Consider the following 57,671-nt stretch of genomic DNA (forward strand, 5'->3'; position numbering starts at 1 on the left):
AACGCTTCCACCAAACCCTCAAACGCTGGCTCGCCGCCCGCCCCCACCCGCACACACTCGCCGAACTCCAATGCCTACTCGACGACTTCCGCACGATCTACAACACCCAACGCGGCCACCGCGCCCACCCCGGCCACCTCACCCCGCATCAGGCCTACACCGCCCGACCCAAAGCCACCCCCACCAACCAGCCCCACGCCGCCATCCGGCTACGCACCGACACCGTCGACCAATTCGGCAAACTCACCTTGCGCCACGCCAGCCGCCTCCACCACCTCGGCATCGGCCGCGCCCACGCCGGCACCGGCGTACTGATCCTCATCAGCGCCACCACCGTCACCGTCATCAGCAAAACCGGCCACCACATCCTGGCCAGCCACCACATCGACCCCGACCACAACTACTGGCCCAACAAACAGAAAAACCCCGACACAAGCCGGGGTGATCTGTAACCAATGACGCGACTCAGCTGTCACCGATGACGCGACTCATCACAAGAGCACGCCCGGAGGGATTCGAACCCCCAACCTTCTGATCCGTAGTCAGATGCTCTATCCGTTGAGCTACGGGCGCCTGTATGCAGTTGTGTCGTCACTTCGGCGGAGGCGAGAGGATTTGAACCTCCGGTCCCCGTGAAGGGACAACTCATTAGCAGTGAGTCCCATTCGGCCGCTCTGGCACGCCTCCTTGAACTCCATGAGGGTACCGGACCCGCGTTGAGGCTCCGCAACCGCCGAGGGCACAGCGTACACGCAGTGCCGCCTATGCTGTCGTCGTGACCGCTCGCCTGCGCCCCGAGATGGCCGAGCTGCCCACCTACGTCGAAGGCAAAACAGTGCCCGGAGCGGTCAAGTTGGCCAGCAACGAAACGGTGGACGGGCCGCTGCCCGGTGTGCTCGCCGCCATCGCCGCCGCCGCCGAACGACTCAACCGCTACCCCGACAACGGCTACGCCGCACTGCGTAGCCGACTCGGCGAGCACGTCGGCTTCCCCGCGGAGCAGATCAGCGTCGGAGCGGGCTCGGTGAGCCTGTGTCAGCAGTTGGTTCAGATCACCGCCGGCCCAGGCGATGAGGTGCTGTTCGGCTGGCGCAGCTTCGAGGTCTATCCGCTACAGGTCCGGGTGGCCGGGGCGACGCCGGTACCGGTGCCGCTGAAAGACCACACCTTCGACCTGGACGCCATGCTCGCGGCGGTCACCGATCGCACCCGCCTGATCTTCGTGTGCAACCCCAACAACCCGACCTCCACCGTCGTCGACCCGGCCGCGCTGGCCCGGTTCGTCGCCGCGGTGCCCCCGCACATCCTCATCGCGATCGATGAGGCCTACGTCGAATACATCCGCGACGGTCTGACCCCCGACAGCCTCGCGCTGGTGCGCGCCCACCCCAACGTGGCGGTGCTGCGCACCTTCTCCAAGGCCTACGGGCTGGCCGGGCTGCGGATCGGCTACGCCGTCGCCGCACCGGAGGTGGTCACCGCGCTGGGCAAGGTCTACGTGCCGTTCACCGCCGGCAGCCTCGCCCAGGCCGGCGCGATCGCCTCCCTGGACGCCGCCGCCGAGCTGCTCGCCCGCACCGACGCCGTGGTCGCCGAACGCGGCCGGGTGTCGCACGCGCTGCGCGAGGCCGGCTTCACGCCGCCGGACTCGCAGGCCAACTTCGTGTGGCTGCCGCTGGCGGAACGCACCGCAGACTTCGTCGCCGCCGCCGCGGACGCCCACATCGTGGTCCGGCCGTACGGAACCGACGGGGTTCGGGTGACAATCGGAGCACCCGAAGAAAACGAGATGCTGTTGGCCTTCGCCCGCAGCTGGATCTGAGGAGAGCGATGCGAGCAACCGCGACCACCACGGTGCCGGCGACCCCGGCAACCGTCTGGACGGTGTTGTCCGACCACGAGGGCATGGCGCGCTGGGCACCCGGGCTGAGGGTCGACCTGATCCGAGAAGGCACCCCGGACCGAAACGGGGTCGGTGCACAGCGCCGGATCCAGCCCGCACCGCTGCTGCCCGCTTTCGTCGAGGAGGTGACCGCGTTCGATCCCGAGAAGCGGCTGGCCTACCGAGCCGTCTCGGGGATCCCGTTCCGCAACTACAGCGGCGAGGTGGAACTGGCACCGGTCGGAAACGGCACCGAGATCCGCTACACGGTCAGCGCCGACAACCAGCTGCCCGCGGTGGCGACCGTGATGGCCAACGGCCTGCTGTTCGCGCTCAAGCGCCAGGTGAAGAAGGCCCAGCGATGAGCGCGAACGCGCGGGACCGGTTCACCGAACTCACCGGGCGCGACAACCCGATTCCCGACGCCGAACTCGACGATTTCTGGGCGTCGCTGTCGCCCGCCACGCTCGAGGACATGCTCGGCGAGTGGTCCGGCGGCGAGTTCGTCACCGGCCACAAGATGAACGGCCAACTCGAGAAGGCCCGCTGGTTCGGCAAGCATTTCAAGTCCGTCACTGACGTGGCGCCGCTGGTCTGCCTCGACGAGAACGGGGAGAAGTTCTCCAACGTCGAGATGGGCAAGGGCGAGGCGAGCCTGTGGCTCGAGGAGTTCCGCGGCGAGGTGGTGGCCACCATGGTCTACGACGGTCAGCCGATCCACGACCACTTCAAACGCATCGACGACAAGGCCGTGATGGGCATCATGAACGGCAAGCGCGTGCTCGACGGCGGCCGGTACTTCTACTTCTATTTGGAGCGGGTGTGATCGGATGAGCGCAACCTACGAGTCGGTCACCGTGGAGACCTCCGGCCACGTCGCACAGGTGACCCTGATCGGTCCGGGCAAGGGCAACGCGATGGGCCCGGCCTTCTGGGCCGAACTACCCGAGGTGTTCGCCACCCTCGACGCCGACCCGGAGGTGCGGGCGATTGTGCTCGCCGGGTCGGGCAAGAACTTCAGCTACGGGCTGGACCTGCCGGCGATGGGCGGGTCGCTGTCCGGGGTGCTGGGCGAGGGCGCTTCGGCCAAGCCCCGCGCGGAATTCCACCGCATGCTGACGGACATGCAGGGCGCGGTCAGCGCGGTCGCCGACGCCCGCACCCCCACCGTCGCGGCCATTCAGGGCTGGTGCATCGGCGGCGGGGTCGACCTGATCTCCGCGGTCGACATCCGCTACGCCGCCGCCGACGCGAAGTTCTCGGTGCGCGAGGTCAAACTGGCGATGGTCGCCGACGTCGGTAGCCTCGCCCGGCTCCCGCTGATCCTCACCGAGGGTCACCTGCGCGAACTCGCCCTGACCGGCAAGGACATCGACGCCACCCGCGCCGAGAAGATCGGGTTGGTCAACGACGTCTTCGACGACGCCGAGGCGTGCCTGGCCGCCGCCCACGCCACGGCTGCCGAAATCGCCGCCAACCCGCCGCTGACGGTGCGCGGGGTCAAAGACGTCCTCGACCAGCAGCGCATCGATCGGGTCTCGGCCAGCCTGCGCTACGTCGCGGCGTGGAACTCTGCGTTCCTGCCGTCGAAGGACCTGATGGAGGGCATCAGCGCCGCCATGGGCAAACGGACCCCCGAGTTCACCGGCGAATGACCTCCTGGCTGCTGCTGGCCGCCGCGATCGTCTTCGAGGTGTGCGCGACACTGTCGCTGCGGGCCTCGGAGGGTTTCACCAGGTGGGTGTGGGCCGCGCCGGTGGTGGTCGGCTACGCGGTGTCGTTCACACTGCTGGCGTTGGTGCTCAAGCGCGGGATGCCGGTCGGGGTGGCCTACGGCGTCTGGTCGGGCGTGGGGGTGGCCGCCACCGCGGTGGCGGCCCGCTACCTGTTCGACGATCCGTTCACCTGGGTGATGGCCGCCGGGGTCGCGCTGATCGGAGCCGGGGTGTTCCTGCTGGAGTTCGGTGCGAGTTCGGCCGGCGCGTAACGTGACCGCCATGACCGACCCGACTTTGCAGGGCAGGATCCGTGTCCCGTCGGATTTGGACGCGGTCACCGCGATCGGCGAGGAAGACCACTCCGGGATCGACCCCGCGGCCGTCGAGCGCATCTGGGGCGCCGCCCGGCACTGGTACGCCGCCGGTATGCACCCGGCGATCCAGGTCTGCCTGCGCCACAACGGCGCGGTGGTGCTCAATCGGGCGATCGGGCACGGCTGGGGCAACGCCCCGACCGACTCGCCCGACGCCGAGAAGGTCCCGGTGGGTACCGACACCCCGTTCTGCGCCTATTCGGCGGCTAAGGCGATCACGGTCACCGTGCTGCATATGCTCATCGAGCGCGGCGTGCTCGGCCTCGACGACCGGGTCTGCGACTACCTGCCGGGCTACACCAGCCACGGCAAGGACCGCACCACGATCCGCCACGTGCTCACCCACAGCGCCGGGGTGCCGATCCCGACTGGGCCGCGACCCGACCTGAACCGCGCCGACGACAGCGAGTACGCCCGCGAACAGTTGAGTCAGCTCAGACCGCTGTACCCGCCGGGGTTGATCCACATCTACCACGCTTTGACCTGGGGGCCGCTGACCCGCGAGATCGTCTCGGCGGCAACGGGAAAGAACATCCGCGATGTCCTCGCCGAGGAGATCCTCGATCCACTCGGGTTCCGGTGGACCAACTACGGCGTCGCACCCGAGGACGTTCCGTTGGTGGCGCCCAGCCATGCCACCGGCAGGCAGTTGCCCGCTCCGGTGGCGGCGATCTTCCGCAAGGCCATCGGCGGCTCGGTGCACGAGATCATCCCGGTCACCAACACCCCGTTCTTCCTCACCACGGTGGTCCCGTCGTCGAACACCGTGTCCACCGCCGACGAACTGTCCCGCTTCGCCGAGATCTGGCGGCGCGGCGGGGAACTCGACGGGGTGCGGGTGCTGCGCCCGGAGACGTTGCGGGCGGCCACGACTCAGTGCCGGCGGCTGCGCCCGGACATCGCGACGGGGCTGGTGCCGCTGCGATGGGGCACCGGCTACATGCTGGGCTCGGAGCGGTTCGGGCCGTTCGGCCGGCACGCGCCGGCCGCGTTCGGCCACACCGGACTGGTCAACGTCGCAGTGTGGGCCGACCCGGAGCGGGACCTGGCCGCCGGCATCATCAGCAGCGGCAAGCCGGGCCGCGACCCGGAGGCCAAGCGCTACGCCGCGCTGCTGGACGCCATCGCAGCGGAAATTCCTCGTCGGTCACGTCGCTGAGGGGTCCTGGGTGCGGCCGGGTTCAGTGGGGTCGGTCCCGGCGCGGCCGTTCTCGGTGCGGTCGGCCTCGGTGGGGTCGGTCCCGGCGTTGCCGTTCTCGGTGCGCAAGAACTCGCGCATCTGCTCAAATCCGTTGTGCCGGTGGGCTTCGATCGCCCAGATCGCGGCGAGCAGTGGCCAGGCCGCGAACGCCGCCCACCAGTGCGCGCCAGCCGGCAACAGTTCGTCGATGACCTGGCGCTGCGGAACACCGTCGACAGTGCCCGGTAGCCAGTCGGCCAGCAAGCGTCCCAGCAGGCGGGTGCTCTGAAACGGACCCGTCGTGGTGGCGACCACCCATGCCGCGCAGGTGATCCCGAGCGACCACGGCCAGGCCAGCAGCAGCGACTTGTAGTCCACCAGTTCGGCTGCGCAGCGGGCGGCCTCAGCCAGATACGACAACGCCAGCGCGGCCAGCAGCACCCCGACCTGAGCGGCCAACAGATCGTCGATCAGCGAGTACCCGGCGTCGCTGTCGCGGCGCGACGGCAGTCCGATCGCCAGCGCCACCACCCCGGCGACCAGGGTGAGCGTCACCAGCAACGTGGTGACGTCGCTGATCCGACGGAAGGCGTCCACCACGGTCCGGATGACGAGCCGCGAAGCGGCGTGCGGGGGCGTGCGGTACACCACCACCAGCACCAGCCCGGAGAACACGATCGCGATCAGCCAGGCCACCACCGCGGTGCAGATCAACGTCAGCGCGATCGAGCCGAGCACCGGAACCAGGACGTCGTCGGTGGCGTCGCTGCTGCGGATCACCAGCAGGGGCACAACACCGACCGCCAACACGCCGAGCAGGCGGATCAGCAGCGGCAGGGTGAACCTGGTCAGATCGGCGGGGTCGAGATCCCATTGCCCGCGTCGCACGTCGTCGACCTCGGTTCGGATCACCGACCGCGCGCGGGACAGCCAGATGTGCATACCGGAGTCTAGGAAACTTTCCCCAGCTCAGCCGCGGTGACGCTGGCAGGCGTGGGCCGACGCGGAGCGGGGTGTGCCGCGCCGGTGAGCGTGGGGCCCGCTTCGGGCCGAAACTCACGGCATCCGCTGCTCTGCGGCGCCAGGGCGTTTGCTCGAACGGGAACCTCCGGCATATCAGCACCTCAGGGCGTCGGCGCGTGGTGCACCGACTCTACGGTGTAGAGGTGCGGGTCGAAGCCGACGGCCAGCGCCGCGGCCTTGGCCATGTGTTCGGCGGCGACGGGGTCGGCCAGCATGGCCTCGAAAGCCCGCGCGTTCTCCCACTGCGCGTAGTTGACGACGCGGGTTCGGTCGGTGCTGAGGTGGATGTTGGCCGAGACGAAGCCCGGCAGATGTTGCATGACCTCCTCGGTGGCGGCGGTCAACAGCTCGGCCAGGTCCCCCGCCGCGTCAGGCGCGACGGTGAATACGTTGATCAGGGTGGCATGGGGGCTGGGGTCTTCGATGGTGGTCATCACGGTTCTCCCGTTTATTGCCAGGTTCCTTACGGGACCGATAGTAATGTAAGGTTCCTGTCATGCCAAGGGTGGAGACCGAACACGCGGTGGGGTACCTGGTCAAGCGGGTCCAGTTGGTGTTGCGACGTCGCTGCGACGACGCCCTCCGGCCGACCGGCGTGTCCATGGCCCAGCACGCCGTCCTGCGCGCCCTGTCCGACCACCCCGACGCTTCGGCGGCGCAGTTGGCCCGCCTGTGCTTCGTCACCCGCCAATCGTTGCGCGACGTGCTGAACTCACTGCGATCGATGGGTCTGGTCGAACCGACGGAGGCACCGTCGCGCGGCCGAGCACAATCACTGCGTTTGACACCGACAGGCCGAGAGCGACTGCGGGACAGCACGTCAGCCGTTGCCGAAGTCGAAACAGCGATGACACAGGGTCTGCCGGCCACCGCTGTCGCCGAGCTCCGTGCACTCCTGACCTCGTGCGCCGAGAACCTCGAAAGCTAATCAGCGGTCGGATGACACCGGCGGTGGAGGCGTGTGCGGCCTACGGCGCCATCCACCGCCACGGCCTACACACTCCCCGCCTGCACGGGTCGTATCACCGCTTTGCCAGCCCGTTCTCCAACTGTGGCCATCGCGAACACGGTGGACCGGTACGCCGACGGCCGAGACCACGGCAACGCGGACGTGGCGGCGAAGCAGAGTCGTTGAGTCATCAGTTCCCGGACCAACGAACATATGCCCTGCTCAACAGCGGTGGCGGAGGGATTTGAACCCCCGGACGGTGTTACCCGCCTCTCGCTTTCAAGGCGAGTGCATTAGGCCGCTCTGCCACGCCACCGCCGACCAGCGTAACGGGGCCGTCGACCAGTAGCGTTGGGGCCATGCGTGCCATCGTCGTCGAATCCCCTGACCAACTGGCATGGCGTACGGCGAGCGACCCGCGTCCGGGCCCCGGCGAGGTGTTGCTGCGAGTGCGTGCCGCCGGAGTCAACCGCGCCGACCTGCTCCAGGCGGCCGGTCACTATCCGCCGCCGCCCGGGGCCAGCGAGATCCTCGGCCTCGAGGTGGCCGGGGATATCGCCGAACTGGGTGAAGGTGTCGACGGCTGGCGGATCGGGCAGCCGGTGTGCGCACTTCTGACCGGCGGCGGCTACGCCGAGTACGTGTCGGTCCCGGCTGAGCAGGTGCTGCCGGTGCCCGACGGCGTCGACGTCGTGGACGCCGCGGGCCTGCCGGAAGTGGCCTGCACCGTGTGGTCCAACTTGGTGATGACCGCAGGTCTCGACCGCGGCCAGGTGCTGCTGGTGCACGGCGGCGCGAGCGGGGTGGGCAGCCACGCCGTCCAGGTGGCGCACGCGCTCGGTGCTCGGGTTGCGGTCACGGCCGGCTCAGCGGAGAAGCTCGAGTTCTGCCGTGGCCTCGGCGCCGACATCACCGTCAACTACCGCGAGGAGGACTTCGTCGCCGTGCTGCGCGAGGCCACCGGCGGTGCGGACGTCATCCTGGACATCATCGGTGCGGCCTATCTGGACCGGAACCTCGATGCATTGGCCTCCGACGGCCGGCTGGTGGTGATCGGGATGCAGGGCGGGGTGAAGGGCGAACTCAACCTCGGCAAGCTGATCGGCAAGCGCGCCGGCATCATCGGCACCGCGCTGCGCGGCCGGCCGGTGACCGGACCGTCCGGCAAGGCCGGAATCGTCGAAGCGGTGCGCACGTCGGTGTGGCCGATGCTCGCCGACGGCCGGGTGCGCCCGATCATCGGCGCCCGGCTCCCCATCGAGCAGGCCGCAGAAGCCCACCGGTTGCTTTCCGACGGGGAGGTCACCGGCAAGGTCGTGTTGACCGTCGACTAGACCTGGCCTGCCGCTCGTCGAGCGTGCAGCAAATCTCGGCGAAGCCGCCGATCGGGCAGCGACTCGTGTCGCCACCGGGCCGCGAGATAGAAACCATGCAGGGCGCTTCTCGCACTTTTTCTGCATATTTTCACTCTCGCGGAGGTGGTGGCGGGCCACGGCATTCTCGCGGGCATGCGACGGGTATTACTCGCAGCGAGGCCGTCCCCAACGGTGACGGCCAACGGTGACGTACGCCGCCATGAACTGCAGCGGTGGTACCGCAGCATCTATCCCGACGTCTTTCTCGCCAGGAGCGAGCAGGCGTCGCTGCCGGAGACAAACCCGACCGATCGGCATGGACACGCCGCACACCCGGCGGATTGCAGGGCGCCGGCGGATTGCGCGGGCGCAAGCGGCGCGCAGCCGGCCAGCGGGGAGCGCGCCAGCCCCTGCTCAGCCCAGCGAGGCCAGCGCCCGCACCAGCTGATCGACCTCGGCGGTGGTGGAGTAGTGCCCCAACCCGACGGTCACCGCGCCGCCGATGTCGTTGACCCCGATCGCCTCCATCACCCGCGAGGCCGGGTCGCGGACCGCCAGCACGCCGTTGTCGGCCAGCCGCTGCACCACCCGCTCGGCAGGGATGTCGCGCACCGCGAAGCTGACCACCGGGATGCGCTGATCGGGCCGGCCGATCGTCATCACCAACGGCAACGATCGCAGCGAGGCGAGCAGGTAGTCGAAGAGCCGCTCCAGGTAGGCGCGGGCCGCGTGCATCGACACCGTCAGGCGCTCGCGGCGGGAACCGCGGGCCGACTCGTCGAGGGCAGCCAGGTACTCGATGCTGGTCACCACACCGGCGAGCAGCCCGTACTGGGGAACGCCGAGTTCGAGGCGCGCCGGGCCGGCCGCGTAGGGGTCCGGGGAGACCGCACCGAACGTGCTGATCAGCGCCGGGTCGCGGAAGACCAGCGCCCCGATCGGCGGCCCACCCCAGGCGACCGCGTTGAGCGCGACCACGTCGGCGTCGATGTCGTCGATGTCGATCAGCCGGTAGGGGGCGGCCGCGGAATGGTCGACGACCACCAGCGCACCGACGCTGTGCGCCAGCTTGGTGGCCGCGCGCAGGTCGGTGACCGTGCCCAGAGCCCCCGACGCCGACGTGATCGCCACCAGCCGCGTCGACTTGTTGATCAGGTTGTCCCACTGCCAGCCGGGCAGCTCCCCGGTCTCGATGTCGACCTCGGCCCACTGCACCTTGGCGCCGTAGCGGTGCGCGGAGCGCAGCCACGGCGCGATGTTGGCCTCGTCGTCGAGGCGGGTGACCACGACCTCATAGCCCAGCCCGGCCCGCGACGACGCCGCCTCGGCCAGCGAGGACAGCAGCACCGCCCGGTCGGCTCCCAACACCACCCCGCGCGGGTCGGCGTTGACCAGGTCGGCGACCGCGTGGCGGGCGGCGTCGAGCACCGCGGCGCTGCGCCGCGACGCCGGGTGCGGCCCGGTCGCGTCGGGTTTGGAGCCGCGGAACGCGGTGGAGACCGTCGTGGCAACCGAGTCCGGAATCGGCATCCCGGTGGGCGCATCGAAGTACACCCAGCCGTCGCCGAACGAGGGGTGCAGACCGCGCACCCGGGCGACGTCGTATGCCATGCCAGCCACCTTAAGCAACCGTCCGAATCCACAACACCCATAGACGGCAGCGACGACACATCACGCCCGCCCCGATCGCGAGCTGCCTGGCCGGTAATACTACGGCAGCACGTCCGACAATCCGAGGGCCAGCGCCCCGGCCCCGGCCGGCGCAACCGAGCCGGTCAACGGACTAGTCTCGGAGCACACGACACCGACGCCGTCGAGGACAGGAGGGCCAGACCCGGTGAGTAGCGGCGACGACGACATCGAGATCATCGGGGGCGCCGACCAGCAGGACGCGGACGGCCCCGACGACCGGTCGCTGACCGAGCTGGTGGAACAGCCCGCCAAGGTGATGCGGATCGGCACGATGATCAAACAGCTGCTCGACGAGGTGCGCGCCGCCCCGTTGGACGAGGCCAGCCGCTCCCGGCTGCGCGAGATCCACGCCACCAGCATCCGCGAGCTCGAGGAGGGCCTCGCCCCCGAGCTGCGCGAGGAGCTCGAGCGGCTCACCCTGCCGTTCGAGGAGGACTCGGTGCCCTCGGAGTCGGAGCTGCGTATCGCCCAGGCCCAGCTCGTCGGCTGGCTGGAGGGCCTGTTCCACGGCATCCAGACCGCCCTGTTCGCCCAGCAGATGGCCGCCCGCGCCCAACTGGAGAAGATGCGCCAGGGCGCGCTGCCGCCCGGCCTGCAGTCCGGCCAGAGCGGGCCGCCCGGACATCCCGGCACCGGGCAGTACCTGTAAGGACCGTGACGGTGACCCAGCCCCGGATCGAGACCCGCGACGCGTGGGTGGAGTTCCCCATCTTCGACGCCAAGTCCCGGTCGCTGAAGAAGGCCTTCCTCGGCAAGGCCGGCGGCGCGATCGGGCGCAACGCGTCCAACGTGGTGGTCGTCGAGGCGCTGCGCGACATCACCATGTCCCTGGAGATGGGCGACCGGGTGGGGCTGGTCGGCCACAACGGCGCGGGCAAATCCACGCTGCTGCGCCTGCTGTCGGGGATCTACGAACCGACCCGCGGCAGTGCCACAGTGACCGGCCGGGTGGCGCCGGTGTTCGACCTCGGCGTGGGGATGGACCCGGAGATCTCCGGTTACGAGAACATCATCATCCGCGGGCTGTTCCTCGGCCAGACCCGCAAGCAGATGGCCGCCAAGGTCGACGAGATCGCCGAGTTCACCGAGCTCGGCGACTACCTGTCGATGCCGTTGCGCACCTACTCCACCGGTATGCGGGTGCGGCTGGCCATGGGCGTGGTCACCAGCATCGACCCGGAGATCCTGCTGCTCGACGAGGGCATCGGCGCGGTCGACGCCGAGTTCCTGAAGAAAGCGCAGTCGCGGCTGCAGGCGCTGGTCGCCCGCTCCGGGATCCTGGTGTTCGCCAGCCACTCCAACGAGTTCCTGGCCCGGTTGTGCAAAACCGCGATGTGGATCGACCACGGCACCATCAAGATGACCGGGGGCATCGAGGACGTGGTGCGCGCCTACGAAGGCGAGGACGCCGCCCGCACCGTCCGCGAGGTGCTCGAGGAGACCGAATCCGTCGGTGACACCCCGTGACCGAATCGGTGTACGCCGTCGTGGTCACCCACCGTCGCCGTGACACGCTGGCCCGGTCACTGGCGGCGCTGACCGCCCAGACCCGCACTCCCGACCACCTGATCGTGGTCGACAACGACGACGACCCGCAGGTCGCCGCCCTGGTCGCCGACCAACCCGTCCCGACCACCTATCTGGGCTCACGGCGCAACCTCGGCGGCGGCGGCGGGTTCGCGCTGGGCATGCTGCACGCGCTGGCCGCAGGCGCCGACTGGGTGTGGCTGGCCGACGACGACGGCCGGCCCGCCGACACCGGGGTGCTGGCCACCCTGCTGGCCTGCGCCCACGCCCACCGACTGGCCGCGGTCTCGCCGATGGTGTGCAACATCGACGACCCGGCCCGGCTGGCGTTCCCGCTTCGCCGCGGGCTGGTGTGGCGCCGCTTCACCCACGAACTGCGGGACGGCGACACCGACCTGCTACCCGGGATCGCCTCGCTGTTCAACGGCGCGCTGTTCGCCGCGGCGACCATCGACGCGGTCGGCGTGCCCGACCTGCGGCTGTTCGTCCGCGGCGACGAGGTGGAGGTGCACCGCCGGCTGGTGCGCTCCGGGCTGCCGTTCGGCACCTGCCTGACCGCGAGCTACCTGCACCCGTGCGGCACCGACGAGTTCAAACCGATCCTGGGCGGTCGGATGCACGCCCAGTACCCCGACGATCCCGGCAAACGGTTCTTCACCTACCGCAACCGCGGTTACCTGCTCGCCCAGCCCGGGCTGCGCCGGCTGATCGTGCAGGAATGGCTGCGGTTCGGCTGGTTCTTCGTGGTCTCCCGCCGCGATCCGGCCGGGCTGCGGGAGTGGTGGCGGCTACGCCGGCTGGGCCGCCGCGAACGGTTCCGCCGGCCCGAGGTACCCAGGGAGCAGCGATGACCGTCACCGATGCCGCCAGCGGGTCGAAAACGCTGGCCCGCGCCCGCCAGGACCTGGTCGAGGGGTTCCACCGCCACGAGCTGTGGCTGCACCTGGGCTGGCAGGACATCAAGCAACGCTACCGGCGCAGCGTGCTCGGCCCGTTCTGGATCACCATCGCCACCGGCACCACCGCGGTCGCGATGGGCGGGCTGTACTCGAAGCTGTTCAAGCTGGACCTGGCCGAACACCTGCCGTACGTGACGCTCGGGCTGATCGTGTGGAACCTGCTCAACGCGGCCATCCTCGAGGGCGCCGACGTGTTCGTCGCCAACGAGGGACTGATCAAACAGCTGCCCACCCCGCTGTCGGTGCACGTCTACCGGCTGGTGTGGCGGCAACTGATCCTGTTCGGCCACAACATCATCATCTACGTGGTGATCGCGATCATCTTCCCCAAACCGTGGACGTGGACCGACCTCGCGGTGATCCCGGCGATGGCGCTGATCGTGCTCAACTGCGTCTGGGTGGCGCTGTGCTTCGGCATCCTGGCCACCCGCTACCGCGACATCGGCCCGCTGCTGGCCAGTATCGTGCAGCTGCTGTTCTTCATGACCCCGATCATCTGGAACGACAAAACGCTGCAGCAGCAGGATGCACAGGGGTGGGCGAAGATCGTCGAACTCAACCCACTGCTGCACTACCTGGACATCGTGCGGGCACCGCTGCTCGGGGCCGACCAGGAGCTGCGGCACTGGGTGGTCGTGCTGGTGCTCACCGTGGTCGGTTGGACGGTGGCGGCGCTGGCGATGCGGCAGTACCGGGCGCGGGTGGCCTACTGGGTGTAGACGCAGCGCAGCCGGGGCCCGCCCCGGCGAGGGGCGCGGCCCCGGCTGCGAGACCCCGCGATCACCAGCAGCGGGCCGCCGCGCCGCGGGCGTGGCCGCCGAGCGACGCGGTGATCACCGCAGGCGCGGTCGAGCGCGCGTAGATGTTGGCGCGCTGCTGTGGGGTCATGTTGCGCCGCGCCCACAGGCGGCGGGCGGCACGGAAAGCGGGGACACGGGTGCTACGAACGAAAGCCATGATCTTCTCCTGACCGAGAATTCAGGCCTACCCAGCGGCGTCGGGGTTCACACAATCACGCCGAGGCCGGGGGCGGGCAGTACGGAAGCCGAATACGGAAGCGGACCCTCACACGAACTCATCTCTCGCCCTCACCTCCTTCTGGCCAAGACACACGCGGGCGTCGAACACTGCTACGGCGACACCGAAGGGGGAGACGACGCACCCCACTCGTCAGAGTTTCGACACTGCCGGGCGTATCCACCCGATCCCGACGGAATCGTGGAAGCCACTTGGGCTCAACCCTTAACCCGGGAGGAGCTGTCCTGACCCGGGGCGTCTTTCGACGTTCGGGGTCAGTGGCCTGTGTCCCTGCAGAAGCCTCACCTAACGAGGTGCCTACGAACCACATAATCGCACGTCAGAGGCCTAATGTCAATTGCATGCGGCCGCTACGATCCGGTCACGATGCGGTGAAGAAGTAAACTTCCGCCGATGGCCGAGATCGCTCCGCTGCCGCCACGGCTGAGTCTGGCGACCCAGATGTGGCGTTTCGTCATCACCGGCGGGCTGTCCGCGATCGTCGACTTCGGGCTGTACCTGGCGTTCCTGGCCCTCGGGCTGCACGTGAACCTCGCCAAGTCGCTCAGCTTCGTCGCGGGCACCGCGACCGCATATCTGATCAACCGCCGCTGGACCTTCCAGGCGCCGCCGAGCACGGCGCGGTTCCTGGCGGTGTGCCTGCTGTACGCGATCACCTACAGCGTGCAGGTCGGCATCAACTTCGTGTTCTACAACGCGCTCGCCGAGCACTCCTGGCGGGTGCCGCTGGCCTTCGTCATCGCCCAGGGCACCGCGACCGTGATCAACTTCGTCGTGCAGCGGGTGCTGATCTTCCGGGTGCCCTGACTCAGTGCCCTGACTCAGCCGACCCGTTCGCCGATGCGTGCGCTGACCTCCTGCGCGATGCGCGCCGAGTCGTCCAGCGCCAGCGCCGAGACCCGGATCAGCGTCGCGTCCCGCAGCGCGTAGACCACCGTCGCCCGGGCCGGGCCGGCGAAGCGCAGGGTCAGCGCCGCCGGGTCGGGCCGCTCGAGGGTGAACCGGTAGGAATCGACGTCCCCGGCCGCGCAGTCCGACAGCGCCGGGCCGAGCCGGTCGAACACGGCGCGGGCCGCGTCGACGCCCGGGTAGGCACCGACGGTCTGGGTGACGGTCGGAAAACCCTTGCCGCCGCCGGTCGCGGTGATGACCGTGCCGTAGGCGACAGCGCGGAATCCCGTCCAGTCGGCGCCGAAGACCGCCTGCTCATCGGAGACCGCCCAGCACGAGCCCGGCGCGGCCGGGTCGGTGGCCGCAGGCGCGGAGCGCTCGGCGCGCGGCTGGAGCACCAGGGCGGGGTCCGCGACGACGGCGTTGACCTCGCCGACGTCCAGGGTCTCGGCGGCCGGGTCGGCGACCGCCGGCGCCGCGACCGTCAGCGCGGCGCAGCACACCGCCAGCACCGCCGTCCGGATCGCGCCCATCACCATCACCCCGCTGGACCCAACTGTAACGATCGCGGTCGGCTGCGCGGGGTGCGTCGGCGCGGGCGGTACCCTCTTTCTCGATGTTCGCGACCACCAGCAAGCCGCTCAGCGGCTGGGGCCGCACCGCGCCGACCGTGGCGAAGGTGCTGACCGCCAGCGATCCCGAGGTCATCGCCGAGGCGGTGGCCCGCGTCGCCGACGGCGGCGAGGCGCGCGGGGTGATCGCCCGCGGGCTGGGCCGCTCCTACGGCGACAACGCCCAGAACGGCGGCGGCCTGGTCATCGACATGACCGCGCTCAACCGCATCCACTCGATCGACGCCGAGACCGGTCACGCCGACGTGGACGGCGGGGTGAGCCTGGACCAGTTGATGCGCGCCGCGTTGCCGTTCGGGCTGTGGGTGCCGGTGCTGCCCGGAACCCGGCAGGTCACCGTCGGCGGGGCGATCGGCTGCGACATCCACGGCAAGAACCACCACAGCGCGGGGAGCTTCGGCAACCACGTGCGCTCGATGGAGTTGCTGACCGCCGACGGCTCGGTGCGCCGGCTGACCCCCGACGGCCCGGAGGCGGAGTTGTTCTGGGCCACCGTCGGCGGCAACGGCCTGACCGGGATCATCCTGCGGGCCACGATCGCGATGACCCCCACCGAGACGGCCTATTTCATCGCCGACGGCGACGTGACCGCCACCCTCGACGAGACCATCGCCCTGCACAGCGACGGCAGCGAAGGCGACTACACCTATTCGTCGGCCTGGTTCGACTCGATCAGCGCCCCGCCGAAAGTCGGCCGGGCCGCGGTCTCGCGCGGCTCGCTGGCCACCCTGGACCAACTGCCGGCGAAGCTGCAGAAGAATCCGCTGAAATTCGATGCGCCGCAACTGCTCACCCTGCCCGACGTCTTCCCCAACGGGTTGGCCAACAAGTTCACGTTCGGGCCGATCGGCGAGCTGTGGTACCGCAAGTCGGGCACCTATCGCGGCAAGATCCAGAATCTGACGCAGTTCTACCACCCGCTGGATATGTTCGGTGAATGGAATCGCGCCTACGGTTCCGCGGGATTCGCGCAATACCAGTTCGTGGTGCCCACCGACGCCGTCGACGAGTTCAAGGCGATCATCTACGACATCCAAGCCAGCGGGCACTACTCCTTCCTCAACGTGTTCAAACTGTTCGGCCCGGGAAACCAAGCACCGCTGAGCTTTCCGATGGCCGGGTGGAACATCTGCGTGGACTTCCCGATCAAAGCCGGGCTGAGCGACTTTTTGACCGACCTCGACCGGCGGGTGCTGGAGTTCGGTGGGCGGCTCTACACCGCCAAGGACTCCCGCACGACCGCCGAGACCTTCCACGCCATGTATCCGCGCATCGATGAGTGGATCGTGGTACGCCGCAAGGTGGACCCCGACGGGGTGTTCGCCTCGGACATGGCCCGACGTTTGGAGCTGCTGTAGATGGTGTTCGACGCCGTGGGTAACCCGCAGACGATCCTGCTGCTGGGCGGGACCTCCGAGATCGGGCTGGCGATCTGCGCCCGCTACCTGCAGAACGCGCGCGCCCGCATCATCCTGGCCTGCCTGCCCGACGATCCGGGCCGCGACGACGCCAAGGAGCAGATGCTCGCCGCGGGCGCCGGCGCGGTCCAGGTGATCGACTTCGACGCGCTGGACACCGACGGCCACCCCGAGGTGATCGACCGGGCCTTCTCCGGCGGGGACGTCGACGTCGCGATCGTCGCGTTCGGGTTGCTCGGCGACAACGAGGAGCTGTGGCAGAACCAGCGCAAGGCCGTGCAGATCGCCGAGATCAACTACACCGCAGCGGTTTCGGTCGGTGTTCTGCTGGGTGAGAAGATGCGCGCCCAGGGCTTCGGGCAGATCATCGCGATGAGCACGGTCGCCGGTGAGCGGGTCCGGCGGTCCAACTTCGTCTACGGCTCCACCAAGGCCGGCCTCGACGGGTTCTACCTCGGCCTCGGCGAGGCGCTGCGCGACGACGGCGTGCGGGTGCTGGTGATCCGGCCCGGTCAGGTCCGCACCCGGATGAGCGCGCACGTCAAGGAGGCCCCGCTGACCGTGGACAAGGAGGACGTCGCCGAGCTGGCGGTGACCGCCGCGGCCAAGGGCAAGGAACTGGTGTGGGCGCCGGGCGCCTTCCGCTACGTGATGATGGTGCTGCGCCACATCCCGCGCCGCATCTTCCGCAAGCTGCCCATCTAGCCGATGCGGACCGCTCTGGATCGGGCCGGCCGCACGGCCGGCGAGATGGCGCTGGCCGTGGCCGTCGCGGTCGCGGTCTCCGTCGTCGCGCTGGCCGCGATCGGCCGGGTCGAGTGGCCGGCCTACCCGTCGTCGAACCAGCTGCACGCGCTGACCACCGTCGGGCAGGTGGGCTGCGCGGCGGGGCTGGTGGGCGCCGGCTGGCTGTGGCGGCGCGGCAGGCGCTGGGCGGCGCGGCTCGCCGCGGCGGTGTTCGTGTCGGCGTTCGCGGTGGTGACGCTGGCCATGCCGCTGGGCGCGACCCGGCTGTACCTGTTCGGCATCTCCGTCGACCAGCAGTTCCGCACCGAATACCTGACCCGGCTCACCGACAGCGCCGAACTGCGCGACATGACCTACCTCGGATTGCCGCCGTTCTACCCGCCGGGCTGGTTCTGGCTGGGCGGGCGGGCCGCCGCGCTCTCCGGCACCCCCGGCTGGGAGATGTACAAGCCGTGGTCGATCGTGTCGATCGCGATCGCGGTCGCGGTGGCCCTGGTGCTCTGGCAACGGATGATCCGCTTCGAGACCGCGCTGATCGTCACCGCCGCCACCGCCGCGGTGACCCTGGCGTTCAGCGCCCCGGAACCCTACGCCGCGATCATCACCATGCTGCTGCCGCCGGTGCTGGTGCTGGCCTGGTCGGGGCTGCGCGCCGCGGCCCGGGTCGCCGACCCCGACCCCGACCCGCACCCCCACCCCGCCGAACGTGAACCTACGCGCACGCTCGAGGCCGAACGTGAACCTGTGCGCACGCTCGAGGCGGAGCGGGCGCCGGGCGGCACGGCGGAGCGGGCGCCGGGCGGCACGGCGGAGCGGGCGCCGGGCGGCACGGCGGAGCGGGCGCCGGGCGGGCTGAGCGGTCGCGGCTGGGCCGCGATCGTGGGCACCGGGGTGTTCCTCGGCTTCGCCGCCACCTTCTACACCCTGCTGGTGGCCTACAGCGCGTTCACCGTGACGCTGATGGCGCTGGGTCTGGCCGCCGCCCGGTGGCGGCACCGCGGCCCGGCCGCCGCACTCGACCCGCTGCTGCGGCTGGCGGTCATCGGGGTCATCGCCGCAGCGATCGGCGCCACCACCTGGCTGCCGTTCCTGCTGCGCGCCGCCCGCGACCCGATCAGCAACACCGGCAGCGCCCAGCACTACCTGCCCGCCGCGGGCGCGGAACTGACCTTCCCGATGCTGCAGTTCACCCTGCTCGGCGCGCTGTGCATGCTCGGCACGCTGTGGCTGGTGGTGCGCGCCCGCACCTCGGTACGCGCCGCCGCGCTGGCGTTCGGGGTGGTCAGCGTGTACCTGTGGTCGCTGCTGTCGATGCTGACCACACTGGCCCGTACCACCCTGCTGTCGTTCCGGCTGCAACCGACGCTGGTGGTGCTGCTCGCCGCCGCCGGAGTATTCGGGTTCCTCGAGCTCACCCAGCGGCTGGTCGAAGGCGGCCGCCAATACGGCTGGCAACGCGGCATCACCGCGGTGGCCGCCGTGATCGGGTTCGCCGGGGCACTGTCGTTCAGCCAGGACATCCCCAACGTGCTGCGCCCGGACCTGACCGTGGCCTACACCGACACCGACGGGTACGGCGAGCGCGGCGACCGCCGCCCGCCCGGTTCGGAGCGCTACTACGCCGAAATCGACGACACCGTCACCGCCACCACCGGCGTCCCCCACGACCAGACCGTGGTGCTCACCGCCGACTACGGCTTCCTGGCGATCTACCCCTACTTCGGGTTTCAGGGGCTGACCTCGCACTACGCCAACCCGCTGGCGCAGTTCGACCGGCGCGCCGCGGCCATCGAGAGCTGGTCGGAGCTGACCACCGCCGAGCAGTTCACCGCCGCGCTCGACGAGCTGCCGTGGCCGGCGCCGACCGTGTTCGTGATGCGCCGCGGCGCCGGCTCGGCGGCCGGCGACACCTACACGCTGCGGCTGGCCGAGGACGTCTACCCCAACCACCCCAACGTGCGCCGCTACACGATCACCCTGCCCGCCGCCCTCTTCGACGACCCGCAATTCCGCGTCGAACAGATCGGCCCGTTCGTGGTCGCGATCCGCGTCCCGTCGGGCAGTTGACCGCGGTGAGCGGCCCGACCGTTACCATCAAGCCCCGTGAGTGACCTGCGGGCCAACCACCGGATCGCCCGGATCGTCGCCGTCGTGGCCGGCCTGCTGGGCGCCGCGCTCTCGCTGGCGGTGCCCTTCCTGCCGGTCAACCAGACCACCGCGCAGCTGAACTGGCCGCAGAACGGCGTCCTGGCCAGCGTCGACGCCCCGCTGATCGGCTACGTCGCCACCGATATGCAGATCAGCGTGCCGTGCCGCGCCGCGGCCGGGCTCACCGAATCCGACGGCGGGCACAACGTGCTGCTGTCCACGGTGCCCAAGCAGGCACCCAAGGCCGTCGACCGCGGCCTGCTCGTCGAACGCGCCAACGACCACCTCGTGGTGGTGGTGCGCAACACCCCGGTCGTGGTCGCCCCGCTCAGCCAGGTGCTGGGGCCGGACTGTCGGCAGCTGGTGCTTACCGTGCGCGCCGACACCGTCACCGGCGAGTTCGTCGGCCTGACCCAGGGCCCCAACGACGACAAGCCGGGCGCCCCGCTGCGCGGGCAGCGCAGCGGCTACGACTTCCGCCCGCAGATCATCGGCGTCTACACCGACCTCGCCGGCCCGGCCCCCGACGGGCTGCACTTCACCGCGACCCTGGACACCCGCTACTCCAGCGCGCCCACCCCGCTGAAGATGGCGGCGATGCTGCTCGGGATCGCCCTGACCATCGCCGCACTCATCGCGCTGCACCGGCTCGACGCCACCGACGGGATGCGGCACCGCCGGTTCCTACCCGGCCGCTGGTGGTCGATGACCGGGCTGGACGCCCTGGTCGCCGCGGTGCTGGTGTGGTGGCATTTCGTCGGCGCGAACACCTCCGACGACGGCTACATCCTCACCATGGCGCGGGTCTCCGAACACGCCGGCTACATGGCCAACTACTACCGCTGGTTCGGCACCCCGGAGGCGCCGTTCGGCTGGTATTACGACCTGCTCGCCTACTGGGCGCACTTCTCCACCGCCAGCATCTGGATGCGGCTGCCCACCCTGGTGATGGCGCTGGCGTGCTGGTGGGTGATCAGCCGGGAGGTGCTGCCCCGGCTGGGCCACGCGGTCAAAACCCGCCGCGCGGCCGCCTGGACCGCCGCCGGCATGTTCCTGGTGTTCTGGCTGCCGCTGAACAACGGGCTACGTCCGGAACCGATCATCGCGCTGGGCATCCTGTTGACCTGGTGTTCGGTGGAGCGGGCGGTGGCCACCAGCCGGCTGCTGCCGCTTGCCGCCGCCTGCCTGATCGGCGCCCTCACGCTGTTCTCCGGACCCACCGGCATCGCCTCGATCGGGGCGCTGCTGGTCGCGATCGGGCCGCTGCTGACGATCCTGCGCCGCCGCTCCGCCCGGTTCGGGCTGCTGCCGCTGCTCGCCCCGATCGTGGCCGCCGCCACCGTGCCGGCGGTGCTGATCTTCCGCGACCAGACCTTCGTCGGCGAACTGCAGGCCAGCGCCCTGAAATCGGCGGTCGGCCCGAGCCTGAGCTGGTTCGACGAACACATCCGCTACGAGCGGCTGTTCATGGCCACCCCGGACGGGTCGATCGCCCGGCGCTTCGCGGTGCTGGCGCTGCTGGTCGCGCTCGCGGTCACCATCGCCATGTCGCTGCGCAAGGGCCGCATCCCGGGCACCGCCGCCGGGCCCAGCCGGCGCATCGTGGGGATCACGATCATCTCGTTCGTCGCGATGATGTCCACCCCCACCAAGTGGACCCACCACTTCGGGGTGTTCGCCGGGCTGGCCGGGTCACTGGGGGCGCTGGCGGCGGTCGCGGTCAGCGCCGCGGTGCTGCGCTCCCGGCGCAACCGCACCGTGTTCGCCGCGGTGGTGCTGTTCATCACCGCGCTGGCCTTCGCCAGCGTGAACGGCTGGTGGTACGTCTCCAACTTCGGGGTGCCCTGGTCCAACGAGTTCCCGGCCTGGCACTTCGCCGCCGCCACCGCCCTGATCGGGCTGACCGTGCTGGTGGTGCTGCTGGCCGCCTGGTTCCACCTGTTCGGCGGCGACGACACCCGCCGTCGGCCGTCGACCCGGCTCACCCGCATCCTGCAGTCCCCGCTGGCCATCGCCGCCTGGGCGCTGGTGCTCTTCGAGGTGGCGTCGCTGACGCTGGCGATGATCGGCCAGTACCCGGCCTGGACGGTGGGCCGCTCCAACCTGCAGGCACTGACCGGCAAGACCTGCGGGCTGGCCGACGACGTCCTGGTCGAGCAGGACGCCAACGCCGGGCTGCTGACCCCGGCCGGCGGCGTACCGGTCGGCGACGCGCTGGCCGCCGGGTATTCCCAGGGCTTCCGGCCCACCGGCATCCCGGCCGACATCTCCGCCGACCCGGTGATGGAACCGCCCAGCGGCGGCAACAACCTCGACGAGAACGACGGCGCGAAAGCCGGTGTGGAGGGCGGCCTGATCGCCAAACCCGGCATCAATGGCTCCCGCGCCCGGCTGCCGTTCGGGCTGGACCCGGCCCGCACCCCGGTGCTGGGCAGCTGGCGCGACGGCGTGCAGGTCCCGGCCCGGCTGCGCACCGCCTGGTACCGGCTGCCTGCGCGCGAGCAGGCCGGTCCGCTGCTGGTGGTGTCGGCGGCCGGCCGCTTCGACACCCACGAGGTGCAGGTGGAATGGGCCACCGGCGCCGACGCCGAGGAGCCCGGCGGCGCGATCGAGTTCGCCGACGTCGGCGCCGCCCCGGCCTGGCGCAACCTGCGGGTGCCGCTGGCGCAGCTGCCCCCGGAGGCGACCGTGGTGCGGCTGGTGGCCACCGACCGCGATCTGGCACAGCGGCACTGGATCGCGCTGACCCCGCCGCGCATCCCGCAGCTGGACACCCTGCAGGACGTCGTCGGGTCCGAGGACCCGGTGCTGCTGGACTGGCTGGTCGGGCTGGCCTTCCCCTGCCAGCGGCCGTTCGGCCACCGCTACGGGGTCATCGAGCCGCCGAAGTGGCGGATCCTGCCCGACCGGTTCGGCACCGAGGCCAACTCCCCGGTGATGGACAACATCGGCGGTGGCCCGCTGGGCATCAGCGAGTTGATGTTCCGCGCCGCCACCGTCCCCAGCTACCTCAAGGACGACTGGAACCGGGATTGGGGTGCGCTGCAGCGGCTCACCCGCTACTACCCGCAGGCCGAGCCGGCCGAACTGGAGCTGGGCACCGCGACCCGCAGCGGCCTGTGGAGCCCGGCGCCGCTGCGGCCGTGACCGCCGCGGTCGGGGCGGACCGCCCCGCGCCGCCACACCCCACCCCGCCCAAAAGGCGGGTCCCACCATCGGAAACCTCGTCGCATACCATCAAGCCTCGTGCCCCACGACGATGTTGAGCGGTCCCCGTACCGCACGGCTCGGCTGATCGCGATCGTCGCGGGCGTCCTTGGCGTCCTGCTCTGCGGCGTGGTGCCGCTCCTGCCGGTGCAGCAGACCACCGCCACCGTCGTGTGGCCGTCCGGCACCGACGACGCCGGCCGCATCACCGACGTCACCGCGCCGCTGGTCTCCGGCGCCCCCCGCGCGCTGGACATCACCATCCCGTGTTCGGTGATCGCCACCCTGCCCGCCGAGGGCGGGCTGGTGCTGTCCACGATCCCGGCCGGCGGGGTCGACGCCACCAAGAACGGGTTGTTCGTGCGGGCCAGCCGCGACGCGGTGGTGGTGGCCTTCCGCGACTCGGTCGCCGCGCTGGCCCCCCGCGACGCGGTGGCCGGCCCGGACTGCCAGACCCTGCACATCTGGGCCGACGCGGGCGGCGCGAGCGCGGAGTTCGTCGGCATCCCGGCCACCGTCCGCACCCTGCCCGCCGACAAGAAGCCCCAGGTGGCCGGCGTGTTCACCGACCTGAAGGTCGCCGCACAGCCGGGACTGTCGGCGCGCATCGACGTCGACACCCGCTTCATCGTCTCCCCGGGTCTGATCAAGAAGGCCGCGATCGGGTTCGGCGCGCTGTCGGCGCTCGCCGCGCTGATCGCGCTGGCGGTGCTGGACCGGCGCGCCGGGCACCGGGTGCCACGGGCATGGCGACGCGCCTGGCAGGCCAGCACCGCCGCCTGGCTCGCCGACATCGGGGTGATCGGCACCCTGGCGCTCTGGCACGTCATCGGCCCGCTGTCCTCCGACGACGGCTACAACCTGACCATCGCCCGGATCGCCGGGGATGCCGGCTATCTGACCAACTACTACCGCTACTTCGGGGCGGCGGAGGCGCCGTTCGACTGGTACCCGGCCGTGCTGGCGCAGCTGACCTCGGTGAGCACCGCCGGGGTGTGGCTGCGGCTGCCCGCCACCCTGGCCGGCATCGGCTGCTGGCTGCTGGTCAGCCGGTGGATGCTGCGCCGGCTGGGCCCGGCCCGCGCCGGGCTCGCCGCCAACCGGGTGGCGGTGTGGACCGCGGGCGCGGTGTTCCTGGCCGCCTGGCTGCCGTTCAACAACGGGCTGCGACCCGAACCGCTGATCGCGTTCGGCACCGTGGCCACCTGGGTGCTGGTGGAGCAGGCCATCGCCACCCGCCGACTGACCCCGGCGGCGCTCGCAGTGATCACCGCGAGCCTCACCGCCACCCTGGCTCCGCAGGGGCTGATCGCGGTGGCCGCACTGCTGGTCGGCGGCCGCGGCATCGCGCGGATCGTGGCGCGGCGCCGCCCGCTGGACGGGTTGGCGGCCCCGATCGCGGTTCTGGCGGCGGCGTTGTCGGTGATCGTGCTGGTGGTGTTCCGCAACCAGACCCTGGCCACCGTCGCCGAGTCCGCCCGCATCAAATACGTTGTGGGCCCGACGATCTCCTGGTATCAGGAGCTGCTGCGCTACTACTTCCTGACCGTGGAGACCGTCGACGGGTCGATGACGCGGCGGTTCGCGGTGCTGATCATGCTGTTCTGCCTGTTCGCGATGCTGGCGGTGCTGCTGCGTCGCGGCCGGCTGCTCGGCCTGGCCCGCGGCCCGGTGTGGCGACTGCTCGGCACCACCGCGATCGGGTTGCTGCTGCTGACCTTCACCCCCACCAAGTGGGCGGTGCAGTTCGGCGGGTTCGCCGGGCTGGCCGGCGCGCTCGGCGCGGTCACCGCGTTCAGCTTCGCCCGGGTCGGGCTGCATTCCCGGCGCAATCTGTCGCTGTACGTGACCGCCCTGCTGTTCCTGCTCGCCTGGGCCACCTCCGGCATCAACGGCTGGTTCTACGTCGGCAACTATGGCGTCCCGTGGTACGACAAGCAGCCGGTGCTGGCCAGCCACCCGGTCACCACCATGTTCCTGGCGCTGGCCATCGTCAGTGGGCTGCTGGCCGCCTGGCAGCACTTCCGGCTGGACTACGCCGGGCACACCCAGGTCGCCAACACCCGCCGCAACCGGGTGCTGGCCTCCACCCCGCTGCTGATCGTCGCGGTCATCATGGTGGTGCTGCAGGTCGGGTCGATGGCCAAGGCGTTCGCCGGCCGCTACCCCACCTACACCACCGCCAAGGCGAACCTGGCGGCGCTGACCTCGGGGCTGTCGCCGACCTCGTGCGCCATGGCCGACGCCGTGCTGGCCGAGCCGGACACCAACGCCGGGCTGCTGACCCCGGTGCCGGGCCAGAACTGGGGGGAGTACGGCCCGCTGGGCGGGACCGACCCGGTCGGTTTCGTGCCCGACGGCGTCGGCGACGACCTGTCCTCCGAGCCGGTGGTCTCCAAACCCGGCGTGGTCAACTCCGACGCGTCGCCGAACAAGCCCGGCTCCTCGGTGAGCGACTCGGCCGGCACCGCGGGCGGCTGGCTGCCCCCCGACGCCCCGGACGGGGTGAACGGGTCGCGGGTGGCGCTGCCGTTCGGCCTGGATCCCGCCCGCACCCCGGTGATGGGCAGCTACGACGAGAACACCGTCGCCGCGAAGGCCACCTCCGCCTGGTACGCGCTGCCCGCCGCCACCCCGGAGCGGCCGCTGGTCACCGTCGCCGCCGCCGGCGCCATCTGGTCCTACGACGAGGACGGCACCTTCAACTACGGGCAGTCGCTGAAGCTGCAGTGGGGGGTGACCGGTCCCGACGGGCAGACCGAGGCGCTCGGGCTCGTGCAGCCGATCGACATCGGCCCCGACCCGGCCTGGCGCAACCTGCGGTTCCCGATGGCCTGGCGCCCGCCGGAGGCCAACGCGGTGCGCATCGTCGCCGACGACCCCAACCTCAGCTCCGACCAATGGTTCGCGTTCACCCCGCCGCGGGTGCCGGTGCTGGCCAGCATCCAGGAGCTGGTCGGTTCGGACACCCCGGTGCTGCTCGACATCGCCACCGCCGCCAACTTCCCCTGCCAGCGGCCGTTCACCGAGCATCTCGGCGTCGCCGAACTGCCCGAGTACCGGTTCCTGCCCGACCACAAGCAGACCGCGTCGTCGTCGAACCTGTGGCAGGCCACCGAGGACGGCGGACCGTTCCTGATCACCCAGGCGCTGCTGTACACCTCCACGATCCCGACCTACCTGCGCGACGACTGGTACCGGGACTGGGGTTCGGTGGAGCGCTACCACCGGCTGGTGCCCGCCGATGAGGCACCCGACGCAGCCATCGAGGAGGGTGTGAACACTGTGTACGGCTGGAGCCGTCCCGGACCGATTCGAGCCCTGCCGTGACCGATCTCAGCCGCCGGATCCGCCTGACCCGCTGGACCGCGATCGTCGCCGGGCTGGTCGGCTTCGTGCTGTCGGTCGCCACCCCGCTGCTGCCGGTGGTGCAGACCACCGCGCAGCTGAACTGGCCGCAGCACGACCGGCTGACCAACGTGACCGCGCCGCTGATCTCGCAGGTGCCGGTGGAGATGACGGTGCGGATCCCGTGCCGGGCGGTCGCCGAACTGCCCGCCAAGGGCGGGCTGCTGGTGGGCACCGCACCCAAGGACGGCAAGCAGGCCGCGCTGAACGCGATGCTGGTCACCGCCAACACCAGCCGGGTCGACGTGATCGTGCGCAACGTGGTGGTCGCCAGCGTCTCCCGGGACCGGGTGCTGGGCGCGGCCGGGCAGCCGGGCTGCTCGACGATCGAGATCACCTCCAGCGAGGACGGCACCTTCGCCACCTTCGCCGGACTCACCGACGACGACGGCGCACCGTTGCGCACCGGGTTCGCCGACCCCAACCTGCGCCCGCAGATCGTCGGGGTGTTCAGCGACCTGACCGGCGCCGCACCGGCCGGGCTGGAGTTCACCGCGACCATCGACACCCGGTTCTCCACCAAGCCGACCGCGCTGAAGCTGGCCGCGATCGTGCTGGCGATCCTGGCCACCGGGGTGGCGCTGCTGGCGCTGTGGCGACTCGACCGGCTCGACGGCAGGCGGATGCGCCGGCTGATCCCGGCGCGCTGGCGCACCTTCACCCTGCCCGACGCGGTGGTGACGGTCGGGTTCCTGCTCTGGCATGTGATGGGGGCGAACTCCTCCGACGACGGCTACATCCTGGGGATGGCGCGGGTGGCCGGGCACGCCGGCTACATGAGCAACTACTTCCGCTGGTTCGGCAGCCCGGAGGACCCGTTCGGCTGGTACTACAACCTGCTGGCCTGGATGACCCACATCAGCGACGCCAGCATCTGGATCCGGCTGCCCGACCTGGTCGCCGCGCTGGTGTGCTGGCTGCTGCTCAGCCGCGAGGTGCTGCCGCGGCTCGGCCCCGCGGTGGCCGCGTCCCGGCCCGCGCTGTGGGCGGCGGCGACGGTGTTGATGGCCGCCTGGTTCCCGTTCAACAACGGGCTGCGTCCCGAACCGATCATCGCGGTCGGCTCGCTGATCACCTACGTGCTCATCGAGCGGGCGGTGACCTCCGGGCGGCTGACCCCGGCCGCGCTGGCGATCATCGCCGCGGCATTCACCCTCGGCATCCAGCCCACCGGCCTGATCGCGGTGGCCGCGCTGGTCGCCGGCGGCCGGCCGCTGCTGCGGATCCTGGTGCGCCGGCACCGCGAGGTCGGGTTGTGGCCGCTGCTGGCGCCGCTGCTGGCGGCCGGGTTCGTCATCCTGACCGTGGTGTTCTTCGACCAGACCCTGTCGACGGTGCTGGAGGCCACCCGCATCCGCAGCGCCATCGGGCCCAGCCAGGAGTGGTACACCGAAAACCTGCGCTACTACTACCTGATCCTGCCGACCGTGGACGGGTCGCTGTCCCGGCGGTTCGGGTTCCTGATCACCGCGCTGTGCCTGTTCGCCTCGATGTTCATCATGCTGCGCCGCAAGCGGGTGCCCGGGGTGGCCCGCGGGCCGGCCTGGCGGCTGATGGGCGTCATCTTCGGCACCATGTTCTTCCTGATGTTCACCCCCACCAAATGGGTGCACCACTTCGGGCTGTTCGCCGCGGTGGGTGCGGCGGTGGCCGCGCTGGCCACCGTGCTGGTCTCCCCGGCGGTGCTGCGCTCGGCGCGCAACCGGATGGCGTTCCTGGCCGGGCTGCTGTTCGTGCTGGCGCTGTGTTTCGCCACCACCAACGGCTGGTGGTACGTGTCGAGCTACGGGGTGCCGTTCAACACCACGATGCCGCGCATCGGCGGGGTCAGCGTCAGCGCGATCCTGTTCGCGCTGTTCGCCGTCGCCGCGCTCTACGCCGCCTGGCTGCACTTCTCCGGCCGCGACGGCGCCGAACGCCGGGCGGCGCGGGTGTTGACCGCCGCTCCGATCCCGGTGGCGGCCGGGTTCATGGTGTGCGTGTTCGTGGCGTCGATGGCGATCGGGATCGTGCGGCAGTACCCGACCTACTCCAACGGCTGGGCGAACCTGCGGGCCTTCGTCGGCGGCTGCGGGCTGGCCGACGACGTCCTGGTCGAACCCGACGCCAACGACGGCTTCCTGACCCCGCTGGACGGCGACTACGGGCCGCTGGGCCCGCTGGCCGGCGCCGACCCGGTCGGTTTCAGCGCCGACGGGGTGCCCGAGCACATCGTGGCCGAGGCGATCCGGATGACGCTGCCGCAGCCCGGCACCGACTACGACTGGGACGCCCCGGTGGCGCTGAAGACCCCCGGGGTCAACGGCTCCACCGTGCCGCTGCCCTACCGGCTGGATCCGGCGCGGGTGCCGGTGGCCGGCAGCTACACCACCGGCCCGCAGCAGCAGAGCACGCTGATCTCGGCGTGGTATCCGCTGCCCGCCGCCGAGGATGGCCGCCCGCTGGTGGTGGTGACCGCGGCCGGAACCATCGCCGGTGACAGCGTGCTGCACGGGCACACCGTCGGGCAGGCCGTCGAGTTGGAGTACGCGGTGCCCGGCCCGGACGGCGCGCCGGTGCCCGCCGGCCGGCTGACCCCCTACGACCTCGGGCCCGCGCCGTCCTGGCGCAACCTGCGCTACCCGCGGGCCGCGATCCCGGCCGACGCGGTCGCGGTGCGGATCGTGGCCGAGGACCTGTCGCTGTCGCCGGGTGACTGGGTGGCGGTCACCCCGCCGCGGGTGCCGCGACTGCAGTCGCTGCAGGAGTACGTCGGCTCCAGCCAGCCGGTGCTGATGGACTGGGCGGTCGGGCTGGCCTTCCCGTGCCAGCAGCCGATGCTGCACAGCGACGGGGTCACCCAGGTGCCCAAGTATCGGATCACCCCGGACTACACCGCGAAGAAGCAGGACACCGACACCTGGGAGGACGGGCTCAACGGCGGCCTGTTGGGCATCAGCGACCTGCTGCTGCGCGCGCACGTGATGGCCACCTACCTGTCCCGCGACTGGGGTCGGGACTGGGGTTCGCTGCGCCAGTTCGACACCATCGTCGACGCGGTGCCCGCCGACCTCGAACTCGGTGAGGCCACCCGCAGCGGGCTGTGGAAGTCCGGTCAGATCCGCATCAAGCCGTAGCCCGGTTCAGCGGTGCGCCCGCCGCCCGCCGGGCACCGGCCGGCGGCCCGCCGGGTGGGTGCGGGCCGGCACCCGCATCGGTCGTGCGCGCGGCGGCAGCGGCCGATCCGGCCACCAGGCGGACAGGTCGACGCGCCGGGCGGCGCTGGTGTCCTCGGATGCGGGCCAGAGGTCGTCGAGTTCGGCCCACAACTCCTCGAGGCCGGCGCCGACGCCGGCGGGCGCGCCCACCAGGGCGCGCAACGGCCGGGTGGGCAGGGCGGCGGTGACGTCGGCGCGCAGGTCGATCGGCCGGGTCGCCAGCGACTCGGACAGTTCGCGTTCCAGTTCGCTGGGCACGCCGGGGATGTCGGTGCCGCGCAGCGAGCAGCCGGCGGTCTCGGGCAGGAACCGCAGCGCGGTGAGCCCCACGAGCGCGCCGAGGACCAGATAGGCGGCCGGGAACAGCACCCAGCCGGTGGTCTCGATGACGGTGTCGGCCACCACCGGGGCGGTGCCGCCGAACAGGGTGACCGCGGCGTTGTAGGACAGCGCGAAACCGGCGTAGCGCACCTGGGTGGGGAACATCGCCGGGAAGGTGGCCGCGACGGTGGCCGACGGCACCGCGAACAGCACGCACAGCACGGTGAATCCCAGCAGCGCGAACCAGAACCCGCAGCCCATCAGCCAGTACATCGGCACCGCCAGCACGGCCAGGGCCGACAGCGCGCCGCGCCACAGTGGTTTGCGGCCCACCCGGTCCGACCAGGCACCGGCCAGCGGGATGCATGCCATCATCGCCAGCTCACCGAGCAGCACCACGGTGGTGCGGTTGCGTTCACCGAGGCCGAGGCTGGCCTGCAGGTAGGTCGGCTGGTAGGTGATCAGCGTGTAGTCGATGAGGTTGAGGGCGACCACCAGGGCGAACATCACCGCCAGCGGGCGGGTGTAGTTGGTCAGCAGGTCCTTCAGCCGGCCCCAGGCCGACCCGGTGATCGCCTCGACGGCCGCGCACTCCCGGAACACCGGGGTCTCGGTCATGCTGGCGCGCAGCACCAAGCCGACCACGCCGAGCGGCAGGGCGATCAGGAACGGCACCCGCCAGCCCCACGCCGCCATCTGCTCGTGGGAGAGCAGCGCCTCGAGCGCCAGCACGATCGCTCCGCCGAACACGAAGCCGGCCATCGCACCGAACTCCAGGAAACTGCCGTACTTGCCGCGCTGGTGGTCCGGGGAGTATTCGGCCATGAAGGTGGCGGCCCCGCCGTACTCGCCGCCGGTGGAGAAGCCCTGCACCACCCGCAACCCGATCAGCAGGGCCGGCGCCCACCACCCGGCGGTGGCGTAGCTGGGCAGCAGGCCGATGGCGGTGGTGGCCACCGCGATGAGCAGGATGGTGGCGGTCAGCACCGATTTGCGGCCGAACCGGTCCCCGATCGGCCCCCACACCAGCCCGCCGAGCGGTCGCAGCACGAACGACACCGCGAAGCCGAGCATGGTGCCGACGTTGCCCAGCGTGCCGGGGAAGAAGGCGCCGGTCAGGTAGGTGGCGACGAGGGCGTAGACGCCGTAGTCGTACCACTCGGTGGCGTTGCCGATGGCCGAGGCGAGGATGGCGCGGCGCAGCATCGGGTCGGCGCGGGGCGCTGTCGGGTCGGCGGGCCGGTCGGTCCGCGACGTTGACAGCAGGCTCATCGCATCCTCTCGCCCGCCGCCGGAGACTCCGCGGGCGATCTCGATGCGGCCGGGAAACCCGTTCGGCGCCCGGCGAATTGGAGCCTCGACGGCTCACCCGGTACGGGATCGCCGGGAGATACGATAGTTGCTCTGAGACGCCTGAGGCTGGTGTTGCCAAAGCGTTACAAGACACTTACCGTTCCGAAACCACCGCAGTGCGGCGTCCCGCGGAAACCTCGGCTATACGCGCGCGACGACCGCTAAATCGGGGTCAGGCCGTGCTTGCGTTGCACCCTGGAGAAGTTCTGCTTGTCGCGCAGCAGTCGCAGCGACTGGCGCAGCAGCAACCGGGTCTCGTGCGGCTGGATGACCCCGTCGATGTAGCCGCGCTCGGCCGCCGTCCACGGGATCGCCATGTTCTCGTTGTAGCCGGCGATGAAGTCCGCCTTGATCTTCTGCACCTCGGGTGCGGTGGGGTCCGGGAACCGCTTCACCAGCAGTTGGGCGGCGCCGTCGGCGCCGATCACCGCGATGCGGGCGGTCGGCCAGGCGAAGTTCAAATCCGCCGACAGCTGCTTGGAGCCCATCACCGCGTAGCCGCCGCCGTAGGCCTTGCGCACGATGATCGTCACCTTCGGGACGTCGGCCTCCACGATCGCGTTGAAGAACCGGCCGCCGCGTTTGATGATGCCGTTCTGCTCCTCGGACATCCCGGGCATCGCGCCGGGGGTGTCGACCACGAACACCAGCGGCATGTTGTAGGAGTCGCAGAACCGGATGAAGCTGGCCGCCTTGTCCGAGGCGTCGGTGTCGACCGCCCCGGACATGAACATCGGCTGGTTGGCGATCACCCCGACCGGCCGGCCGTCGACCCGGGCGAACGCGGTGATCATCGCCGGGCCACGCTGATCGGCGATCTCGAAGACGTCGCCGTCGTCGAAGATGCGCAGCAGGATCTCGTGCATGTCGTAGGCGGTGTTGTCCGCGTCCGGCACGATCGAGTCCAGTTCCAGGTCGTGCGGGGTGATCTCGGGCTCCAGGCCGGGGTTGACGATCGGCGCGTCGTCGAAGGTGTTCGACGGCAGGAACGACAGGTAGTCGCGCACGTACTGGAACGCCGCGGCCTCGTCCTCGACCACCTTGTGGATGTTGCCGCGCTGGGCCTGCACGTCGGCGCCGCCCAACTCGTCGAAGGTGACGTCCTCACCGGTGACGTCCTTGATCACGTCCGGGCCGGTGATGAACATGTAGCCCTGGTCGCGCACCGCGACCAGCAGGTCGGTCTGGATCGGCGAATACACCGCTCCCCCTGCGCATTTGCCCAGGATGATCGAGACCTCCGGGACCAGGCCGCGCAGCATCTCGTGGCGGCGGCCCAACTCGGCGTACCAGGCCAGCGAGGTGACCGCGTCCTGGATGCGGGCACCGGCGGAGTCGTTGATGCCGATGATCGGGCAGCCCACCATCGCCACCCACTCCATCAGCTTGGCGACCTTGCGGCCGAACATCTCCCCGACCGAGCCCTGGAACACCGTCTGGTCGTGGCTGAACACCGCGACCGGGCGGCCGTTGATGCGCCCGTGCCCGGTGACCACGCCGTCGCCGTAGAGGGCGTTGGGGTCACCCGGCGTCTTGGCCAGGGCGCCGATCTCCAGGAAGGTGCCCGGGTCCAGCAGCGAGTGGATCCGGGCCCGCGCGCTGGGGATCCCCTTCTTCTCCCGCTTGGCGACCGCCTTCTCACCGCCGGGTTCGCTGGCCTCCGCCAGCTTCTCGCGGAGTTCGGCGAGTTGCTCGGCGGTGGTCTTGGGCTGCGGGAGGGGAGTGTCGGTCATGTGCCCTCGCTCTCGGCTTGGATGCGGTTGATGGCCTGGCTCATGTGGGCACCGATCTTGGCGATGTAGGGCTCGTCGATGACCTGGATGTGTTCGCCGCCGACCGGCACCACCTCCAGGTCGGAGACGTACTGGCCCCAGCCGCCGTCGGGCGCCCGAGTAGCGTACGCGGGCTCGAAGGTGATCGCGTCGTCGTGGTACCGGTCGGCCATGTACAGCGTGACGTGACCGTCGTAGGGCCGGTACTCGGCGGTGTCGATGGTCCGCTGGTCCAGGTACGACGTGCGCTGGTGCTCGATGATGCCGCCGGGGATCTGCACCCCGCTCTGCTTGACCGCCTCCAGCACGAACGAGACCTGGCCGGCGTCGTCGAGTTCTTCCAGCTGCTCGTAGGGGATCTCCGGGATCTGCACGTTGAAGGTCCGCTCGGCGAACTTCGCGTAGCGGTCCCAGCGGGCCCGGGTGGCCTCTTTGGTCTGCTCGATCGGCTCGCCCGGCATGACCGCGTCGATCAGCCCGACGAACGGCACGTCGCAGCCCTGCTCCTTGAGCCCGATCGCGCAGGCGTAGGCCAGCGCCCCACCGAGTGACCAGCCGGCCAGGATGAACGGCCCGTCGCCGGCCAGCTCCCGCAGCTTGGGCACGTAGGCGGCGGCCCGATCCTCGATGGAGCCCTCCACCCGCTCGAAGCCGTACATCGGGGTGTCCGCGGGCAGCCGGGCCAGCAGCGGCTCGTAGACCACCGTGGATCCGCCGGCGGCGTGGAACACGAAGACCGGGACCTTGCTTGAGCCTTCGGGTTTGGCCCGCAGCGTGCGCACGAACCCGTCCAGCTCGCCGGCCTCGAGGAATTCCCGCACCGTGGTGGCCAGCGCCTCGATGGTCTCGGCGGACTTCACGTCGTCGGCGGTGATGGTGCCCTCGGCGCGCTCGGAGAGCCGCCCGGCGATCTTCTCCACCTCCTCGTCGGCGAGCTCGGGTAGCGGGTTGAAGATGCCGCCCGGCGATTTGCCGGTGACGATCGCCCAGGTGGCGAAGGTGACCCGCTCGGCGGCGTCACGCGGCGGGACGTCGGAGTTCAGCGCCTCGGCGACCGCCTGCTGGTTGAGGATGTCGGTCGCCGCCGCGGCCGCCGCGGTTTTCGCCTGCCCCGGCCCGCCCGGGTCGGTGGGCGGCGGCGGGACGGCCGCGCCGCCGGGTCCGCTCGGGTCGGTGGGCGGCGGCGGGACCGGCGCCCCGCTCGACGCCGGCTGCTCCGGCTGGGTCTCCGGCTCGGCCTGCGGGTCGGGTGCCGGTGCTTCACCCACCGTGGTCGGGGTGGCCCCGGACAGCAGCCTCGCCTGCTCGGCGGCGATCTCCTCGGGGGTCTGGGTCTTCTGGTGCTCGTGCAGCGCCTCGACCTCGTCGCGGTGTTCGACCGCGTACTTGATCATCTCTTCGACGTTGTAGAGGTTGGCGTCGCGCACCGCGGTCAGCTGGATCGGCGGCAGGTCGAAGTCGTACTCCACCCGGTTCTTGATCCGCACCGCCATCAGCGAGTCCAGGCCCAGCTCGATCAGCGGCACCTCCCACGGCAGGTCCTCGGGCTCGTAGCCCATCGCGCCGCCGACGATCGCGCCCAGCCGGTCGCCGATGCTCTCCCCGGAGTCCGGCGACCACTTGGCGAAACCGGCGGCCAGCCCGGCCCCGGCGGTCAGGTTGTCCGACAGGATCGCCGCCTCCTCGGCGGCCTCGGCCGGCTCCGGCTCGACGGCGGCGCCGGCCGGTGCGGTGACCGCGCTCGCGGCCCCGACCGCGGCGGGCAGCACGGCCGCACCCGCCGCCGCGTCGCCGCGGCCGACCAGCGCGTCGTAGACCAGCGTGAACGACTCGTCGATGCGGGCGTGCACCTGCACCGCCGCCCCGCCGGGGTGGCGGGTCAGCGTGGTGACCAGCCGGGCACCGTCGCCGGGCAGCGCCCGCTGCTCGGCGGCGACCACCCGGGCGTCGGGCAGCACCGCGGTGGCGGCCGCCTTCACCAGCGCGGCCAGGTCGGCGGCGCCGCGCGGGGCGAACTCCCAGACGTGGCGGCCGTCGGGCAGCGCCACGTGCGAGCCGGGCATGATGCCCGAGGCGTCCGCGGTGAAGTTCGCGTCCAGCCAGTGCTGCTTGCGCTTGAACCGGGTCGGCGGGATGTTGGCGTAGTCGGCCAGGGTCTGCGCGCGGGTGAACAGGGTGCGCATGTCCAGGTCGTGGCCGTGGACGAACAGCTGCGCCATCGCGGTGGTCATCGAGTCCACCTCGTCGGACTTGCGGGCCAGGGTGGCGATCAGCTGGGCATCGGGCAGCCCGGCGTCGGCGGTGGTCAACCCGACCTGCATCAGCGCGACCGGGTTGGGGGCCAGCTCCAGGAACGTGGTGTGGCCGTTGTCGACGGCGTTGCGCACGCCCTGGGTGAAGTAGACCGAGTGCCGCAGGCCCTTCTTCCAGTAGTCGATGTCGTGGATCGGCTCACCGCCGGCGCGCACGAAAGTGCCCTCGTGCACCGTCGAGTAGTAGCCGATCCGGGTCGGCAGCGGTTCGATGCCGGCCAGTTCGGCGGTGAACTCGCCGAGCAGCGGGTCCATCTGCTGGGTGTGGCTGGCGCCCTTGGTCTGGAACTTGCGGGCGAACCTGCCCTCGGCCTCGGCCCGGGCGATGATGGCGTCCACCTGCTCGGGCGGGCCGCCGATGACGGTCTGGCCCGGCGCGGCGTAGACGCAGACCTCCAGGTCCGGGAAGTCGGAGAACACCTCGGTGATCTCGGTGGCGGAGTACTCGACCAGCGCCATCAACCGGATGTACTCGCCGAACAGCATCTTCTCGCCCTCGCCCATCAGCCGGGCGCGCGGCACGATGATCCGGACGGTGTCGCGAAGCGACAGCCCGCCGGCGAAGTAGGCCGCCGACGGCTCGCCGAGGGACTGGCCGATCACCGCGGTGGGGGCGGCGCCGTGGGCGCGCAGCAGCTCACCGAGCGCGATCTGGATGGCGAAGATGACCAGCTGGACGGCCTCGATCGGGAACTCGACGGTCTCGTCGGTGTAGTCGATGGCGTCGTCGAGGATCATCTCCAGGATCGAGACGCCGCGCTCGTCCTGGATCAGCGCGTCGACCTTCTCCAGCCACTCGGCGAAGATCGGGTCGCGCAGATACAGCTCCTTGCCCATCTTGCGGTGCTGGGCGCCGAACCCGGCGAACACCCACACCGGGCCCGCGGTGACCGGGCCGTCCGCGGAGAACACGGTGGGCTTCTGCTTACCCTCGGCGACCGCGCGCAGCCCGGCGACCGCCTCGTCGTGGTCGCGGGCGAGCACCACCGCCCGGGAGCGGGCGTGGTTGCGCCGCGACAGCGCCCGGCCGATCGACTCCAGTGAGGAGGCGCGGCCCTCCACGCTGTCGATCCAGTCGGCCAGCTCCGCGGCGGCGGCCTTCTTCCGGGAGGTGAGGAACGCCGACACGGCCAGCGGGATCAGCGGCGCGGTCGGGTTCTCCGCCTCGCGCGCCGCCAGCTGCTCCAGCGCGGCCTCCTTGAGCCGCACCGCCTCCTCGGTCAACCCGGGCAGCGGGTAGTCGTCGTCTTCGGCGACAACGGCCGGCGGCTCGTCGTCGTGGACGAACTCGCCGTACTCGTCGAACCGGACCCCGCCGGGCTCGGCGGCCTCGCCGGCCGCCGGGGCGGTGTCGGCCGGTTCGGGTTCCTTCTCGATGACGTCGCGGGGCAGCACCTCGCGCAGCACCAGGTGCGCGTTGGCGCCGCCGAAGCCGAACCCGGACACCCCGGCGACGGCGTAGCCGTTGTAGCGCGGCCAGTCGGTGACGCTGTCGGCGACCTTCAGCCGGGCGGTCTCGAAGTCGATGTAGGGGTTGGGCCCGGCGTAGTTGATCGACGGCGGGATCTTGTCGTGGTGCAGGGCCAGCACGATCTTGGCGAGGCTGGCCGCCCCGGCCGCGGACTCCAGGTGCCCGATGTTGGATTTGATCGCGCCCAGCAGGGCCGGCCGCTCGGCCGGCCGGCCGCGGCCGACGACCCGGCGCAGCCCGTCGGCCTCGATCGGGTCGCCGAGGATGGTGCCGGTGCCGTGCGCCTCGATGTAGTCGACGGTGCGCGGGTCGATCCCGGCGTCCTTGTAGGCCTTGCGCAGCACCGCGGCCTGGGCCTCGGCGTTGGGGGCCAGCAGCCCGTTGGAGCGGCCGTCGTGGTTGACCGCGGACCCGGCGATGACGGCCAGGATCTGGTCGCCGTCGCGGCGGGCGTCGTCGACGCGTTTGAGCACCAGCATGCCGCCGCCCTCGGAGCGGGCGTAGCCGTCGGCGTCGGCGGAGAAGGATTTGATCCGGCCGTCGGGGGCCAGCACGCCGCCGACCTCGTCGAAGCCGACCGTGATCAGCGGGGTGATCAGGGCGTTGACGCCGCCGGCGACCACCACGTCGGCGTCGCCGTTGCGCAGCGCGCGGACCCCTTCGTGCACCGCGACCATCGAGGACGAACAGGCGGTGTCGATGGCCATCGACGGGCCCTGGAAGTCGTAGAAGTAGCTGACCCGGTTGGCGATGATCGAGTGCGCGTTGCCGGTGATCGCGTACGGGTGCGCGATGCTCGGGTCCGACATCGCCAGGAAGCTGTAGTCGTAGTTCGACGCCCCGATGTAGACCCCGACCGATTCGCCGCGCAGGCTCGAGGCCGGGATGCGGGCCTGCTCGAGGGCCTCCCAGGTCAGCTCCAGCGCCATCCGCTGCTGCGGGTCGATGTTGTCGGCTTCCATCTTCGACAGCGCGAAGAACTCCGAGTCGAAGCCCTTGATGTCGCTCAGGTAGCCGCCGCGGGTGCGGGCGGTCTCCACCCGCTCGGCGATGCGCGGTTCGGAGAGGAACTCCGACCAGCGGCCCTCGGGCAGGTCGGTGATGGCGTCGCGGCCCTCCAGCAGCGCCCGCCAGGTCTCGTTGGGGCTGTCCATGTCGCCGGGGAAGCGGGTGGACAGGCCGACCACCGCGATGTCGGCGACGTCGGCGTCGCGCGACCAGTCGATGCCTTCGCCGTCGTCGGGCAGGTCGGGTTCACCCTCGATGATGCGGGTGGACAGCGCCTCGATGGTGGGGTGCTGGAAGGCGACGGTGGCCGACAGGGTCACCCCGGTGAGGTCCTCGATGTCGGAGGCCATCGCCACCGCGTCCCGCGAGGACAGCCCCAGCTCCACCATCGGGGTGGTCTCGTTGATCGAGTCGGGCGACTGCCCGGTCGCGTTGGCCACCCAGTTGCGCATCCAGGTGCGCATCTCGGCGACCGTCATGTCGGTGCGGCCCGGTGCTCCCGGTTCCGGTGTGTCAGTCACTAGCGCCGCTCCTCAGTGCTCGCGGGGGTTCTCATTCCGCGCGGTGGTCATTCCGATTGATCGGGGAAGGCGTTCGGCGAAGCGTAGCCGCCGCGCAGGCTGCCGTCGATGTAGGCGGTCCGGCAGGCCCGGCGGCCGATCTTGCCGCTGGAGGTGCGCGGAACCGAACCCGCCTGCACCAGCAGTACGTCGCGCACGGTGACGCCGTGGCGCACCGCGATCGCCGCCCGGATGTCGTCGGCGATGGGCTGCTGGTCCAGCTTGTGGGTGCCCGGGCCGCGTTCGGCCACGATCACCAGCTGCTCGGAGCTGTCGTCGGCGTCGTACTTCAGCCCGGAATGCGGGTTGTCGAAGACCGCGGCGGGCAACTGGTTGGCCGGCACCGAGAAGGCCGCGACGAAGCCGGGCCGCACCGCGCGGCTGGCCTCCTGCGCCGAGTACTCCAGGTCCTGCGGGTAGTGGTTGCGGCCGTCGATGATCACCAGGTCCTTCACCCGGCCGGTGATGTAGAGGTCGCCGTCGTAGAACGTGCCGTAGTCACCGGTGCGCACCCACAGCCCGTCCTCCGGGGCGCCGGCGGCGTGGGAGTTCTCGATGCGGGACTTGAGCGGGTTGCGGAAGGTTTCCTCGGTCTCCTTCTCCTTGTTCCAGTACCCCGAGCCCATGTTCTTGCCGTGCAGCCAGATCTCGCCGATCTGGCCGTCGGGCAGTTCGGCGCCGGCCTCCGGGTCGACGATGACCGCCCACTCGTCGATCCCGATCTTGCCTGCCGAGGCCTGCGCGACCGCCGTCTCGGAGTCCGGGTCGACCTCGCGGAAGCTGTTGTTGTTCAACGTTTCCCGGTCGACGTGGATGATCTTGGGCGGCTCCTCCATCGGCGTGGTGGAGACGAACAGGGTCGCCTCGGCCAGTCCGTAGGACGGCTTGATCGCCTTCTCCTGGAACCCGTAGGGTCCGAACGCCTCGTTGAACTTGCGCAGCGACGCCGCCGAGACCGGCTCGGAGCCGTTGAGGATGGCCTTGACGTTGCTGAGGTCCAGCGGCGGCTCCCCGTCACGCGGCAGGCCGCGGGCCGCGGCGTGCTCGAAGGCGAAGTTCGGCGCCACCGAGTAGGTCATGCCCTCGTCGTCGGGTTTGCGGGCCAGTTCCCGGATCCAGCGCCCGGGCCGGCGCACGAACGCGGCCGGGGTCATGAAGGTGACGTGGTGGCCGATCACCGGGGAGAGCATCACCGTGATCAGGCCCATGTCGTGGAAGAACGGCAACCAGGTGACACCGCGGTCGCCTTCGCGGCCCTCCAGCGCGTGCATGACCTGCACGACGTTGGTCGGCAGGTTCAGGTGGGTGATCTGCACACCGGTGGGGGTGCGGGTGGAACCGGAGGTGTACTGCAGGTAGGCGATGGTGTCCTCGGCGGCGGGCATCAGCTCCCAGGTGGCGGCCACCTCGTCGGGGACCGCGTCGACGGCGATGACGCGGGGCCGCTCCTTGGCCGGGCGGCTGCGGAAGAACTTGCGGACCCCTTCAGCGGAGTCGCTGGTGGTCAGGATGGCGGCCGGCTCACAGTCGTCGAGCACCGCGTGCAGGCGGCCGACGTGACCGGGCTCGGCCGGGTCGAACAGCGGCACCGCGATGCGCCCGGAGTACAGGGTGCCGAAGAAGGCCACCAGGTACTCCAGGTTCTGGGCGCACAGGATGGCGACCCGGTCGCCGGGTTTGGTGACCTGTTGCAGCCGGGCGCCGATGGCGCGGTTGCGGGCGCCGAACTCGGCCCAGGAGATGTCGCGGGCGACGCCGTCGCGTTCGGTGGAGTAGTCCAGGAAGCGGTAGGCGAGCTTGTCACCGCGGATCGACGCCCACCGTTCCACGTGGCGGACCAGACTGCCGTGTTCGGGAAACCTGATCTGGCCGTCCTTGATGAACGGGTTGCGGTATCCCAAATGGGAAGCCTGTGTCATACCACTCTCCTGTCGACACCTGGGCGGGGCAGCGGGCCGATCGGACGTCCCGTCCGGCGATGCTGGCATGGTACCGACGCGCAACACCGTCGCCGGACCGACGGCCCGTCCGCTCTTAATTCTTTCTTAATGTTAAGGGGCGGGGCGGCGTGGGCCAAATCCCCGCGCGGCCGGTGTGGCGCCGGTCATCCGTGCGGCGGATGCGGCGCGTTCTCGATCAACTGGTGCGTCCAGTCGAGCGTCCAGGCGGTGGCCGGTTTCCCGTCCACCTCCCAGAACTTGGTGGTCGCGTACAGCGCGTGCACCGGGTTGGCGGCGCCGCCGGCGAGCTGGTCGAGGGTGGCCGGCAGGTTGGTGATGCTGAACGCCTCCCGCGGCGCCGCGCAGATCAGGTCGCCGGGGGCGCAGATCTCGTTGGTCCGGTCGTTCAGTGCGCCGAACCCGCCCGGCCGCGGCCCGGTCATCGACAGGCCCATCCCGGACAGCAGCGGCACCTCACCCAGGGTGATCTCCGCACCCTGGCCCGGTGGGTTGGGGCCGATCATCTTGCCCACCCCGTCCTGGCGGCGGCCGTCGGCGATCAGGGTCACCCCCAGTACCAGGTCCTCGTCGACCGGGCCCTCGCCGTTGCCGATCATGTTGGCGATGTCCCCGCCGATCACCGCGCCCTGCGAGAACCCGACGATGACATAGCTGGTCAGCGGGCAGCGCTCGTTCATGTCGGTCATCGCCTTGACGGTGGCGCGGGTGCCTTCGGCGCGGCTGTCGTTGTAGGACATCTGCTTGTCGTTGCTCAGCGGGTTATGGAACTGCGCGGTGTAGGGGATGGTGTAGGGCTGCACCCGCGCGGCGTCGAAGTTCTCCGCGACCGGGCGGGTCACGTTGAGCAGCAGCGCGATGGGGAACTCGTGCGGGTTGAGCGGGTCGTCGGTGCGGGAGGACTCCCAGGTGCCCGGGATCGAGACCAGCTGCACGTCCGGGCAGCTGGCGTCCTGGAAGGCCGGCCGGGGTTTCTTCGCCCGCGGGGTGGTGGTGGTCGGCACCGCCTCGGGCCGCTCGGATCCGGGTGGGGCGCTGGGCATCCGGATGACGATGATCACCACCCAGATGACCAGGGCGACGGCGACGGCCATCGCGACGGCGGCGATCAAGCCGAGAATGCGGCGGCGTTTGCGCCGCGAGGTGTTGGCCATCGTCTCCTGCTCACCAGAGTCGGTCGAGTTGCGTTTCCACGGTACCGACCGCCCGCGTGCGGTGGCCGCCGACCACGACCGGTCCCGGGCCGGCCGGTTCAGCCGATCCGGGTCGAACCGTCCCGGTCAGGCTGAGCCGGTCACCCGATGGCGGCGACGATGTCGCCGGACATGGCGCCCAACTGCCCGGCCCACGAGCCCCAGGTGTGGTCGCCGCTGCCGAAGTCGACGTGGATGTTGCGGCCGCCGGCGTTGCGGTATTGCTGGTAGAAGTGCCGGGCACTGCCGGAGGCCTCGGCGGCCGCCCCGATCATCGCCGGGACGTCGGCGCCCGCGTCCACCCCGGGGCTGAACACCCAGACCCGGGTGTTGTTGGCTGCCAGCATGCCAGCGTGCACCGAGGGGTCGTGCCACTTCCAACGGCCCAGCTGCGGGGCGCCCCACATGCCGTTGGCGTCCACCCCGCCGAACTGGGCCAGCCCGGCGGTGATGGCGCCGTTCTCCCAGGTCGAGGACGGGTACAGGAAGCCGGACAACGACCCGGCGAAGCCGAACCGGTCCGGGTGGAACACCGCCATCGTCATCGCGCCGGTACCGCCCTGGGAGGCGCCGACGATCGCGTGGCCGCCCGGGGCCAGGCCCTTGTTGGCGGCCAGCCAGTTCGGCAGTTCATCGGACAGGAAGGTCTCCCACTGCTTGCTGCCGTCCTGCTCCCAGTTGGTGTAGAGGCTGAAGGCGCCGCCTGCGGGGGCGACCACCGAGACCCCTTTGCCGGCCAGGGTGGCCATCGCGTTGCCCGCGGTGACCCAGTTGCTCACATCCGGTGCGGCGTTGAAGGCGTCCAGCAGGTAGACCGCGTGCGGGCCGCCGGCCTGGAAGGAGACCGGGATGTCGCGGCCCATCGCCGCGGACGGCACCATGAGCTGCTCGACGCCGTCGGCGTGGGCCGGGCCGGCGGTCGCGGTCCACATGCCCGCGGCCAGCACCGCCACCGTCAGGGCTCGCAGCAGTTTCGACAGCGCTCTCATGGCTACCTCCGACGACCGTTTCTTCCGCCCCGCGCACGTTCGGTACGCAAGGTAGTGAATCACACCGGCCCGCGGGCGGGGGCCGATACGGCCGACGGCGGCGCCCCCTGGGGCACCGCCGTCGAACACGTTGCGTGCTAACCGGTCACGGTCTCAGACCGGGGCTGGTCACTCCTCGCCGCTGTCGGAGGCGCCGGTCTCGGCGACCGCGCCGCCGGAGGAGGCGCCCAGCACCCGCTGCAGGTCGGGCTTCATCGCCTGCAGCTGCTGGCCCCAGTAGCCCCAGTCGTGGGTGCCGCTGGCCGGGAAGTTGAACACCCCGTTGGTCCCACCGTGGGCGATGTACTCCTCCTGGAAGGTCCGGTTGGTGCGGATGGTCAGCTTCTCCAGGAACTCGGCCGGGATGTTGTCCCCGCCGACCTCGCTCGGGTTGCCGTCACCGCAGTAGACCCAGATCCGGGTGTTGTTGTCGACGAGCTTCTGGATGTTGACCATCGGGTCGTTGCGCTGCCAGGCCGGGTCGCTCTTCGGGCCCCACATGTCGGCGGCCTTGTAGCCACCGGCGTCACCCATCGAGATGTTGACCAGGGTCGGCCACCAGCCCTCCGAGAGGTTCAGGAAGCCCGACATCGAGCTGGCGTAGATGAACTGCTGCGGGTAGTAGATCGACAGCGTCAGCGCGGCCGAACCGGCCATCGACAGACCCACCGCCGCGCCGCCGGTCGGCTTCACGCTGCGGTTGGCCGAAAGCCACTGCGGCAGTTCGCTGGTCAGGAAGGTCTCCCACTTGTAGGTGGAGCAGCCCGCCTTACCGCAGGCCGGCTTGTACCAGTCGGAGTAGAAGCTGGACTGCCCGCCAACCGGCATGATCATCGACAGCCCGGAGTCGTAGTACCACTCGAAGGCGGCGGTGTTGATGTCCCAGCCGCTGTAGTCGTCCTGGGCGCGCAGCCCGTCGAGCATGTACACCGCCGGGGAGTTCTCCCCGCCGCTCTGGAACTGCACCTTGATGTCGCGCCCCATCGCCGCGGAGGGCACCTGCAGGTACTCCACCGGCAGTCCGGGCCGGGAGAACGCGCTGGCGGTCGCCGTGCCGCCCACGACGCCGATCAGTCCGGGCAGCAGCACCGCACCCGCGGCGGCCACCAGCAGACGCCGCGGCAGTTCCTTCGTCGCGGCGCGCATCATCTCAACGAGTTTCACCGTTGTTTTTCCTCTTCTTTCTCGACCACCAGCGGGATGAATGGCGGAATGCTGCCCGGCACCCGCCGGTAGCGCCCGTGTAGTCAACCACACCGAACGGCCATCCCCCACATCGCGCGGATCCGTTGCCGCTGTTCGGTTTCTTGATCGCCGCACCCGCGGCGACCGTTACACCGGCGCGCCGATCGACCGCGTGGCCCGCGGTCCGCGGCGAAGTCGCCGGTCACGCTTTCGGCACCGATCGCCGGTGTTACCCGCGGCCGGCCACCGCACGGGTGTGGCGCGTTTCACGTTCCGCCGGTCGCGGGGTTCGGGTCACGGCCCGGTCGCGGGCAGCCCGGTGTAGGGGTCCGGGTCGGTTTCGGGCACCTCGAGTCCGCAGCGGACCAGTTCGTACAGCGGCACCCGGTCGATGCGGTAACGGGTGAACTCGTAGGCGTGCAGCAGGTTGGAGGCGAAGCGGCGCGGGCTCATCGGGGCGCGGACCGCCGCGAGCGCCGCGTCGGTCGCCGGGCACTCGAGGGCGGCCTGGGCCTGCTGCACCCAGCCCTCGTCGAGGTAGGGCGGCAGGTAGGGGCGCTTCTTGAGGAACGGGCCCTCGGCGACGGCCCAGTCCGGGAAGAGGTTCTTGTCGTGGCCGATACGGGCGTGGTCGAGTCGGTCGGTGTGCGCGGCCAGCGGATTGGCCAGCCCGATCTGGTCGATCACCCGCACGTGCAGGCCGACGTTCATGCTGACCATGCCCAGGTTGGTGAAGAACACCGTGTGCGGCGGTTTGCGCCCCGGCTCCTGGTCGGGGGGCGGCGGGATGGCGGGCACCACGTCCCACTGGTCGTAGTTGCCCGACGGCAGCAGCAGGGCACCGTCGGGGGTGTTGTTCAGCGCGACCAGCGCGGCGCGCATCCGCGGGTAGTCGAGGTAGTCGGCGGCGGTCAGCGGGTGGGCGTGCCCGGTGGCCTGGGAGTAGAACTTGCGTTCGTCGATGATCCCGTCGTAGCCGATGCGGGTCGCGTTGGCGCCCATGCCGGGGGAGTTGGCGGCCCACAGCGACCAGCCGGCGATCCCGAGCCACAGCAGCCCGACGGCGCCGGCCAGCCAGTAGCCGGTCTCGCGGGAGATGCGGCTGCCGTCGGGGATCACCAGCGGCACCACCGCCAGCGGGGTGATCAGGCAGAACACCGGGGCCAGCAGGACCCGGGCGTGCATGAAATCGCCGCCCTGGCGGGTCCAGTAGGCGGCCTGGAGCAGCCCGCTGACGACCATGAACACCACCACCGCCGCCGGGCTCTGCACCATCCGGGCCAGCCGGCGCCGCGGCGGATCGGCCGCGGCGGTGTGCAGCCACCACGGGTTGCCGCGGGTGATCAGCAGCACCGGCACCAGCGCCACCAGCAGCAGCACCGGGATCCACAGCGCGTAGGGGCCGGTGAAGTTGGCCAGGTAGCGCCAGCCCTGGTGCCATTTGTCGCCGGTGGCGTCCTTGGCCAGGGCGGTGCCGGGCACCACCAGCCCGTAGTAGCCCATCCGGAAGATCTGGTAGCCGACCGGCAGCAGACCCCCGGCCACCACGATCAGCGTCCGGGCGCGCCAGCCGCCGGCGGCCACCAGCATCATCAGCAGCGCCAGCCCGCCCATCAGGGCCAGTTCGGGGCGGACCAGCACGCTGCAGCCGGCGACGAACGCCAGCGCGGCGGTGAACGGCCGCCGCGTGTTCCCGGAGCGCGGCGCCTGCGCCCAGCAGACCAGCATCCACCACAGCAGCCCGAGGTAGGCCAGCGTCAGCCCGCACTCCAGCCCGGAGGTGGCGAAGTCGCGGGCGGGCGGCAACGCGAGGTAGACCAGTGCCCCGGCGGGCAGCATCAGGGCGCGCTGCCCGCGCAGCGCGGGGGCGTACAGCCGCGCGGTGCCCAGCATCGCCAACGCCATGCCCAGCAGGCTCAACCCGAACGCCAACGCCAGCACCACGTACTCCAGCCGCACCGGCCCGCCCACCCAGCTGCCCAGGTAGACCAGGTAGGTCCAGGCGGTGGAGGTGTTGGCCTCGACCCGTTCCCCGGCGTTGAAGACCGGGCCGTTGCCGGCCAGCAGGTTGCGCACGGTGCGCAACACGATCAGGCCGTCGTCGGAGATCCAGCGGCGCTGCCAGGCACCCCAGCCGAACAGGACGGTGACCACCAGGACGCTGAGCCACAGGCTGGTGCGCACCGTGGCGTCGTAAGGGTAGGCCGGCCAAGCCGGCTCGCGGCTCGCCGGCCGGTCCGTCGGCCGGGCGCTAACCGTAGGCAACGGCGACACCGACGGTTCCGAGCCAGGCCAGGGCGAGCAGCTGCAGCACGCGGTCGCGGCGCAGGATGTCCTCGGGCTCGCCGGCCAGCCCGCCGTCGACGTCGACCGCGTAGCGCAGCAGCCCGATCGTGATCGGGATGATCGAGATCGCGTACCAGGAGCCGGCCCCGTGGTCGCGTTCGAAGGCGAACAGCGAGTAGCACACCACCATCGCGGTGGCCGACAACGTCCAGACGAACCTCAGGTAGGTGCTGGTGTAGCTCTCCAGCGATTTGCGGATCTTGGCGCCGGTGCGTTCGGCCAGCTGCAGCTCCGCGTAGCGCTTGCCGGCCACCATGAACAGCGAGCCGAACGCCATCACCAGCAGGAACCACTGCGACAGCGGGATGCTGGCCGCGACGCCGCCGGCGATGGCGCGCAACAGGTAGGCCGAGGAGACGATCGAGATGTCGATGACCGCTTGGTGTTTGAGCCCGAAGCAGTACGCCAGCTGCATGCCCAGGTAGACCGCCATCACCAGCGCCAGGTTGGGGGTCACCCAGGCCGCGACGCCCAGCGACGCGGCGCCGAGCACCACCGCCAGGGTGTAGGCCAGCCACTCCGGGACCACGCCCGCGGCGATCGGCCGGAACCGCTTGGTGGGATGGGCGCGGTCGGCTTCCACGTCACGGACGTCGTTGACCAGGTAGACGGCCGAAGCGGCCAGGCAGAACACGACGAAGGCGACCAGCACCTGCACGGCCACCGCGGCGTAGTCGACCTCCAGGCCGCGGCCCAGCGCGGCCAGCGGCGCGGCCACCACCAGGACGTTCTTCACCCACTGCCGGGGCCGGACCGCCTTGATCACACCGGCGGCCAGGTTGGCCGGGGGTCCGCCGGTCGCCGGCGCCTCGTCGATCTTGCTCATTGGCCTGCGCTCGTTCCTTCTGTTCGGGCGTCCCACCGGGTGGCGGCGGACGCGACGGCGGCGCCGACGACGACCCCGGCCGCCACGTCGCTGGGGTAGTGCACTCCCAGCAGTATCCGCGAGAGCGCCATCGGCGGCACCAGCAGCGCCGGCAGCTGCAGCCCGGTGGCCCGGCCCAGCAGGATCGCGGCGGCGGTGGTGGAGGTGGCGTGCGCCGACGGGAAGCTCAACCGGCTGGGGGTGCCGACGTTGACCGCCACCGCCGGGTGGTGCGGCCGCTGCCTGCGCACCACCCGCTTGATCAGGACCGCGGCGGCGTGTGCGGCCAGGGTGCCCGCCGCGGCCAGCCCCCAGGCCCGCCGGCGGCCCGGCCGGGCCAGAGCGCCGAGGCCGGCGAGGGCGAGCCAGCCCAGGCTGTGTTCGCCGAAGTGGGACAGCGCCCGGGCGACAGCCAGCGTGCCGGGCCGGTCGGCCAGCGCCGATTGCACCGCCACCATGGCGGCGACCTCGCCGTGCGGCGCGCCCGGCTCGCTCACTTGCCCGGCGCTCGGGTGGTCGGCTCGGTGAGCAGCACGCTCTCCCACTGCTGCTGGCTGGACAGCATCGGCAACGCCTGACGGTAGGTACGCCGCATCGCGTCGAACCGGCGGGCCAGCCGGACGTGCTGGCGCAGCGAGGCGCGCAGCAGCGCGAACATCTTGGCGCGGTCGCGTTGCCGGTACACCACACCGCGGCCGTCGGCGGTGGTGACGGTGACCCCGTCGACCTTGCACAGCAGGAACCACCGGGCATCCTGGGTGGGCACGTTGAGCTGCGGTCGGCGGTGGTGGTCGGGGTCCTCGCGGGTCAACTGGTGCAGGACACCGCGGGCCAGCCGCACCGCGATCGCCGGGGCGGACACCGGCGGCTTGTTGACCCGGGTGCGCCCGGAGGGCACCGGCAGCGCGGTGGCGCCGGGCAGCACCACCGCGTCGGGGTACTGCTTGCGCATCGCGTGCACCGTCGGCAGCGACGATTCCAGGATCGTGAAGAGGTTCTCCGGGCCGGCCAGGAAGTCCGCGATCGCCTGGTTCTGGATCGCGACCGTCGAATATTCAAGGCACAGGAGGTGTTTCAGCGTCGCCTTCAGCGAGCTGCGCAACAGTCCGCGGGCCGCGCCGTCCCAGTGCATGGCGGCCACCACCAGCCGGTTGCGCAGGTGGAAGTAGGCCTGCCAGTCGATGGCGTCGTCCTTGTCGCTCCAGGCCATGTGCCAGATCGCGACGCCGGGCAGGGTGACGGTGGGATAGCCGTGCTCGGCGGCGCGCAACCCGTAGTCGGCGTCGTCCCATTTGATGAACAGCGGCAGCGGCTGGCCCAGCTCCTCGGCGACCGCCCGCGGGATCATGCACATCCACCAGCCGTTGTAGTCGACGTCGATGCGCCGGTGCAGCGCCGCACTCTCCTCCAGCGAGGCCTTGGCGAAGTCGTGGTCGTATTCGGCGTGCGGGGCGTTGGTCCACATGAACTCGTCGCGGTCGACCACCTCACCCATCACATGCAGGTGCGAGGGCTCCTGCAGGTTGAGCATGTGGCCGCCGACCAGCGTGGGTGATTTGGCGAACCGGTTCATCGCCAGCGCCCGCAGGATCGAGTCCGGCTCGATGCGGATGTCGTCGTCCATGAACAGGATCTGTTCGCAGTCGGTGTTCTTCAGCGCCTCGTACATCACCCGGCTGTAACCGCCGGAGCCGCCCAGGTTCGGCTGGTTGTGGATGGTCAGCCGGTCGCCCAGGGCGGCGGCGGCCTCGGCGAAGCCCGGGTGGTCGACGGCCTTGGCGGTGCCCTGGTCGGAGACGATCACCGCGCCGACCACCTCGTCGACCAGCGGGTCGGAGGTCAGCGCCGCCAGCGCGTTGACGCAGTCGGCGGGCCGGTTGAAGGTGGGGATGCCCACCGCGATGTTGGCGCGGCCGGGCGCGGGCTGCGGCGCGTACCAGCCTGCGCTGTGTAGCCGCACCGGGCTGTAGGTGGTGATGTCGAACCAGATCCAGCCACCGTCCTCGAACGGCGAGAGGTCGATCTCGAACTCGGTCCAGGCGGGCTCGCCGGCGGGGTCGGCGGTGATCTCCCCGCCGCCGACGCTGATCCGCGCGCCGGTCGCCTTGGTGCGGTAGACGTCCACTCGCGCCGAGCCGGTGAGTTCGACGCGCAGCACCACCGACTCCAGCGTCGACCAACGCCGCCAGTAGCTGGCCGGGAAGGCGTTGAAGTAGGTGGCGAACGACACCTCGGATTCGGCGCCGATCTCCAGGGTGGTGCGGCTGGGCGCGTGGGCGCGCCTGGCGTTGGTGGCCGACTCCTCGAGGTAGAGCTTGCGCACGTCGTGCGGCTCGCCGGGGCGGGGCAGGATGACCCGCGCCAGCAGGCTGACCGCGCGCGATTCGGTGTCCTCGAGCGGGCCGGAGGGGATGTCGCTCATGGTTTGCTCTCTTCCAACCTCACGCCGTCACGCAGGTGCGGGGCGAGGACGTTGTCGTACATGCTCAGCGCGCTCGCGATGGCCATGTGCATGTCCAGGTATTGGTAGGTGCCCAGCCGCCCGCCGAACAGGACGTTCGACGCGGCGGTCTCGGCTTTCGCACGAGCCCGGTAGGCCGCCAGCACCGCGCGGTCGGCCTCGGTGTTGATCGGGTAGTAAGGCTCGTCGTCGTCGCCGGCGAACCGAGAGTACTCCCGCATGATCACGGTCTTGTCGGTCGGATAGTCGCGCTCGGGGTGGAAGTGACGGAACTCGTGGATACGGGTGTAGGGCACCTCGATGTCGTTGTAGTTCATCACCGAGGTGCCCTGGAAGTCGCCGGTGTCGAGGACGTCGAGTTCGAAATCCAGGGTCCGCCAGCCCAGCCGGCCCTCGGCGTAGTCGAAGTAGCGGTCCAGCGGGCCGGTGTAGACCACCGGGGCGTCCGGGGCGGCCGCGCGCAGGTCATCGCGGACGTCGAACCAGTCGGTGTCCAACCGGACCTCGATGTTGGGGTCGGCGGCCATGTTCTCCAGCCAGGCGGTGTAGCCGTCGACGGGCAGACCCTCGTAGGTGTCGTTGAAGTAGCGGTTGTTGAAGCTGTAGCGCACCGGCAGCCGGCTGATGACCGCGGCGGGCAGGTCGACCGGATCGGTCTGCCACTGCTTGGCGGTGTAGCCCTTGACGAACGCCTCGTACAGCGGGCGGCCGATCAGCGAGATCGCCTTCTCCTCGAGGTTCTTCGCGTCGGCGGTGGCGATCTCCGACGCCTGCTCGGCGATCAGGGCGCGGGCCTCGTCGGGGGTGAAGTAGCGGCCGAAGAACTGGCTCACCAGCCCCAGGCCCATCGGGAACTGGTAGGCCTGCCCGTCGTACATGGCGAAGACCCGGTGTTGGTAGCCGGTGAACTCGGTGAACTGGCGCACGTAGTCCCACACCCGCTTGTTGGAGGTGTGGAACAGGTGGGCGCCGTACTTGTGGATCTCGATCCCGGTCTGCGGTTCGGCCTCGGAGTAGGCGTTGCCCCCGATGTGGGGCCGCTTCTCGATCACGAGGACCCGCTTGCCGAGCTGGGTGGCCGCCCGCTCGGCGATGGTCAGCCCAAAGAACCCGGATCCGACGACGAAAAGGTCATAACGTGCGGTCATCGGCGCCTAGAGTATCGGACCCGGCGGCGTTCCCGTCGCGGCGCTCCGACCGGTTGCCGGCGGGCAGATCGCGATTGGCTCACGATTCGATCTCGTCACACCAATCTCACTATTCACACTCGTACCATCGATCACAGCGGCTCCCTGCCGTGCTGCACCCGATGCAGTAGTCACACCATTGAGGAGACTTCCGTGCCGAACCGACGTCGACGCAAGCTCTCGACAGCCATGAGCGCAGTCGCCGCGCTGGCAGTCGCAAGTCCATTTGCCGTAGTCACCGTTTCCGAGTTGAGCGCCAGCGCCACCCCGGAGCAGCCCGACTTCGTCCGCGCTGCGGTGGTGACCGACCTGCCGAACGAACTCATGTCGGCCCTCAGCCAGGGCCTGTCCCAGTTCGGGATCAACCTGCCGCCGGTGCCGACCGGGCTGAGCCCGGCCGGGGCCATGCCGGCGACCAGCCCCGGGCTGACCTCGCCGGGCCTGACCTCGCCGGGCCTGACCTCGCCGGGTCTCACCTCCCCCGGGCTGACCAACCCCGCGCTGACCAACCCCGGCCTGACCAGCCCGACCGGGGCGATGCCCGGCCTGACCGACCCCGCGCAGCTCTCCCCCGGGCTGACCGACCCGACCGGCGCCCTGCCCGACCCGGGCGGCGCCCTGCCCGGCGTCGACCCGGCCGGTGCGCTGCCCGGCGTGGACCCGGGGCTGACCAACCCGGCCGCGACGCTGCCGGGGGTGGACCCGGCGCTGCTCGGACCCACCGACGGGCTCTCCCCGATCGGCCCCAGCGAGATGCCGATCACCGCTCCCATCGGGATGGACCCGTCGATGGGCACCTACCCCATCCTCGGTGACCCCTCCCTGGGCGCGATGCCGGTCTCGCCGGCGACCTCGTCCGGCGGCGGGATCGTCAGCGACGTGATGAGCGCCGCCCAGCAGCTGGGTGCCGGTCAGGTGATGGACCTGCTCAAGGGCGTGGTGATGCCGTCGATCACCCAGGCCGCCCAGGGGGTCAACCCCGCGGCTCCGGCGGCAGCCGCCACCGACGCCGCGACCGACGCTGCGGCCGGCGCGGCCGGGGCGGCGACCGACGCGGCCGGTGCGGCGACCGACGCCGCCGCCGACGCGGCCCTGCAGTAACGACCTGTTACCCAACGGCACCGCAGAGGGAGCCTGGGCCGCCCGGCCCAGCAACTCACAGACTCTGCGGTGCCGTTACAGGTTGAGTCACTTCTTTCTCATTAATGTCGTGTCGAAACATCTATAACTTGTGACACGTACGTAACATCGACGCGTGCCGTCCCGCCGTCCCGCGCCGACGATGCTGCTTACCGCCATCGCCGCCACCGTCGTGATCCTGCCCTGGGCACTCGACGGCGGCGCCGAGGACCGCCCGGCCCCGGCGAGCGCCGCCGACACCCGGCTGGCCGAGCAGGCCCTACCCGACCTCGGCGGCGGCGTCAGCGTCCGCGAGCTCAGCCAGGACACCCCGTTCTCCCTGATCGCGCTGACCGGCACCGACCTGGCCGGGACGTCGGCGCGGGTCCGCGCCCGCGACGAGCACGGCGGGTGGGGGCCGTGGTTCGAGGTCGAGGCGCCGGAGTTCGCCGGCGACGACGCCGCCGCCGAGCGGCGCGGCACCGAACCGGTGTTCGTCGGACGGACACACACAGTGCAGATCGAGGTGACCCGTCCGGCCGGCGCGCCGACCACCACCGGCGAGCAGACCGAATCGGCCGACACCGGTCTGGGCTACCGGCCCGCCGCGACCGAGGAATCGCTGGGGCAGAACGTCTCGGCGGTGTTGATCTCGCCGCCCCAGGCGCCCGTCGACGCGCAGTGGAACCCGCCGAACGCGGTGACCCCGCCGGGCCAGCCGCCCGCGATCATCGGCCGCGCCCAGTGGGGGGCCGATGAGACCACCCGCTGCCCGGCCGACTACGGCGACCGGATCCGGGCCGCGGTCGTGCACCACACCGCGGGCAGCAACGACTACAGCCCGCAGGATTCACCGGCGATCGTGCAGGCGATCCAGGCGTACCACACCCGCACACTGGGCTGGTGCGACATCGCCTACAACGCCCTGGTCGACCGGTACGGGCAGGTCTTCGAGGGCCGGGCCGGCGGTATCAACCGGGCGGTGCGCGGCTCGCACACCGGTGGGTTCAACACCGGCACCTGGGGCGTGGCGATGCTGGGCAACTTCGACGACGAACCGCCCACCGCGGTGCAGGCCCGCACCGTGGCACGGCTGTTGGGCTGGCGGCTCAGCCTCGACGGGGTCGACCCGCTGGGCACCGCCACGCTGCGCTCGGCGGGCGGCGCCTACACCAGCGTGGTCCGCGACACCGTCACCACCCTGCCGGCGATCTTCACCCACCGCGACGTCGGCGCCACCGACTGCCCCGGCCACCAGGCCTACGCGATGCTGGACTGGATTCGCACCGCGGCGGCCCGGTTCAACCGCCCGCCCGGGCCCGAGGACCTGATCGACGCGCTGCAGGGCGGCGCGATCCTGGCCCGCTGGCAGGCGATGGGCGGCATGGACAGCGTGCTGGGGGCGCCGACCTCGCCGGAATCCGCCGGCGCCGACGCGACCCGATACGCCACCTTCAGCCACGGCGCCATGTACTGGTCGCCGCAGACCGGCGCCCAGCCGCTGACCGGCGCGATCTACGACGCCTGGGCCGCCCTGGGTTACGAGCGTGGCGTGCTGGGGTTGCCGACCAGCGGGGAGATCCAGGAACCGCAGTGGATCGGTCAGAACTTCCAGCACGGGACGCTGAACTTCGACCGGCTCACCGGCAACGTCACCCGGGTGGTCGACGGGATGGCGCAGGTGCTGCCGCCGCCGACCGCCGGCGGCCCGCCGGTGCAGCTCGAGCGGTTCTCCCCGCCGGTCAGCCCGGCCGACTGACCGTCCGCACGGTCACGGCCACCACCGCTCCAGCACCCGGGCCAGTCCGTCGTCGGTGTTGGCGGCGGTGATCTCGTCGGCGGCGGCGATCGCCACGGGGTGGGCGTTGCCCATCGCCACCCCGTGGCCGGCCCGGTGCAGCATCGGCACGTCGTTGGGCATGTCCCCGAATGCCAGCACCTCGATGTCGGCGATGCCCAGCGGGCCGGTGATCTCGGCGATGCCGGTGGCTTTGCTGATCCCCGGCGGCACCACCTCGATCAATCCCCGATCGGTCGAGTACGTCACCTCCGCCTCGGTGCCGTGCCGGGCCAGTTCGGCGGCCATGTCGGCGCTGCGCGCCCCCGGCATGCCGACCAGCAGCTTGACCGCGGGCGCGCTGAGCAGGTCGGCCAGTGAGACCTCGGTGTTGTCCGGGTTGAGCCAGGCGTGGTGGTAGCCGGGCGAACTGACGAACTGCGGGGTGGCGGCGTCGTGGGCTCGCTCACCGATCCGTTCCACCGCCAACCCCGCGCCGGGCAGCGCGCGGGCCACCAGGTCGGCGAGCTTGACCAGGGCGTCGGGGCTCAAGGTGCGGGCGGCGAGCACCCGGTCGGTCGCGGGGTCGTAGAGCACCGCGCCGTTGGCGCAGACCGCCATCGGAGCGAACCCGAGTTCGTCGACCACCGGGCGGATCCAGCGCGGCGGACGGCCGGTGGCCAGGATGAACCGGGCGCCGCCGTCGAGCGCGGCGAGCACCGCCGCCCGGGTCCGCGCGGACACGGTGTCGTCATCGTCGAGCAGGGTGCCGTCAACGTCGCTGGCGATCAGCGCAGGTGCCGCCCTCACCGCGATCCGGCCGTCACCGGACCCGCCTCGGCGGCGCGCCGGCGCGCTTGCGGGCGGCTTCCTCGTGGCGCCTGGCACGCGCGAGCAGTTCCTCGCGGCGCAGCACCGCCGACTCTTCCGGGCTGGGCGCTCCCCCGCCGAGCCGACGCGGCACCCAGTGTGCGCCGGTGGGGTGAGCGTATTCACGCTGCACCTTGTCCAGGATCGTGACCATCTGGCTGCGCAGTTGACCGATGAGCTGCTCGGCGCTGCCCCGTGGGGCCAGCGGCTGTCCGGCTTCCACCGTGATCGGGACGTTGTTGCGGAACAGGTTCTTCGGGTGGTCCTTGGGCCAGATCCGTTGGGCGCCCCACACGATCATCGGTATGAGCGGCACTTGCGCCTCCAGCGCCATCCGCGCCGCCCCGGTCTTGAACTCCTTGAGCTCCAGGCTGCGGCTGATCGTCGCCTCCGGGTGCACGCCGACCAGCTCGCCCTGTTTGAGCCGGCTCACCGCCTCGTGGTAGGCCTGCTCACCGTGCTCCCGGTCCACCGGGATCAGCCGGGTGTGTTTGATGACGTAGTTGACCGCCGCGACGTCCTGCATTTCGGCCTTGATCATGAACCGCAACCGCCGCTTGCGCTGCAGCGCGGCCAGCGACGCGGGCAGCCAGTCGACGTAGCTGGTGTGGTTCACCGCGATCACCGCACCGCCGCGCTCCGGGAGGTGGTCCAAGCCGTGGTAGGTGATTTTGGTCTTGTTGACCGCCACGACCTGCGGCACGACGATTTCCAGCAACCGGAAGAACGGCTCGGCCATGGTCGGCTACCTCCTTGGGCGACGCGCGCGGCGGGAAAGTTCGGCCTCATCCAGAACCTTAGCCTGCTGGGGGGTGGGGGCACCCCCGCCGATCCGCCGCGGCACCCACCACGCTCCGGCCGGGCGCGGATAGTCGCGCTGGGCGTCGTCGAGCAGGGCGGTCATCCGCCCGCGCAGATCGGCGAGCAGGCCGTCGACGTCGCCGGCGGGCGGCAGCGGCGCTCCGACGACCACCCGGATCGGGACTTTGTGCCGGCCCAGCCGACGCGGGTGATCCTTGGTCCAGATCCGCTGGGCGCCCCACACGATCAGCGGGATGATCGGCGCCTGCGCAGCCAGTGCCATCCGCGCCGCCCCGGTCTTGAACTCCTTGAGCTCGAAGCTGCGGCTGATCGTGGCCTCCGGGTACACACCGACCATCTCCCCGGCGCGCAACCGCTCGACGGCCACCGCGTAGGCCTGCGCACCGGCGCGGCGGTCGACCGGGATGGTGCCGGTGTGGTTGATCAGGAAGTCGACCACCCGCACCTGCTGCATCTCGGCCTTGATCATGAACCGCATTCGCCGGCCCCGCCGGTGCAGTGCCAGCGCCGCCGGGAGGAAATCGACGTATCCGGTGTGGTTGATCGCGACGACGGCGCCGCCGGTGGCCGGGATGTTCTCCAGCCCGGTGAAGACGAGGTCGGTGCCGGTCACCTTGACCAGTGCCCCGGCCGCGATCTCGAGGCAGCGGAAGACCGGCTCCATGGCTACTCGGTGCCGGCCGCCGGGGGCTGGGCGCGCCGGGCGGCGCGGGCGGCGGCTTCCTCGTCGTCCATCCGCGCGGCCTCGGCCAGCGACGGCGCGCCGCCACCCAGCCGGCGCGGCACCCAGAACTCGCCGGGCGGATGCGGTCCGTAGTCGTCCTGGACCTGTTCGAGCAGGTGCTGCATGCGGGAGTGCAGCAGCGCGGTGAGGTCGGCGGCCGGCAGGGTCGGCGGGATCGGCTCGCCGACGGCGACCGTGATCGGCACCTTCGGGCGCCACAGCGAACGGGGATGCCCCTTGGTCCAGATCCGCTGGGCGCCCCACACGATGTGCGGGATGATCGGCACGTCAGCGGCGATCGCCATCCGCGCCGCCCCCGACTTCAGTTCCTTGATCTCGAAGCTGCGGCTGATGGTCGCCTCCGGGTAGACCCCCACCAGCTCGCCGGCCCGCAGGTAGTCACAGGCCAGCTCGAAGGAGGCGTTGCCGCTGGCCCGGTCCACCGGGATGTGCTTGCAGCCGCGCATCAGCGGCCCGCCGATCTTGTGGTCGAAGATCTCCTGCTTGGCCATGAACCGCACCTTGCGGCCCAACCCCTGCTTGAACGCGGGCAGCCCGGCGAAAGTGAAATCGAAGTAGCTGGTGTGGTTGATGGCCACCACCGCTCCCCCGGTCTCGGGCAGATTCTCCACCCCGCTGACCGTGAACCTGAGGCCCTGCACCCGCCAGGCCAACCGCGCGCATTTGATGATCGTCCCGTACACCGGCTCCACGTCGCTCAGCCTAATCTCCGCCGACCGGCGGCGGGCCGGGGCCGCGCACGCCAGCCGGTTAAGCTCGGGGGCGGGACCGGAACGGCCGGGCCGCTCCGCTGCGAGAGAAGGTATTAGTGCAGGTCACCAGCATCGGACATGCGGGTTTCCGGATCGACACCCGCGCGGGCAGCATCCTGTGCGACCCGTGGGTGAACCCGGCCTATTTCGCGTCGTGGTTCCCGTTCCCCGACAACAGCGACCTGGACTGGGCCGCGCTGGGCGACTGCGACTACCTCTACATCTCCCACCTGCACCACGACCACTTCGACCCACGGCACCTGAGCGCGCACGTCAACACCGACGCGGTGGTGCTGCTTCCGGACTATCCGGTGCCCGACCTGCGCACCGAGCTGGAGAAGATCGGCTTCCACCGCTTCGTGGAGACCACCGACTCGGTCCGGCAGACGGTCACCGGCCCCAAGGGCGACCTGGACATCATGATCATCGCGCTGCGCGCACCGGCCGACGGCCCGATCGGCGACTCGGGCCTGGTGGTCTCCGACGGCACCACCACCGTGTTCAACATGAACGACTCCCGGCCGGTCGACCTCGACGTCCTCGACGCCTTCGACCACATCGACGTGCACCTGCTGCAGTACTCCGGGGCGATCTGGTACCCGATGGTCTACGACATGCCCGCCCGCGCCAAGGCCGCGTTCGGCACCCAGAAACGCCAGCGCCAGATGGACCGGGCCCGCCAGTACATCGCCCACGTCGGCGCCACCTGGGTGGTGCCCTCGGCGGGGCCGCCGTGTTTCCTGGACCCGGAGTTGCGTCACCTCAACGACGACCACGGCGATCCGGCCAACATCTTCCCCGACCAGATGGTCTTCCTCGACCAGATGCGCCGCAACGGCCACGACCGGGGGCTGCTGATGATGCCCGGCTCGGTGGCCACCTTCGCCGGTCGGGATCTGGAGTCGCTGACCCATCCGCTGCCCACCGCGGAGGTGGAGGCGATCTTCACCACCGGCAAGGCCGACTACATCGCCGCCTACGCCGAGCGGATGGCCCCGGTGCTCGCCGCGGAGAAAGCGTCGTGGGCGCCGGCGGCCGGGGAGCCGCTGCTGGCCCCGCTGCAGGCCCTGTTCGAGCCGATCATGGCGCACAGCGACGAGATCTGCGACGGGGTCGGCTATCCGGTGGAACTGGTGCTCGGGCCCGAAACGGTCGTGCTGGACTTCCCGAACCGCTCGGTGCGGGCACCGGCCGCCGGCGAGAAGTTCCGCTACGGGTTCG

General features: G+C 70.8%; 42 protein-coding genes, 3 tRNA genes, 3 pseudogenes and 1 riboswitch (1 of these 49 running past the window's edge). Of the genes and pseudogenes, 24 read left to right on the plus strand and 24 right to left on the minus strand.

The window, feature by feature from the left end:
• Positions 1-452 (plus strand): integrase core domain-containing protein (locus AWC30_RS05580; RefSeq protein WP_165756444.1); only part of this gene is annotated, 452 nt, incomplete at its 5' end.
• A gap of 48 nt (positions 453-500) precedes the next feature.
• On the opposite strand, the gene AWC30_RS05585 is transcribed toward AWC30_RS05580, so the two are convergent.
• Both AWC30_RS05585 and AWC30_RS05590 read right to left on the minus strand, forming a co-directional pair.
• A tRNA-Arg gene (locus tag AWC30_RS05585) sits at positions 501-573 on the minus strand.
• A gap of 27 nt (positions 574-600) precedes the next feature.
• Positions 601-687, minus strand: a tRNA-Ser gene (locus tag AWC30_RS05590).
• 88 nt (positions 688-775) lie between these two features.
• On the opposite strand from AWC30_RS05590, the gene AWC30_RS05595 reads away from it, so the two are divergent.
• From AWC30_RS05595 to lipE, 6 genes are read left to right on the plus strand one after another with little or no spacing between them, the layout of a single operon-like run.
• The gene (locus AWC30_RS05595; protein ID WP_085109216.1) at positions 776-1,822 is read left to right on the plus strand and encodes a pyridoxal phosphate-dependent aminotransferase; all 1,047 of its coding nucleotides are present in this window, start codon (positions 776-778) and stop codon (positions 1,820-1,822) included.
• Positions 1,823-1,830: 8 nt separating this feature from the next.
• Positions 1,831-2,247: an SRPBCC family protein gene (locus AWC30_RS05600; protein WP_085109217.1), complete on the plus strand. Its 417-nt coding sequence runs from the start codon at positions 1,831-1,833 to the stop codon at positions 2,245-2,247.
• Positions 2,244-2,708: a DUF4334 domain-containing protein gene (locus AWC30_RS05605; protein ID WP_085109218.1), complete on the plus strand. Its 465-nt coding sequence runs from the start codon at positions 2,244-2,246 to the stop codon at positions 2,706-2,708. Before AWC30_RS05600 ends, AWC30_RS05605 begins: the two co-directional genes overlap by 4 nt.
• Positions 2,709-2,712: 4 nt before the next feature.
• Entirely contained in the window at positions 2,713-3,537 is an 825-nt protein-coding gene (locus tag AWC30_RS05610) for a crotonase/enoyl-CoA hydratase family protein (RefSeq protein ID WP_085109219.1), read from the plus strand.
• Entirely contained in the window at positions 3,534-3,869 is a 336-nt protein-coding gene (locus AWC30_RS05615; RefSeq protein WP_085109220.1) for a DMT family transporter, read from the plus strand. Before AWC30_RS05610 ends, AWC30_RS05615 begins: the two co-directional genes overlap by 4 nt.
• A 10-nt stretch (positions 3,870-3,879) precedes the next feature.
• Entirely contained in the window at positions 3,880-5,133 is a 1,254-nt protein-coding gene (lipE, locus tag AWC30_RS05620; protein ID WP_085109300.1) for a lipase LipE, read from the plus strand.
• Here lipE and AWC30_RS05625 read toward each other — a convergent pair.
• Both AWC30_RS05625 and AWC30_RS05630 read right to left on the minus strand, forming a co-directional pair.
• Positions 5,122-6,096, minus strand: a complete 975-nt coding sequence (locus tag AWC30_RS05625; RefSeq protein WP_234807956.1) for a hypothetical protein — start codon at positions 6,094-6,096, stop codon at positions 5,122-5,124. The genes lipE and AWC30_RS05625 overlap by 12 nt on opposite strands.
• Before the next feature lie 182 nt (positions 6,097-6,278).
• Entirely contained in the window at positions 6,279-6,611 is a 333-nt protein-coding gene (locus tag AWC30_RS05630; RefSeq protein ID WP_085109301.1) for an antibiotic biosynthesis monooxygenase family protein, read from the minus strand.
• A gap of 62 nt (positions 6,612-6,673) precedes the next feature.
• On the opposite strand from AWC30_RS05630, the gene AWC30_RS05635 reads away from it, so the two are divergent.
• Positions 6,674-7,105: a MarR family winged helix-turn-helix transcriptional regulator gene (locus AWC30_RS05635; RefSeq protein WP_085109221.1), complete on the plus strand. Its 432-nt coding sequence runs from the start codon at positions 6,674-6,676 to the stop codon at positions 7,103-7,105.
• Between the two features lie 250 nt (positions 7,106-7,355).
• Here the strand turns inward: AWC30_RS05635 and AWC30_RS05640 are convergent.
• A tRNA-Ser gene (locus AWC30_RS05640) sits at positions 7,356-7,442 on the minus strand.
• 43 nt (positions 7,443-7,485) lie between these two features.
• On the opposite strand from AWC30_RS05640, the gene AWC30_RS05645 reads away from it, so the two are divergent.
• Positions 7,486-8,460, plus strand: a complete 975-nt coding sequence (locus AWC30_RS05645; protein WP_085109222.1) for an NAD(P)H-quinone oxidoreductase — start codon at positions 7,486-7,488, stop codon at positions 8,458-8,460.
• A gap of 435 nt (positions 8,461-8,895) precedes the next feature.
• Here the strand turns inward: AWC30_RS05645 and AWC30_RS05650 are convergent, their stop codons facing one another.
• The gene (locus AWC30_RS05650; protein WP_085109223.1) at positions 8,896-10,092 is read right to left on the minus strand and encodes a cysteine desulfurase-like protein; all 1,197 of its coding nucleotides are present in this window, start codon (positions 10,090-10,092) and stop codon (positions 8,896-8,898) included.
• A 226-nt stretch (positions 10,093-10,318) separates the two neighbouring features.
• On the opposite strand from AWC30_RS05650, the gene AWC30_RS05655 reads away from it, so the two are divergent.
• Genes AWC30_RS05655 through wzm form a run of 4 tightly spaced genes read left to right on the plus strand, consistent with a single transcriptional unit; the run spans position 10,319 to position 13,378 of the window.
• The gene (locus AWC30_RS05655; RefSeq protein ID WP_085109224.1) at positions 10,319-10,822 is read left to right on the plus strand and encodes a bacterial proteasome activator family protein; all 504 of its coding nucleotides are present in this window, start codon (positions 10,319-10,321) and stop codon (positions 10,820-10,822) included.
• Positions 10,823-10,833: 11 nt separating this feature from the next.
• Entirely contained in the window at positions 10,834-11,640 is an 807-nt protein-coding gene (gene wzt / locus AWC30_RS05660) for a galactan export ABC transporter ATP-binding subunit Wzt/RfbE (protein ID WP_085109302.1), read from the plus strand.
• Complete coding sequence (gene glfT1 / locus AWC30_RS05665; RefSeq protein ID WP_085109225.1) at positions 11,637-12,551, plus strand: galactofuranosyltransferase GlfT1; 915 nt, start codon at positions 11,637-11,639, stop codon at positions 12,549-12,551. Before wzt ends, glfT1 begins: the two co-directional genes overlap by 4 nt.
• The gene (wzm, locus tag AWC30_RS05670; protein ID WP_085109226.1) at positions 12,548-13,378 is read left to right on the plus strand and encodes a galactan export ABC transporter permease subunit Wzm/RfbD; all 831 of its coding nucleotides are present in this window, start codon (positions 12,548-12,550) and stop codon (positions 13,376-13,378) included. Before glfT1 ends, wzm begins: the two co-directional genes overlap by 4 nt.
• Positions 13,379-13,439: 61 nt before the next feature.
• Here the strand turns inward: wzm and AWC30_RS17740 are convergent, their stop codons facing one another.
• Positions 13,440-13,616, minus strand: coding sequence for a hypothetical protein (locus AWC30_RS17740; protein ID WP_165756442.1), 177 nt, complete (start codon positions 13,614-13,616; stop codon positions 13,440-13,442).
• Between the two features lie 198 nt (positions 13,617-13,814).
• Positions 13,815-13,997: riboswitch (M-box (ykoK) riboswitch) on the minus strand.
• A 93-nt stretch (positions 13,998-14,090) separates the two neighbouring features.
• Here AWC30_RS17740 and AWC30_RS05675 point away from each other — a divergent pair.
• Positions 14,091-14,504 (plus strand): GtrA family protein, encoded by a 414-nt coding sequence (locus AWC30_RS05675; RefSeq protein ID WP_109561944.1) that lies wholly within the window; start codon positions 14,091-14,093, stop codon positions 14,502-14,504.
• Between the two features lie 14 nt (positions 14,505-14,518).
• Here AWC30_RS05675 and AWC30_RS05680 read toward each other — a convergent pair whose 3' ends face one another.
• Positions 14,519-15,121 (minus strand): sensor domain-containing protein, encoded by a 603-nt coding sequence (locus AWC30_RS05680; RefSeq protein ID WP_165756445.1) that lies wholly within the window; start codon positions 15,119-15,121, stop codon positions 14,519-14,521.
• A gap of 83 nt (positions 15,122-15,204) precedes the next feature.
• Here AWC30_RS05680 and AWC30_RS05685 point away from each other — a divergent pair, with 83 nt between their 5' ends.
• The 7 genes and pseudogenes from AWC30_RS05685 to AWC30_RS05710 all read left to right on the plus strand — a co-directional run bounded on the left by AWC30_RS05685 (position 15,205) and on the right by AWC30_RS05710 (position 29,264).
• Positions 15,205-16,578, plus strand: coding sequence for a decaprenylphosphoryl-beta-D-ribose oxidase (locus tag AWC30_RS05685; RefSeq protein WP_085109228.1), 1,374 nt, complete (start codon positions 15,205-15,207; stop codon positions 16,576-16,578).
• Complete coding sequence (locus AWC30_RS05690; RefSeq protein WP_085109229.1) at positions 16,579-17,343, plus strand: decaprenylphospho-beta-D-erythro-pentofuranosid-2-ulose 2-reductase; 765 nt, start codon at positions 16,579-16,581, stop codon at positions 17,341-17,343. It abuts the gene before it with no gap.
• A gap of 3 nt (positions 17,344-17,346) precedes the next feature.
• A pseudogene (locus AWC30_RS18285) lies at positions 17,347-18,114 on the plus strand (arabinofuranosyltransferase); the annotation flags it as partial.
• Between the two features lie 126 nt (positions 18,115-18,240).
• A pseudogene (locus AWC30_RS18290) lies at positions 18,241-19,452 on the plus strand (arabinofuranosyltransferase); the annotation flags it as partial.
• 36 nt (positions 19,453-19,488) lie between these two features.
• Positions 19,489-22,680: an arabinosyltransferase domain-containing protein gene (locus tag AWC30_RS18180; RefSeq protein ID WP_085109231.1), complete on the plus strand. Its 3,192-nt coding sequence runs from the start codon at positions 19,489-19,491 to the stop codon at positions 22,678-22,680.
• A 99-nt stretch (positions 22,681-22,779) separates the two neighbouring features.
• Positions 22,780-26,070, plus strand: a complete 3,291-nt coding sequence (locus AWC30_RS05705) for an arabinosyltransferase domain-containing protein (RefSeq protein ID WP_085109232.1) — start codon at positions 22,780-22,782, stop codon at positions 26,068-26,070.
• Positions 26,067-29,264, plus strand: coding sequence for an arabinosyltransferase domain-containing protein (locus AWC30_RS05710; protein WP_272937745.1), 3,198 nt, complete (start codon positions 26,067-26,069; stop codon positions 29,262-29,264). The genes AWC30_RS05705 and AWC30_RS05710 overlap by 4 nt, the downstream gene beginning before the upstream one ends.
• Positions 29,265-29,567: 303 nt before the next feature.
• Here the strand turns inward: AWC30_RS05710 and AWC30_RS05715 are convergent.
• The 12 genes and pseudogenes from AWC30_RS05715 to glf form a co-directional block, all read right to left on the minus strand.
• Positions 29,568-30,938, minus strand: a pseudogene (locus AWC30_RS05715) (MFS transporter); the annotation flags it as partial.
• A 242-nt stretch (positions 30,939-31,180) separates the two neighbouring features.
• Positions 31,181-32,752 carry an acyl-CoA carboxylase subunit beta gene (locus tag AWC30_RS05720; RefSeq protein ID WP_085109235.1) on the minus strand — a complete coding sequence of 524 codons (1,572 nt, stop codon included), beginning with the start codon at positions 32,750-32,752 and terminating at the stop codon, positions 31,181-31,183.
• Entirely contained in the window at positions 32,749-38,061 is a 5,313-nt protein-coding gene (pks13, locus tag AWC30_RS05725) for a polyketide synthase Pks13 (RefSeq protein WP_085109236.1), read from the minus strand. Before pks13 ends, AWC30_RS05720 begins: the two co-directional genes overlap by 4 nt.
• An 89-nt stretch (positions 38,062-38,150) precedes the next feature.
• Entirely contained in the window at positions 38,151-40,043 is a 1,893-nt protein-coding gene (gene fadD32, locus AWC30_RS05730) for a long-chain-fatty-acid--AMP ligase FadD32 (protein ID WP_085109237.1), read from the minus strand.
• A 203-nt stretch (positions 40,044-40,246) separates the two neighbouring features.
• Entirely contained in the window at positions 40,247-41,254 is a 1,008-nt protein-coding gene (gene culp6, locus AWC30_RS05735; protein WP_085109238.1) for a carboxylesterase Culp6, read from the minus strand.
• A gap of 140 nt (positions 41,255-41,394) precedes the next feature.
• Complete coding sequence (locus AWC30_RS05740) at positions 41,395-42,282, minus strand: alpha/beta hydrolase-fold protein (protein ID WP_085109239.1); 888 nt, start codon at positions 42,280-42,282, stop codon at positions 41,395-41,397.
• 168 nt (positions 42,283-42,450) lie between these two features.
• The gene (locus AWC30_RS05745; RefSeq protein ID WP_372507137.1) at positions 42,451-43,485 is read right to left on the minus strand and encodes an esterase family protein; all 1,035 of its coding nucleotides are present in this window, start codon (positions 43,483-43,485) and stop codon (positions 42,451-42,453) included.
• Positions 43,486-43,800: 315 nt separating this feature from the next.
• On the minus strand, positions 43,801-45,771 hold the full coding sequence (aftB, locus tag AWC30_RS05750) for a terminal beta-(1->2)-arabinofuranosyltransferase (protein WP_085109305.1): 1,971 nt from the start codon (positions 45,769-45,771) through the stop codon (positions 43,801-43,803).
• Entirely contained in the window at positions 45,758-46,678 is a 921-nt protein-coding gene (locus AWC30_RS05755) for a decaprenyl-phosphate phosphoribosyltransferase (RefSeq protein WP_085109240.1), read from the minus strand. Before AWC30_RS05755 ends, aftB begins: the two co-directional genes overlap by 14 nt.
• Positions 46,675-47,175 (minus strand): phosphatase PAP2 family protein, encoded by a 501-nt coding sequence (locus AWC30_RS05760; RefSeq protein WP_085109306.1) that lies wholly within the window; start codon positions 47,173-47,175, stop codon positions 46,675-46,677. The genes AWC30_RS05755 and AWC30_RS05760 overlap by 4 nt, the downstream gene beginning before the upstream one ends.
• A gap of 35 nt (positions 47,176-47,210) precedes the next feature.
• A complete protein-coding gene (locus tag AWC30_RS05765) occupies positions 47,211-49,139 on the minus strand; it encodes a glycosyltransferase (RefSeq protein WP_085109241.1) in 1,929 nt (642 codons plus the stop codon).
• Positions 49,136-50,326 carry a UDP-galactopyranose mutase gene (gene glf, locus AWC30_RS05770; RefSeq protein ID WP_085109242.1) on the minus strand — a complete coding sequence of 397 codons (1,191 nt, stop codon included), beginning with the start codon at positions 50,324-50,326 and terminating at the stop codon, positions 49,136-49,138. The genes AWC30_RS05765 and glf overlap by 4 nt, the downstream gene beginning before the upstream one ends.
• Positions 50,327-50,518: 192 nt before the next feature.
• Between glf and AWC30_RS05775 the strand changes: the two genes are divergently transcribed.
• Both AWC30_RS05775 and AWC30_RS05780 read left to right on the plus strand, forming a co-directional pair.
• A complete protein-coding gene (locus tag AWC30_RS05775; protein WP_085109243.1) occupies positions 50,519-51,466 on the plus strand; it encodes a hypothetical protein in 948 nt (315 codons plus the stop codon).
• A gap of 154 nt (positions 51,467-51,620) precedes the next feature.
• Positions 51,621-53,243: an N-acetylmuramoyl-L-alanine amidase gene (locus tag AWC30_RS05780; protein WP_085109244.1), complete on the plus strand. Its 1,623-nt coding sequence runs from the start codon at positions 51,621-51,623 to the stop codon at positions 53,241-53,243.
• Positions 53,244-53,255: 12 nt separating this feature from the next.
• Here AWC30_RS05780 and AWC30_RS05785 read toward each other — a convergent pair whose 3' ends face one another.
• From AWC30_RS05785 to AWC30_RS05800, 4 genes are read right to left on the minus strand one after another with little or no spacing between them, the layout of a single operon-like run.
• A complete protein-coding gene (locus tag AWC30_RS05785; RefSeq protein WP_085109245.1) occupies positions 53,256-54,071 on the minus strand; it encodes a Cof-type HAD-IIB family hydrolase in 816 nt (271 codons plus the stop codon).
• A gap of 13 nt (positions 54,072-54,084) precedes the next feature.
• Entirely contained in the window at positions 54,085-54,870 is a 786-nt protein-coding gene (locus AWC30_RS05790; protein WP_085109246.1) for a lysophospholipid acyltransferase family protein, read from the minus strand.
• 6 nt (positions 54,871-54,876) lie between these two features.
• Positions 54,877-55,617, minus strand: coding sequence for a lysophospholipid acyltransferase family protein (locus tag AWC30_RS05795; RefSeq protein WP_085109247.1), 741 nt, complete (start codon positions 55,615-55,617; stop codon positions 54,877-54,879).
• A 2-nt stretch (positions 55,618-55,619) separates the two neighbouring features.
• Positions 55,620-56,390 (minus strand): lysophospholipid acyltransferase family protein, encoded by a 771-nt coding sequence (locus AWC30_RS05800; RefSeq protein ID WP_085109248.1) that lies wholly within the window; start codon positions 56,388-56,390, stop codon positions 55,620-55,622.
• A 116-nt stretch (positions 56,391-56,506) separates the two neighbouring features.
• Here AWC30_RS05800 and AWC30_RS05805 point away from each other — a divergent pair, with 116 nt between their 5' ends.
• Positions 56,507-57,671: the 5' portion of an MBL fold metallo-hydrolase gene (locus AWC30_RS05805; RefSeq protein ID WP_085109249.1), read on the plus strand. It continues 383 nt past the right edge of the window; 1,165 of the gene's 1,548 nt are visible here — the first part of the coding sequence; it begins with the start codon at positions 56,507-56,509; its stop codon lies beyond the right edge, outside the window.

Source organism: Mycolicibacillus trivialis (assembly GCF_002102395.1).
Lineage (GTDB): Bacteria > Actinomycetota > Actinomycetes > Mycobacteriales > Mycobacteriaceae > Mycobacterium > Mycobacterium triviale.

Coding starts and splice junctions, on each gene's coding strand:
- AWC30_RS05755 (WP_085109240.1), bottom strand. CDS start 46,678: ATGAGCAAGATCGACGAGGCGCCGGCGACCGGCGGACCCCCGGCCAAC.
- AWC30_RS05760 (WP_085109306.1), bottom strand. CDS start 47,175: ATGGTGGCGGTGCAATCGGCGCTGGCCGACCGGCCCGGCACGCTGGCT.
- AWC30_RS05675 (WP_109561944.1), top strand. CDS start 14,091: ATGGCCGAGATCGCTCCGCTGCCGCCACGGCTGAGTCTGGCGACCCAG.
- pks13 (WP_085109236.1), bottom strand. CDS start 38,061: ATGACGGTCGCCGAGATGCGCACCTGGATGCGCAACTGGGTGGCCAAC.
- culp6 (WP_085109238.1), bottom strand. CDS start 41,254: ATGGCCAACACCTCGCGGCGCAAACGCCGCCGCATTCTCGGCTTGATC.
- AWC30_RS05650 (WP_085109223.1), bottom strand. CDS start 10,092: ATGGCATACGACGTCGCCCGGGTGCGCGGTCTGCACCCCTCGTTCGGC.
- AWC30_RS17740 (WP_165756442.1), bottom strand. CDS start 13,616: ATGGCTTTCGTTCGTAGCACCCGTGTCCCCGCTTTCCGTGCCGCCCGC.
- AWC30_RS05795 (WP_085109247.1), bottom strand. CDS start 55,617: ATGGAGCCGGTCTTCCGCTGCCTCGAGATCGCGGCCGGGGCACTGGTC.
- AWC30_RS05600 (WP_085109217.1), top strand. CDS start 1,831: ATGCGAGCAACCGCGACCACCACGGTGCCGGCGACCCCGGCAACCGTC.
- lipE (WP_085109300.1), top strand. CDS start 3,880: ATGACCGACCCGACTTTGCAGGGCAGGATCCGTGTCCCGTCGGATTTG.
- AWC30_RS05635 (WP_085109221.1), top strand. CDS start 6,674: ATGCCAAGGGTGGAGACCGAACACGCGGTGGGGTACCTGGTCAAGCGG.
- AWC30_RS05690 (WP_085109229.1), top strand. CDS start 16,579: ATGGTGTTCGACGCCGTGGGTAACCCGCAGACGATCCTGCTGCTGGGC.
- AWC30_RS05720 (WP_085109235.1), bottom strand. CDS start 32,752: ATGACCGACACTCCCCTCCCGCAGCCCAAGACCACCGCCGAGCAACTC.
- glf (WP_085109242.1), bottom strand. CDS start 50,326: ATGACCGCACGTTATGACCTTTTCGTCGTCGGATCCGGGTTCTTTGGG.
- AWC30_RS05625 (WP_234807956.1), bottom strand. CDS start 6,096: ATGCACATCTGGCTGTCCCGCGCGCGGTCGGTGATCCGAACCGAGGTC.
- AWC30_RS05615 (WP_085109220.1), top strand. CDS start 3,534: ATGACCTCCTGGCTGCTGCTGGCCGCCGCGATCGTCTTCGAGGTGTGC.
- AWC30_RS05765 (WP_085109241.1), bottom strand. CDS start 49,139: ATGAGCGACATCCCCTCCGGCCCGCTCGAGGACACCGAATCGCGCGCG.
- wzm (WP_085109226.1), top strand. CDS start 12,548: ATGACCGTCACCGATGCCGCCAGCGGGTCGAAAACGCTGGCCCGCGCC.
- AWC30_RS05645 (WP_085109222.1), top strand. CDS start 7,486: ATGCGTGCCATCGTCGTCGAATCCCCTGACCAACTGGCATGGCGTACG.
- AWC30_RS05610 (WP_085109219.1), top strand. CDS start 2,713: ATGAGCGCAACCTACGAGTCGGTCACCGTGGAGACCTCCGGCCACGTC.
- AWC30_RS05790 (WP_085109246.1), bottom strand. CDS start 54,870: ATGGCCGAGCCGTTCTTCCGGTTGCTGGAAATCGTCGTGCCGCAGGTC.
- AWC30_RS05740 (WP_085109239.1), bottom strand. CDS start 42,282: ATGAGAGCGCTGTCGAAACTGCTGCGAGCCCTGACGGTGGCGGTGCTG.
- AWC30_RS05685 (WP_085109228.1), top strand. CDS start 15,205: ATGTTCGCGACCACCAGCAAGCCGCTCAGCGGCTGGGGCCGCACCGCG.
- AWC30_RS05680 (WP_165756445.1), bottom strand. CDS start 15,121: ATGGGCGCGATCCGGACGGCGGTGCTGGCGGTGTGCTGCGCCGCGCTG.
- AWC30_RS05630 (WP_085109301.1), bottom strand. CDS start 6,611: ATGACCACCATCGAAGACCCCAGCCCCCATGCCACCCTGATCAACGTA.
- AWC30_RS05605 (WP_085109218.1), top strand. CDS start 2,244: ATGAGCGCGAACGCGCGGGACCGGTTCACCGAACTCACCGGGCGCGAC.